Consider the following 57,671-nt stretch of genomic DNA (forward strand, 5'->3'; position numbering starts at 1 on the left):
TCAAATCATCTCCCATCATGACCAACGAAAAATAGATCGCCCCCAAAAACATCAGTAGTAAAGTGATCCATAAAACCTTCTGCTTCAATAATTTATAAAACTCATACTTTATCAAATCCATCATTTAGCATTCTCCATCTAAATAGTATAAATATAAATCTTCTAGTTCAGGTATCTCTAATTTTGCTTTTTCATGTGGTTTGATTTTAGACAATATACGAATATTATGTACGTAATGATCCACTTTTTTAACAGCACCTGTTTGAAAATGTGCTTGAATCTCTGGTAATTCTTCCAAAGTCACATCAACAGACCAGACAAATTTCTCTAATTCACTCAGTAAATGTTGAGGAGAGCCTTGCTTGATAATTTTCCCATCTCTCATTAATAGAATCTCTTTAGAAATAAATGAAATATCGGACATAATATGTGTAGATAAAATCACTATTTTTTCTTTCGATATAGTACTTAAAATATTATAAAATCTTATACGTTCTTTCGGATCTAACCCTACAGTAGGTTCATCTACTATAATAATAGCGGAGTCATCTAAAAGTAACTGTGCGATTCCAATTCGTCGTTTCATTCCTCCAGAAAAGTTTTTTAATAATGTATGAGAATTTTTTTCTAAATTCACCATTTCTAAAGATTGTTTTACTTTTTCAAGCCTCTTCTTTTTTTCAACACCTTTAACCGTTGCTAAGTAACAAAGAAACTTTTCGGCCGAAAAATTTTTATAAATGGGTGTGTCTTGTGGCAAATATCCAATCATTTTGCTGAATTTCGAGTCTTGTGGGTGAATCTTTACTCCATTTAACAAAATTTCACCTTCATCCACTGAAAGAATTCCTGTTAATATCTGCATGAGAGTTGACTTTCCAGCACCATTTTTCCCCACTAATGCATATACTCCTGGTGTCAAGGTAATATCTAATCCTTGCAACACCTGCTTTTTACCAAATCTTTTTCTTATATTTCGAATGGAAAGCTCTATCATAATCATCCCTACTTTACAATAAATTGAACGATGTAAATCCATTTGATAATGCAGAAAATACACCCCATTTTAAATGGATATATCTTCTGCATGCGATGATTTTCTATGAATCTATTAAACAACTGAATGTAACAAACAACAAAAACTGAGGCCTTATCCGCTTCATACTTCTATATGTTTTTTTATATTCAATTCCATAAAATTGGATATTAATTTCTTTTTATATTAACACTATAAAAGATCATGTCAATCCCTACAATTCAATATATTTACATTATGATATTCACATCAATGATTTTGGGGACTTTACTATAATCAAATTTGTAACTCGTCATCAATTCCCCGTTTAGTCCCAATTGATATGAAACTTTTTAAATAAAGGTGTTGATTAGGAAAAATTAGGATGAAGATATGACATAATATGAAAAATTCTCTGGTGCTAGCGCTCATTTATGTAGATAGGAGAGAAGTTTCAATTTCCATAAGAACCCAATCGATCAAGCCGGAGCGGAAATCAGCGAATACACTATATTTTGTGGGGAAAATTGGATAATCAACACGCTTGATAATTTAATGGATAAAATCTGATAACAAACACACTTTCCCAGTAAAATAGCTATAAAAAAAGGCGATTCTAAAGAATCGCCTCAAGCAGTTCATCGTCAATCGACTATGACCAAATCATCGTAATATGGAAACCTGAGAATTTTAAAAAGATCTTAAAAGATAGCTCTTTATTGTCAAATGCTAAGAATTGCGCATCAATAAAAAAATAATGCTAAACCGTTGTCACAACAACAAGTTATAAATAAAAATAAGAATTTTAACCTTATTCTAAGTGAAGATTCCCCACTTCACTTTATGCTATAAAGCAAGCTTCTGTTGTTCATAATCATAGGCATCTAACACAGTATCTAAGTAATTGCCTTGTGTTTTTTGTAAGACCAACCCTTGGCTTACTAAACCTCTCCAAAGTGCCCTATCTAATGCATAAGGAGCTTCATGTTGAAGAATGTCTACAAGGTTTTTAGACAATGCGACTTGATACGTATTTTCCCCATTTTGAACGCATAATGAATAGATTCTCCATGTTTCAACTGAAACTTGATAACCTTTGTGCCATTCTTTTAGTTGACTTTCCATATCGCTCGCTACTCTTTTGAAAAATTTTCTAGTTGCAAAATTATTCGCCATTGTTGATCTAAAAAAGGCATTTGTATTCATCTCAACCTCTCCTTTGCTTTAATCTCTAGTTATCTTATTGGTATTATATAAAATTATGAATCAAATGTAAACGAATAATTAAAAATTACCTGCAAAAAAGTAAAAGCCGTTATCTCCCCTAATAATCACCTCATAATTTCATTATCTTTCGCATAAAAATTAGTACAGGTTATTTTTTAGCATTCTATCCTTTAAAAAAGTGGAATAGGAGAGAAAAATTGCAGAAAATGCTGCCGAGGAATCAGCCATTAAAATTGATACTGAGAAAAAGGCAAAAACAAATGTTAAGGCAAAAAAGATCTCAGCTCAGAAAACCCATTAAGAAAAAACACAAGGAGGCCGTAAGCCAAGAATCGCTTCTACCCAATTAGTCAGATTTCAATATGTAATATAAGAAAAATTTTCTGGCATTTTTAATTTGACCATAATCAAAATATCGTTGAATTAATCGTGCTTCATAAATAATTACTTCCCCTCTTTATCCTCCCATTTCTTACTTGAAGAAGATGATCTTATTACCGACTGATGCGGGATAAACGGATAAAAAAGTGACTTAAAAGTACAAATTACTGCTTTTAAGTCACCTTTAACATATATCAAGATCATACAAGTATTGGATTTCAGCTTCATCCTATAAACTGCATGCAATTTAAATTTCATATTTATCAATAAAACAGGTTGCTAAACGGACTAGCTACCTGTTTTATTTTTATACTGCTTATATGACCAATTCAAATAAGCCCATACTTCTTATCCCCAAATATGGGATTTAAGAAGTATTTTTGTTTGAAGAGATTGTTTCCACAAGCGTCATCATCTTTCAATTAATACTGACAAGCCTCATCATTCTGTAAAGGTTGATTTCGCCGTTTTAGTTCCTTCCGTATTTCACTTGTCCATATTCCTTCTTCTAACTGATTGGCTATTTCGATTAAGATTTCAATATCTTGAAATGAATATTTTCTCATCCCTTTCTTCGACCTCTCAGGGAATACGAGTTTTCTGTCTTCATAATAACGAATTTGTCTTTCTGTAAGTCCCGTTAATTCACTGACTGTACCAATAGAAATTACTTTCTTCTCCTTATATGAATCATCATTCCAAGTAATAAAAATCCCTCCTTTAAAATTAACAGAAAATTATGATATTATTTTACATTTTAAAGCTTATAAATGCAACCATGTTATGTTATTTTTTTTAACATGAAATGATTATATTTCTATCATTATTTTAAAATTATACTTGTTTTCTAAAAAAGTGTGTAATTTTTCCTTACATGATTAGTGTTTTTTTATAGTTTAATCAATATACTAAGGTAAATCCAATTTGCAAACTTCGTAATGGATTGAATAAAAACAGAGGGGGTTTATTATGAAATTTAAAAAATCTTTAACTCTATTACTTTCTGGAGCTTTAATCGCAGGGGTTCTTGCAGGATGCTCTTCCAAATCTTCTGATTCATCTGATGGGGGTTCAGGCGGATCTGGAGGTAAAGTCATTAAAATTGCTACTCAATCACCTCTTTCTGGTGGTTCTGCTATTTTAGGTGAAGCACTTAAACTCGGTGCACAACTTAAATTAGAAGAAGAAAGTAAAAAATTCGAAAAGCTTGGTTACAAGCTTCAACTTGAACCATATGATGACCAAGGTGACCCTAAAAAAGGTGTTTCTAATGCCAACGTAATTGGAGCAGATAAAGAAATTTATGGTATTATCGGTCACTTAAATTCTGGGGTTACGATTCCATCTTCGGAAGTATATGAAAAGTATCATGTAGCTATGGTTTCTCCAGCTGCTACAGCAGTTGAAGTTACAGAACGGGGATTGAAAACAGTCAATCGTATCGTTGCACGAGATGATTTCCAAGGACCAGCTGGTGCAGAATATGCAGTAAAAGAATTAGGTGCCAAAACAGCATTTATTATTCAAGATAAAACAGCTTATGGACAAGGTTTAGCAGATGAATTCAAAAAAGCAATTGAAAGTCAAGGTGCAAAGGTTGTAGGTTATGAAGGTATCACTGTTGGTGAAAAAGATTTTAACGGTGTAATCAATAAAGCTAAGGCTCAAAACCCTGACGTCATCTACTTTGGAGGTCTTTATGCTGAAGGCGGTTTAATTATTAAACAAGCTCGTGAAAAGGGCATTGATGTTCCAATTATGGGTGGTGACGGTTTAGACTCATCAGGTTTAGTTGATATCGCAGGAGATTCAGTAGCTAACACTTATATTACTTCTGTTGCTGGTGATAGTACGAAAACCGAAAGTGGTAAAAAATTCGTAGAAGATTATAAAGCGAAATTTAATAAAAAAGCAGAATCCTATTCTGTTTATGGTTATGACTCTATGGGGGTTTTACTGAAAGGTATAGAAGACGCTATTAAAGCAAATGGCGATAAATTACCTTCTAAAGAAAAAGTCGCTGAAGCCGTACGTGCTGTAAAAGATTACAAAGGGGCCCTAACAGAAGTTTCCTTCGATGATAAAGGGGACAACACGAAAGCGAAAGTATTCTTGTATAAATTCGATAAAGCTAGCTATCCTCCTGCACTTCAAGGAGAAGTTAGTCAATAATCAATTGTTTACATGGGGTGTTGAGATATTCCTCTCAACACTCTTATTTATCAAAAGAAGTTGTTTATAAAGGGGGATTATTATGCTTCATGAAATGATTCAGAGCTTGCCTCAAGTTTTAATAGATGGCCTTACACTTGGTACTGTTTATGCAGTTGTCGCCCTTGGATATACGATGGTTTACGGCATTTTACAGTTAATCAACTTTGCTCATGGTGAAATTTTTATGTCAGGTGCATTTATTGGCACTGCTATCCTTATTGCATTTTCAAGTATGGGATTACTACATTCTATCCCATCCATATTAGTGGTCATTATTATGTTAGTCGTTGCTGCTGTTCTAACTGGTTTTCTTGGAATGGGAATTGAAAGAGTTGCATATCGTCCTCTTCGGAACGCTCCAAGGCTTATCCCGCTTATAACTGCTATAGGAATTTCCTTTGTCCTTCAAGATGTTGTTCGTTTTATAGCAGAGCTAGCAAAAGGAAATTATATTATAACAGGCCCATCCTTATTTACAAAGCAAATTCATATACCTACTTCCTCCATTTCAAGTGTCTTTCATGATTCTAGCTTTAAAACCTCTTTCTTGCTTGTACTTATCATAGCGATAATCTTAATGATCGCACTTGACTTCTTTGTTAACAAAACAAAATATGGCACAGCTATGCGTGCGGTTTCTCTTGATCGCGATACCGCTGCCCTTATGTCTATTAATGTCAACAAAATCATCTCTGTTACTTTCTTTGTAGGCTCAGCATTAGGTGGCGCAACAGGCGTTTTGTTTGCTGTTCAATATGGAACCATTGACCCTTACATTGGATTTATCCTAGGTTTAAAAGCATTTACGGCAGCAGTATTAGGCGGTATTGGTAATATCCGAGGTGCCATGCTTGGAGGAATTATTTTAGGGATACTTGAAATGTTCGCAGCTGCTAACCTTTCATTATTAACAGGTGGCGTTCTAGGAGCCGAATATAAAGACGTTTTTGCTTTTGCTATTTTAATTCTAGTTCTAATCTTTAAGCCAGAAGGTTTATTAGGTAAACCTGTGGCTGAGAAAGTGTAGGTGAAAGATCATGAAAGAAAAACTCTCAGCTTTCAAGCTACATAAAACGCCTCAACTCATTTTATTTGTAGCATTTGTCATCGTGACATCTTTAGCACTGTATTTTTCACAAAAATCGGTTATATCTTTTTTACTTTTACTATCATCTCTATTATTTCTTTATTACATGAATCTTAAAAATCGCACAAAATGGATGATTGGCCTCATTTTGTTATTTATACTCATTCCATTTGCATCTAGCGGTGGTCCCGCTTTTCAATCCTATATGGAAGTTGCGACAATGGTTGGTATATATGTTTCAATGGCTTTAGGTCTTAATATTGTTGTTGGGATGGCTGGATTATTGGATATGGGATTTATTGCATTCTTTGCTGTTGGCGCATATGCCTATAGCATCTTTGCCACTCCTCAAGCCTCAAACTTTATGCCATTTGGTCACTATCCTTTAGATGGTAACAGCTTTTGGGCATTCTTAATCATTGGCGCAATTGCTGCTGCGATTACTGGTGTGTTAATCGGTGTTCCAGTATTAAGGGTTAAGGGAGACTATTTAGCAATTGTTACATTAGGATTTGGAGAAATTATTCGTATTGTATTTAACAATAGTGATTCTCCTGTCAATATTACTGGCGGCGCTATGGGGATCGCATCCGTTGCACATCCTAAAATTTTTGGATATGAACTTTCTTTTCCAAATCAATTTTACTTTGTCACACTTGTCATTTTACTCTTTACACTCTTTGCTGTTCTAAGATTGGAACGTTCAAAACTTGGACGTTCTTGGAAGGCTATACGTGAAAATGAAATTGCAGCTCAAGCGATGGGTATTCCACTTGTTAAAACAAAACTAATGGCCTTTGCACTTGGGGCATCCTTTTCCGGAATGATGGGCGTTGTCTTCGCAGCAAAACAACAATTTATCGATCCGACAAGTTTTACCTTGATGGAATCCTTCACGATTCTAGTAATGGTCGTACTTGGTGGCATGGGTAGCGTTCCTGGGGTAATTCTTGGAGCAGCCGTTGTTACCATACTAAATTTGCAAGTCTTAACCGAGTTAACCAACTGGGTAAACCAACTGAATATTAGTGGAGTGGTTTCAATCCCTGATGCATTATCCCCTGCTAAAATGCAAAAATTTATATTTGGCGCATTGCTGATCATTTTCGCATTGTATAAAACCAATGGATTGATTCCTGCTAAGAATAGGGTTTTTGACGAAAAAAAATTAGCATCTGACAAATCAAATTCTAAAGACAACGGTTCAAAAGGAAATCCTATGACTACATTGCAAGACAAAGATTCTAAGGAACAGACAAAGATTTACTCTTAGGAGGAATGCATATGCCAATATTAGAGGTAACAAACATCACAAAGCAATTTGGTGGTTTAACAGCCAATAGTAATATATCTATGACCGTTGAGGAAGACTCTATTACAGCTGTTATTGGACCAAATGGAGCTGGTAAAACGACTTTTTTCAATATGATAACAGGTGTTTATCAACCGACATCTGGAGAAATAAAATTAAACAACGAATCTATAGTCGGACTTAAGCCTGATATGGTCGCCAAAAAAGGCATTTCACGAACATTTCAAAACATTCGGCTGTTCGATGAAATGTCAGTTATTGAAAATGTTTTAGTCGGTATGCATAGTCATTTGAAAGCAAATCTCTTAAGCATTCTGTTGGATTTTCCTATTACTAAAAAGGAAGAATTAGAAGCTGAAAAAGAAGCCTATCGTTTGTTAGAATATTTCGGATTGTCTTCTCTATTAAACGAAAAAGCATGTAATTTAAGTTATGGTGCCCAAAGAAAATTAGAAATGGCGAGAGCTCTTGCCACTAAACCCAAATTGATCTTATTGGATGAACCCGCAGCAGGGATGAACCCTAAAGAAACAAAAGAACTAACCGAAATCATCCGACAAATGGGAAAAGAATTTCATACATCTGTTCTACTCATCGAGCACGATATGAAGCTTGTCATGGGCATTTCAGAACATATCATTGTACTTGATCATGGAGAAAAAATTGCGGAAGGAAATCCTGATGAAATTCGATCAAATCAAAAAGTAATAGAAGCTTATTTAGGATCCGCTGCCGTTAATTAGTTAGCAAAGGGGCGAGTTTAAATGTCTATATTAGAAATTGATCATATTAATACTTATTATGGAGGCATTCATGCTTTACGAGGCATTACACTGGATGTGGATCAAGGCGAGATCGTTACATTAATCGGTAGTAATGGTGCCGGAAAGTCAACCACTTTAAAATCTGTAAGTGGATTGGTAAAAGTAAAATCAGGTTCTATCAAGTTTAAAAATCAAGATATCACCAATAAACCCGCACATGAAACCACCTTGCTTGGTATGGCTCATGTGCCAGAAGGTAGAAGAATCTTTTCAAATTTAACGGTAAAAGAAAATCTATTGATGGGTGCTTTTTCTGTAAAAAAGAAAAATGTAATCGAAGAAAGAATCGAACGGGTCTATGACTACTTCCCCATTCTAAAAGAAAGATTAAACCAAAAAGGTGGAACCATGAGTGGTGGCGAACAACAAATGCTTGCCATTGGTCGTGCCTTAATGATGAAACCTGAAGTGTTGATGTTGGATGAACCTTCAATGGGGCTCGCTCCAATTATTGTGGAGAAAATCTTTCATATCATCGATCAGTTAAATCAAGATGGCATGACGATATTATTAGTGGAACAAAATGCTTATCAAGCATTAAGTATCGCTAATAGAGGATATGTTATTCAAAATGGTGAAATTGTTTTAAGCGGTAAAGGACATGATTTAATCGAAAATGATGAAATCAGAGAAGCTTATTTAGCTTAAACAATATGGGGTATTCCCGGATACCTAAGTAAAAATAGTATGCTTGGAGAAATCAAGCATGCTATTTTTTATGGGTAAAAATCCACACAGATTCTATAGGAAATCAGCTAATATTCAATATTTTAGTGGATGAAACCGGATCATCAACACATTTCTTATCGAAAATTATATATAAGGTTTCTTTAATTTCAGTAATCTTTATATCATTTCCACTCATAAAAAAGCTATTATTTTCGGAATAGTTCTTTTTATTTGACAAAACATCTGCAAATTCGACAAATATATTTGACATGCATTATATAAATGTTTAGAATTTTTATGTAATTAAAAATGAGACATGCTTATTTAGACAATTAAGTGAAACTTCACTCAGTTTATTTTTTACCTCTTACTGGGTGTTCGTTGAACCAATCAGGCTTTTACAGGCAGTTGATCCCCACTATATTTACAGCTCAAAGTGGGGGTCTTACTGCCTGTTCATGCGGGATAAATGCTAGAAAGTATGAATCAATATTTTAGATTTTTTAATAGAATCGAGTGTATCTAATGAAAAATACTATTTTCAGAAAAAAATCTGTTGATCAGTTGTTACATCAGCATGGTAAAGTTCGATTAAATAAAACACTTGGTGCATTTGACTTAATGCTACTAGGCGTCGGTGCCATCGTCGGGACAGGAATTTTCATCTTACCAGGAACTGTAGCAGCTGAACATGCAGGTCCAGGAATTATTTTCTCTTTTATCATTGCAGCCATCGTTTGTGCATTCGCAGCGATGTGTTATTCTGAGTTTGCCTCATCGATCCCTGTAACAGGAAGTGCATACACCTATACTTATGTGGTATTTGGAGAAGTGATCGCTTGGATCGTTGGATGGTCTTTATTACTAGAATATGGGTTAGCTGTTGCAGCTGTTGCTACAGGATGGTCTGCATATCTGAACTCATTGTTAGCCGGTTTTAATATCCATATACCAAAGGCTTTTTCCGGTGCATTTGATCCGGCAAATGGTACGTTTGTTAACTTACCTGCAATCGTCATTATCTTTATCACTGCATTCCTATTAACGATCGGAGTGAAAGAATCCGCTAGATTGAACACAATCATGGTTGGCTTGAAGGTTTCAGTTGTTTTACTATTTATTGTAGTAGGGGTATTTTATGTAGAACCTGCAAACTGGAAACCTCTTATGCCATTTGGGATGAAAGGTGTTTTATCTGGCGCAGCTCTTGTATTCTTCGCTTATCTCGGCTTTGATGCTGTATCATCAGCCGCTGAAGAAGTGAAAAAGCCGCAGCGTAATATGCCAATTGGGATTATTGGATCATTGCTTATCTGTACTGTTTTGTATGTAACTGTTTCACTTGTTTTAACAGGGATAGCTCCTTATACAAAATTGAATGTTGACAACCCTGTCAGCTTTGCGATGCAACTTGTTCATCAAGATTGGATTTCTGGTATCATCTCACTAGGAGCAGTTATCGGGATGATGACCGTAATACTAGTTATGCTTTACGGTGGAACTCGTCTTATTTATGCATTTAGTCGTGATGGTCTATTGCCAAAGATCCTGTCTGAAGTTAACCCAAAACATCAAACACCCGCCAAAAATACATGGATTACAGCTACTCTCATCGTATTCTGCGCAGGTTTTGTTCCGTTAGATAAGCTGACTGAACTGGTTAATATGGGCACTTTATTAGCATTTACTTTTGTATCAATTGGTGTAATTTTTTTACGGAAGAACAAAGAAACTCCGAATGATGGATTCAAAGTACCGTTTTATCCATTCGTTCCTATTATCTCCTTTGTCTTGTGCATTTTCTTAATGTCACAATTATCTACACACACATTTATCTTCTGTGGTATTTGGATGGTTGTTGGCTTAGTCATTTACTTTATTTATGGTAGAAGACATAGCTTATTGAACAAATGATTAAAAGCAGTCCTTATGACTCGTTATCATAAGGGCTTTTTTTGTCCTCTTACCAAATGCCTATACTTCTCGAAACCATTTATATATATTAAAGTTAGGTGATGATTATGAAAACGAATATCTATTTGGATAATGAACGTTTTATTGCAGGAATTACGATGAGAGATCCTCATGAACCTGAAGAAGGAAATATGGCACTTCATACATGTTTAAACCCTGACCATATCATCCAAAATCGCCAAAAATTAGCTGCTACTTTAAATTGTGGTTTAAATCAATTGGTTTGCGCTAACCAAACACATAGCGCTAATATCCATAAAGTAACATTAGACGATCAAGGGAAAGGTGCCGAAAGTAACCATACAGCCATCCAAAATACGGATGCATTATATACTGACGAACCAAACCTCCTTCTAGGTTCTTTCACAGCAGACTGTGTTCCCATAACTTTTTATGATGCGACAAAAGGGATTATAGGTGTTATTCATTCTGGTTGGAAGGGAACTATTCAGGAAATTTCGTTAAAAACATTTGAACTTTTAAAAAATGCTGAACATTGTCGTCCAAACGACTTGCATATCTACATTGGAACAGCATTGAGTCAAGAAAAATTTGAAGTGGATGAAGATGTATATCTCCAATTTAAAGCACTTGGCTATGCAGATGACTTTATGTATTACAATGATCAAACTCATAAATATCATATTGATAATCAACAAACCGTAAAAAAGCAATGCGAACTGGCAGGCATCCCTACCGAACAAATTACAGTCGATTCCACGTGCACGTATTTAAACCCTGAAGGCTTCTCTTATCGCCAGGATAAACAAGCTGGCAGACACTTAACCTTTATTATGAAAAAGGGATAAAGTGAAACTCCATCAGTGGGATTTTCTTCATCCCCACTGAACTAGAGGAATTTAGGTTAAAACGCCACGTCCTGTGGCAACACCTGAATGACCAACATCTTGCTTGCCCGCCCGAACCAATCGGACTTTTATGGACAGTTGATCGCCCCTCTATCTTTCTTGGTTCTCTCTAAATCTTGAGAGGGGGGTCTTACTGCCCGTTAAAGCGGGATAAATGCCTTTTTAGTATAGGCAATCATTTAGGATCTACTTCTTAGATCTTCTTTAAGTGTAATCATAGGCTTTATCTTTTAAATCATATATCGCTCCATATCATCATACAATTTGCTAGTAGCGGATTATTGCTTTCCGCACTTTCTTTGAAGGATGATGATCCATTACACACTAATTTCATTGCATCTGGATACTTTTAAGCTTGCTTAATAAGCTCCTCTTCAGAATTTCCAATAAAATTTTTTCTTTCATTCATGAACCAAACAGCCGATTTTTATTACGTTTGGAGATAAATTAACCTTTTCAATAACGAGTCCGTCTCTGTTTTTATTGGCGTCTTGAATGGGGGCTTACAATAAACTCCACCCACCTATATCATATGTTTTTGTGATTAAAACTTTTATAGAGAGGGAGGGATAACTTGGACATATTTGTTAGACCCGGAGATTCACTATGGCTTTATAGCCAATTATTTCGAATTCATCTTCAACTAATCATTGATTCGAATCCAACGATCCATCCACAAAATCTTATCATTCATCAGAAAATCAAAATTCCAGGATTTATAACGAACAACTATCAGATTAAATCAGGAGATTCCTTATGGCACATTGCTAGAAAAAAAGGCATATCAGTGGATATGATCCTTATGGCGAACCTGAACCTCGATCCTTATCATCTACAAATTGGGCAAACGATCCAAATTCCTAAAAGAGTTACTTCAAAAATAATATTTGGAAAGCAAGATTATGACTACGATATTATGATGAATGATATTAGACATCTACAAAGCATTTATCCATTTTTAAAGGTTTCCACTATAGGGAATTCTGTTCTAGGTCATGAAATACCCGAGCTTAAAGTGGGAATTGGAGATAAAAAGGTTCATTACAACGCATCGTTTCATGCAAATGAGTGGATTACAACACCAATTGTTATGACGTTTTTAAATGATTATTTACTATCTCTCACAAATTCTAAAACCATTCGAGATATCTCCCCATCGAATCTCTATCAGCAAACATCATTATCCATTGTGCCAATGGTCAATCCAGATGGTGTTAGTCTAGTGTTGAATGGTCCACCAGCTAATGAAGCATGGAGAAATCAAGTCGTTAGCTGGAACAATAATAGTTGGGACTTTTCAGGTTGGAAAGCAAATATTAGAGGTGTTGATCTAAATGATCAATTCCCTGCTGAATGGCAAAAAGAAAGAGCACGCAATCCTAAAAGTCCTGGGCCAAGAGATTATGGCGGCGAAAAACCTTTATCTGAGCCTGAAGCAATCGCGATGGCGGAGCTGACTAAAAAAAGCCATTTTGCTAGAGTACTTGCCTTTCATACGCAAGGCGAAGAAATCTATTGGGGATTTGAAAATCTGGAACCTGCTGAATCTGAAGCTATGGTGGAGGAGTTCAGCAGAGTGAGCGGATACGAACCTGTTCGAAACATAGAAAGTTATGCTGGATATAAGGACTGGTTCATTCAGGACTGGCGAAAGCCCGGATTTACTGTTGAAATCGGACATGGTGTAAACCCACTTCCTATCAACCAGTTTGATGAAATCTATCAAAAAGTATTAGGGATTTTTCTTGCGGGTTTATATCTTTAAAATGGATCATATAAATCAGCAATGATCGAAAGGTCTTCCTGTTTTCGGATATCAAGGATTATCCAAAAAGTTTTTAAAAAGTATAGTTCACATCAAAGTTGTTCTTGATTAAGAACTAAATATATTGGTTGTATAATTTTGGTGCTACACCAAAATTTGTTCTTGACATAGAAATTAGATAACCTATTGATTTCCGCTGCGGATCGCTTGCTTTTTTCCTTGGGCGAATGCTGAGGTCACTGAAAAAGTCCAATATGTTCATTTAGCCGTTGAAAGTTGCATTTCATTGAACTTTCAACGGCCATTTTACTTTATAATGAAACTACCAGTACAGGTAGTGGTAGTTCCATGATTTCTAATTAAGAAACTCTCAATTCCTCTTACTTCACTTGAGACTTCAAGCGGTGGCTTGCTGCCTGTTCATATGTGATAAAGCCTGAATCCCTAATTTTCAGACGATGCTATTTCAGATTTACTCTGACTAACAATATTTGAGAAGCTTTTGAATCTATAAATAATTATTGCACTCTGTTTTTAACTGTTTTTACTTCGTATAATTCGCCCTCTGTACGAATGATAAATTCTGGCTTTGGTTTTCCTCTGTTTGCTTTATGTCCAGCAATATGTGCATCGCTTTTTTCCCACTTCTTCCAATATTCTTCTGATTCCCATCTAATCATAATAACTACCTCTTCATCGCCACGACGAACCTTTTTGACCATTACAGTTGCATCAATGAAGCCTTCTTGTTCTTCTACGATTCCTTTTCCACCAAAACGTTCAATTATCTTATCTGCATGACCCTCTGTAACAGTTATTTTTTTCATTTGAACAAACATGATAACATCTCCTATTCTTTTTATAGTGGTTTGAACCCATTTATAATGCAAAGTTTGAAGAACAAACTCAAACATCCTTTTCAAAATAATTTTTACTATCTCCCTCTCAGTGATTATGGAGCGGAACATAAAACAATGAGATTAATCGCTATCTATAATGATTTAAAAATCATAATCCATTTCTACAAAGCTTTGCTATTTGTTTTTTCTCGGATATTGAACTGACTTTCATACATATTGAAGTAAAATCCTTTTTTCTGTAAAAGCTCTTGATGTGTGCCCGACTCGATGATTTCACCATGATGAATGACCAAAATACGATCCGCATTTTCAATGGTTTTCAAACGATGAGCAATGACAAAACTGGTTTTTCCTTTCGTTAGCCGATGGATACCTTTTTGAATTTCGACTTCAGTATTTATATCGATGCTAGATGTTGCCTCATCAAGGACCAAAATATCCGAATTGGCTAAAATGGCTCTAGCAATTGCTAACAATTGACGCTGGCCTTGGCTTAAATTGGTTCCGCCGGACATAATGACTGTATGATAGCCTTCTGGTAAATGCTTAATATATTGGTGTGCCGATGCTAGTTTTGCTGCAGCGATAACTTCCTTATCTGTCGCTTCCAAACGTCCGTAACGAATATTTTCCATAATCGTTCCGGAAAATAAAAAGGTATCTTGAAGCACGATCCCAATTTTTTTTCGCAGCCCGCTTATTTGATAATCCCGAATATCATGACCATCCACTTTGATCTCACCAGACGTCGCATCATAAAACCTCATCAGCAAATTGATAATGGTCGTTTTCCCTGAACCCGTTGGACCTACAAGGGCAATTTTCTCACCTGATTTGACTTGAAAATCAATATTTTTTAAAATAGGTTTGCCTTCCTCATAAGCAAAGTGAACATGGGAAAACTCAACATCGCCTTTAAATGAATCTACGACAATGGCATTCTCTTTATCTATCAAATCCGGTGCCTCGTCCATGATCTCAAATACACGCTCCGCACCAGCAATAGCAGACTGAAACATATTCAGCAAATTAGAAAGTTGGTTAATCGGGCGAAAGAACTGTCTAGAATAGGTGACAAAAGCAGCTATAATCCCAATTGATGCCATATCATTCACAGTCATGATCGCACCAATCGCTATGACAAAACTAAGTCCAATATTGTTAATAAAGTTATTGACAGGTCCGAGAAATCCAGAAACCATATCAGCATCCGTGGCTGATTGCCGCAATCTTTCATTGACTTCTGAAAATTGGTGATTTATTTTTTCCTCTTTTCCAAAAAGCGTTATCACTTCACTTCCTGAAATAGACTCTTCGACAAATCCATTTAACTCGCCTAAATCTCTCTGTCTTTTTATAAAATGACTGCTGCTATAAGTAATCAATTTTTTCGTAGAAAAAATGGTTACTGGAATAATCAGAAATGTCGCAATGGCTAGCATCCAATTTAGGGAGAACATAGCTATCATGATACCTAAAACCGTTAAAACGGACGACAAGATTTGGATGACGCTTTGGCTTAGTGCATTATTCAGGCTATCTATATCATTCGTGACCCTGCTCATAAGATCACCATGAGTTCGCTTATCAAAAAATCTTAAGGATAAGGTTTGAAATTTATCAAATAGATCCTGTCGCAACTTTCGAATCGTTTGTAGTGATACGCGAATCATCATATACATTTGAAGCCAAGTGAACACAGCAGTCAGTATATAAACTGCTGCCAGCAAAAATAAATGTTTGAACGTTCCCGTAATATCTTTTGGAATAATGTATTCATCGATAATGATCCCAATGAGATAAGGTCCAAGAAGACCGAGGAGAGTGGCAAGAATCACACAAATAATCGAAGCAACTAATGCTACTTTTTCCTTCTCCATATAGAACCAAATCCGTTTGATGGTTCCCTTCCAATCTCTTGCTTTTTCAACTGGACCTCTAAATCCTCTCGGCCCACGCCCACGGCTCATGATATTAGGATTCGACTGTGAAGCGGGTTTATTCATATACTGTTAACCTCCCTTCCACTTTGCGAAAAATAGATATCGCGATATACTTTACTGTTTGCTAGTAACTCATCATGTGTACCACTGGCTTCAATTCTTCCATCCTCCATGACTAGGATCTGATCTGCATCAATAATGGAGGAAATTTTAGAGGAAACGATAAACAAAGTCGTATTGGCACCATTTTTTCTTAATGCCTGTTGTACGGCTAATTCTGATAGAGCATCAATAGCTGAAGTTGAATCATCTAAGATTAATACACGCGGCTCACGGATAAAGGCACGTGCCATAGATATTCGTTGCTTTTGACCACCGGATAAATTAGTCGCTCCCTGCATAAGCTGATGCTCATACTGTCTATCAAATCTACCGATAAACTCACTAGCAGCTGCTGCGTGTGCAGCTTGTTCCATGTCATCAGCTGTTGCATCATCTTTACCAAAACGTAAATTATTCGCAATCGTTCCTGAAAATAAAGTAGCTTTTTGCGGAACGAACCCAATGGCTTTGCGAAGTTTTTCAAGTGGTAAATCCTTTATATTGACCCCATCTATAAAAATATCGCCTGAATCGGGGTCATACAAACGTGGAATAAGCTTCATCAGTGTGGATTTTCCACTACCCGTTGAACCAATAATACCTATTGTCTGTCCTGCCTCCGCTTTGAATGAAATATTCCTAAGTACGTGCTCACCATTTTTACTATAGCTAAAATTCACCTGTCTAAATTCCACTTCGCCACGTATGTTTTGCTTCGTCGCAAGGTGATTGTGCTCACTAATATCAATTTCTGTATCAAGCACTTGAACAACTCGCTCAGCAGAAGGAAATGAACGAGCAATTTGCATTAATACTTGGCTGCTCCCCATTAATCCATTCATCATAATGTTCAAGTAGTTAATAAAGGCTAAAATAACACCGACCTGAAGTGTTCCTTCACTTACCTTTATAACACCCAGCCAGAGACCGGCGATAATACCTATATTGACGATAAACATCATGATCGGCATTAGGGTCAAAATGAACTTTTCAGCCTTCATATTCCGTTTCATAAGTGAATCATTGACGTTTTTAAAATGATTCTTTTCGTATTCATGACGATCGAATGCCTTAATGACCCGGATACCAGCTAATGTTTCTTGAAGCCTTGTATTCACCTGATCCATAGATTTTTGCACATTCAAAAAAAGACTCCCTGACTTTACGGAAAAGAAATAGATAATGGCAATGAGAATAGGGATTGTTACCAACAACACAGGGAATAATGGACGTGCTGTTAACCAAACGATAACGACAGAACCTATAAATAATAAAGGACCCCTTACCAAGATGCGCAATGTCATGATGACGGCTTGTTTTAATGCCTCAATATCATTTGTTACAATGGTGATCAATTTACCAGTGCCAAATGAATCGGTATTATGATTTGAAAACTGTCCAATCTTCTTGAACACATCACGGCGAATATCCGTAGCAAAGTGGACAGCTGCTTTTGTAGCATAAACAGAATTCCCTGCCCCTCCCACCAATCCAATAAACGCACTTAACAACATGATCAGTAATAATTTTGTGATATAAGCATTATCTTGATTGGCAATACCTGTATCAATGATCTTTTGCATAATAGTTGGCTGTAACAGATCCATTCCTACTTCAATGCACATTAAAATCGGTCCTAAAATCGCGAAAAATATATATGGCCTAATATATTGCCGTAATTTTTTCATAGCCTTCATGAAATTTCCCCTTACTTCACATTTTTCTTTTTTAAACGCTCGGTCATTTCATCGATAAAGGCGATTAGTTCAAGTACACCTTTTGGGTTTCCTCGTGTCTGTTTCATGGCTTTTCGAAATTCTTGTTCCCAGCGATTCATAGCTGCCCTTAATTGCATTGATTCCTCAGAATTTCTCCACGTCATTCTTTCTTTCCATTCAATCCAAAAATCGCCTTCTATAAACTTACTTTTTTCCTCTAACCTTTTCTCTCCATTGTCATTGATGCTATACACCTTTTTATCTGTTTCAGTGTCCAGTTCAATTAAATTTCGCTCTAATAATTCTTGAAGTGCAGGATACACGGTACCAGCACTCGCTGAATAAGCACCATTTGATCGTTCTTCCAATTCCTTCATGATTTGATAGCCATGCATAGGCTCTTCCTTGAGCAAATGCAAAATGGCAATTTGAATAAATCCTCTCCGTCCTCTCATTTCATACCTCCTCAATTATATCGATAATTATAATCGATATATCGTTAATTTTCAATCGTAATATATCGAAATATTTTAAACGATATACTTTTTGCAGATAAACCCCACATTTAGTCCCTGTTTTTCATGTATAGGTGTTGGGAGCAATCGCTTGTGGAAAGTTTTTAAGCCTTGAAATGGAGGATCATGCCTCTCCATTAATGTGGAAGAAAAAAGGATTTGCCTCATTCAAAGGACAAATCCTACACTTATTCTAAATATGAATAATGATTGTTTTCGCTCAAGCACTAGAGCCTTACATTAATTACCTATTTTCTAAGTCTGATATTTCATGAAGTGAAAAATAATGGCTCCTCATTCCACCTTTTTGAGAAATGGCTTATTGTTCTTCTTTTAAAATTCCTACTGGCAAATAATAAGAAAGATTGTCCGTAATCGGGCCTCCCACTCTATAGCCAAGCGCTGCCGATTGACCATTTAGTAAAAAACATCCCAGCAGCAAATTCCCTTGCTGTTGCCCTTTTTCACTATTAAATGTGATGGGGGGATGCTTGATCCATTGCTGATAAACGGGAACATACTCTGAATACGATTCTTGAGCATCTGCATGTATCAACTGACCGTTCCCATTGAATATTTCCACTGTGTCTCCTTCTCTTCCGAAAGCAGGTTTTTTCACATAAGAAAGCCCTTTTTGTAAAAAAACATCCGGTTCAAGATAAGTTGGAAGGAAATATTCATCCATCCATAAATGCTCTTCTTCTGTAAAGAAAGGATGATGTTCCTCATGTAACCCCCAAATAACAGCTTGTACTACTTTGTTTTGTAGCAAAAAGGATGACGGAGGGTTAATGATCGCCAGTTTCTTTTCTTCAACAAGCTTCAGCAACCATGAACCAATTGGATTTCCTTCCTCATCTTCATCCATGATCAAACTTTCGATAGGGAATGTTTGCCGATAAAGGACATCTATTTTGACCCCTTCTTCATCGAAAAGCCCCACATCCTTTTGAATCTGTAACTTATGGAGAGGTGTAAATTTAGATGGCGATATTCCATTTTGAAGATACAAAACCGTTTCACGATCTTCTATATTATCCTCATGAGCCGTAAAAACGATATGAGGAGACTTGTTCGCTGTACTTTGGTATATGCTGTCATGAACAACTTTCCCTAAAAGGCGATCCATTCCCTTATTTGGATCCTCTACGCCGAATTCTTGACATACCAGTCCATTGACATCAAACAATTCTTTTATAAATGTGGGCGTATCAGCATTGATTTCAATGCACTTATAGCTATTTTTGTATGGAATAAGGTCAAGTCGTGCAATAACACTTTCCGTTGAAAGGGTTTTTAACCTTATAAATGAAAGTGTCTCCCTTGGAAATCCCATTTCTAGTAAAGTTTCATCAGGTACTTTTCGAAGCAGCGAACCTATTTTAAAAAATATACTGCCAATACGTTCACTGATAAGCCGAATGCGGGAAACTTCCGTTTTGCTTAAAAGCTTTATATCATAAAGTGCATATTCCTCTCCATAAAGGTCCGCCCAAAAGCTTTCCATTTTCCCATAAAACTGCTGTCGCTTTGTATGATCCATCTATCTATTCATTCCTCTTCCAAGTCCTTGACGTATATCACATACACGCCTCGATCCTCGTCAATTTCTGTAGAGGTGACAAGCTTTTGTCCAACTAATGGCACATCCACTACATCTTTTAAAAGAAAACGAAGGACATCAAAATGAGAAGGACATGGAATACGTGCCAATAATCGAAAGTTCTCTTGTTCATACGGACTACGAAACTCAATATGTATGCCTGCACCACGAAAACTTTTTTCATCTTCTCCTGACAAATTTCTTCCCATTTCTTTGACGACTAGTATATCTTCTTCCCCATACATCTCATTTGAAATAAGTTCATATTGGGTTCCTCTCATAATAAAATAGGTACAAAGTTGTCTCGCGTAAAATTCATCTATCCCAACATTTGAAATGGAATATTCATAGAGCGGCTCATAGTGGCTATTGCCTTTATCAATGTAATACGTTAATTGTTTCAATCTACTTCCCCACCTCCGTTAGTAGGATAAACATTTAGCTAAAACCCAACCGACTGCTAATGATAGTGATAATAATATCGTACCAACTGCACGATTATCCTCTTCGATCGCTCGTTGAATACTAAATCGAATTGTAATGACTTCCGCTAAGAGAAAGACAATGATTTGAGAAACAATCCCGATCGCACCCCAAAGCGCCATATCGAACAGAGATACTGAATATTCAGCAGCCGCGCCTAAAACAAGTGCTAACCCCATGACTTTTCCACCGAGCGACATAGCCGCTGTGACATTTTTCTCAGCGATCAATTGAAATTCTTTGATCTTCGGTGTGCTAATCGCAAACAAAGCTACTCCTACAACAAGCAAAAGTAGAGCCACTCCTAAATATGATAGAAAATTGATATATAAATTCATATTCATCCTCCTTTTCAACTTTGATCTTCATCACGTAGACATCATCCTCCAAAGCTTTTCAGTCCACTGCCAAACCCTGTACTGGCTTTAATCCCACCTTTAAATGAGGAACTTTTTTTATAGCTTTTATAATCATTGCTTTTTAATAGCGAATTTTTATTGCCATAATAATGACCGCCATAGTAATAATGACCATAATGGCTTGAACCACTGTCATCACATGTCCAAATACCGTCATCATCTTCCCATTCCCAATCATCACAATTTTTGTCTGATGGTTTAGGAGGAAGATTAGCACTGCTAGAGCCACATCCGGTAAGCCCCAATGTAAGTGCGGTCGTTGTAATACCTATCATCATTTTCTGCGTTTTCTTCATGATCCTCACTCCCTTCCTATTCGCACTATACTTTACGAATAAATATCAAAAAAGATTCGAGTATGAATCTGGAAATTTTTGTTTGAGTGTTTTTTCATTTTATTAGGATGTGTCTTGAATGATTTGTATATATGGATCCATCTTATAAATACCTTTTGGTTTAAAAATACGAACAATTTTCAGATACATTCAAATTATGTTTCGCTATGAACGGATGTGCACCCAATAAAAAACTACTTGTAATCTTCAAGTAACATTGCAAAAGTGATCTATAATGAAAACTTCCATTTTGATCATTCAATGATCCATTAACCATTTTCTACACCTGCATACACACAGACTTGATTACGGCCTTCTCTCTTTGCTACATACAAAGCCTTATCTGCCTTATTCAAAAGATGGTTTAATGTTTCTCCTGGCTGTTTTACGGCTTCCGCTACTCCACTACTTAATGTGACAGCAACGACTCCCTCGCTAGTTGTTAGTGGTTGAGACTCGACCTGTTGACGTAATTGATTTGCTAACGATTCTCCTACTGAGGCATTGTGCTTCAATGCAAGAATAAATTCTTCACCACCATAGCGGGCAAAGAGTATGTCTTTCCCTACCTGCATTTGACAAACTTGCGCTACATGTTTCAGCACTTGATCTCCAACATCATGACCATATGTATCATTCACTTTTTTAAAATAATCAATATCTATTAAAATAGTCGTAAATGGCAAAAGGCAGAACCAAAACAATAAATAGCAATGGACAATGCATAAACGATAAAGAATCTAGCGATATTTGTATAATTGTGACGCTTTATAAATACGTATAAACATAAATACAAATTTAATACACCTGATACACAGATAAGCGTAATATAAGCTGTCAATTGCGCATTCACAATTTGAGATCTCCTTTGAAAAATACTTTTTAATTAATGTAACACGAATCAAATTCATAATCTCTGTTTATTTTTAAAATATGAAAATTTTTCTATTTGAATAATTTACTACAGCCGTGTGATTCTTTACTCTTACCTCTAGTTAAGTAGTTTTCATTCATATGGGATCCCTAATATAGCTTTCGACCATTCGTTCTTTGTCACCCATAGTGAAAAGTTACATAATTTAAAATAATCGTGTACAGAAGGCATTTTTTTCATAAATTAAAGGAAACGACTCTTTTCTTTCCCTTAGATAAATGATATCAAGACAGATGTTTGATGCTATGATGATGGATTCAGCGAAATTTTATAAAGAAAGGAATGGCTATGGTTCATTTTAAATTTTTTCATGGGATTGTGACACAAATAAATGACTTTGTGATCAGAGGAGGGCAAAACGGAGAAGGTGAAGGTTGTTACAAGCTAATGACTGTAGAGGATGGAGCTGGCAATATCGTCCATTTCGTCATCTCACCTACTACTTATTTCGTAGACAATGAAATCGTGTCTATCGGGGATTCCTTTACTGGCTATTATGATGGAGATGCACCTGTCCCCCTCATTTATCCACCACAATATCGAGCGCTTGTCGTTGTAAAGGAAAACAATTATCAAAATGTAAAAGTTTCATTTTTTAATGACCAATTAATCAGTAGTGATGGTCAATTAAAGCTGACTCTCTCTCCCTATACCCCTATCTTATTAACAAATGGGCAACCCTTTTCAAAAAATCCTGCCAATCGAAATCTAATCGTGATCTACGGTCCTACTACAAGAAGTATTCCTGCTCAAACTACGCCTTATAAAATAATCGTTTGGTGTTAAAACTATGTAATGAAAATATATTTGATTGTCATCCAATTTTAGTTGGATGATGATGAATGATTGATGAGAAATGTTCAGCACACACCTATTTTCTGCTTGAATACAATCTTGTTCATTCAAGAAAAAAGGAACCCCCATATGTTTTTGAAACAGTGGGGGTAATGTCCTAATATTACCGTTCTTCCTTCTTTTGTACGTCATGTAATTGCTGCTTGATCAGTTCTAACTGCTCTTTGTTTTGTTGGACTATATCCAAATGCTCGCCATAATTTTCTGCATTCAAGATTGCATTTTCCGCATGTGAGATTTGATCGAAAATATGTTCAACTGCCATTTCTTCTTGATGTGATTTTGCTATTTTCAACATACGTTCTGCCTTTTGGACAGAATTGCTAGACAAAGTGCTTGGATGGTCCTGTTTCCAACTTGTATCTGAGTGTTTAGCCAATTTTGCTTCTTCCCTTCCTACCAACTTAGGTAAATGATCTAAACATAGTATTGTAAAATGTCCAGAAAATATGCACAGCTGGAGGAATGAGCTCTTACACAATACCATCCATAAAAACATAGGCGGGGTATTTTTGTTTTTTTCAGTTTTGAATCCTCTTTTTATCTAATATATATTTAATACAATATGCTCTCCTATCACGGATAACATATGATTCTATAAAAAAACTGCTCACCCCTATCCATTAGAATGAGCAGTTTTTTATAGCTTGTTTTTATATTTTTTTGTAGATTTAAGTACTCTCCATCTATCAAAATAATAGATACTGTAATTAAATCAGCCTATAAAGTCGCGTTATGAAAGATGTGAATCAGCATGGTATTCAGGATATTTGAAAAAATCATTTGAATCAGTATATTCGCATTTAAACAATTAGAAGATTTATTAGCATTTATCTAATACTATAATACGACTCAACACCATCATGCAGTGTTTCTAAAACTAATTTTTGATTATAATTTATAGTTACTCGTAGTTCACTTGCGGCTCACTTGTGGCTTACTTTCTTAATTTATATTTACTAGATTTACCCTCTAAAATAATTTTTTCTTGGTCTCTTAATGATTTCAGCATTCTTTTACTTGTTGCTGAAGAAAACCCACATAATCTTTCAACTTCTGATCGAGTAATATATTCATTCTTAGATAAATAATCTACATCAAAACCTTTATCTTTTGTATACTCAATTTGATCATCAAATTCAGCATATATTCGATGAGTAAACATATAGCTATTTCTTTTTTCTCTCTGTAATATATTCTTTTTCTGACAAAGATTATTCAACACAGTAATGACAGACTGATGATTAATCTGTGCGACTTCAGCTGCTTTTGATGATTCGATGGATTTTTCTAATAATTGACATGACGTGATGATACACAAGACTAAATGCTTACTTCCAAACTTCTTGCAAAGTATTTCTGAACAAGTCATCTAATATTTTCGTTGGATCCTTTACTTCAACTCTGAGTAATCTCACATATTCTTCGAGTCGTTCCATTTCATTTTCCACAAAATCATTAATCACATCAATACGAGGTTCGATATCTAACTCGTCCCCAATGAGCTTTCGTTTTAAAAGATGTTCCACTGCATTTTTTAGTTCACCTTCTGGAATTATGTCTGCCAACAATTCATGAAAACTAATAGGGGGTGTCCGATTGTATTTTTCAATCCACTTACAAGCTAATATGGGTCGAAGTACATAAAAATACTTTTTGATTCTCACTTCTGAACCTTGTAAATATTCACGGTAATTATTTTGTGCCATGTGTAAATAATGATGAATCATCGAATTTGGATAAAATACAGTCGATTCCAAAGACCGCAAGTTATCGACGAATGCGTATTTTTGATAATACACGATATCGCTGCGTAACCATTCTAAAAGTGGCGGATTATTTTTTCGAAAAAGACGTAGCGCTTTCGTGATTTCCCAGCCGCTTATATCTAATAAATCATTAATCGGTTCTTCAATTACATCTCTCTTTGCACCAATACCCTGAGGATCAATTGAGAGATACCATTTTGGTGGGTGAATATAAATAAACCGAACATCATAATCACTATCTTTTGAAGGAAAGCCCCATGCCCTACTACCCGATTCAACCGCATATAAAATCTTTACGTTATATTTTTCTTCTATTTTCAATAATTTCTTTCGGATGATTTTCTTCATTTCGCATATCTCCTATAAAGTTTCATAAGTTTCCTCTAAATCCTCCCATGTTATTAATATAACTAAATACCTGAGTATAGTACATGAAGAAAATCATCACATAAAACTTAGATTCTATGAAATTACGTCATCGAAAAATACATCGATCACTATGCACGCCGCATATAAGCACGTACCGTAACGGGAGCAAAGATGGCCACTATAATTCCTGCTCCAATAAGAGAGATCGTGAAGTCCCAACCTATTGTCCCAGAATTGGTTAAATGTCTTACAGCTGTAACTAGATGCGAGATTGGATTAATCTTTACAAACCATTGAAGCAGGCCGGGCAGTGTATTAGTCGGTACAAATGCATTAGAGAGAAACGTGAGCGGAAACAGAATAATCATGGAGATTCCTTGTACACTTGAGGCTGTACGTGAAATGACTCCAAAGAAAGCAAAAATCCAGCTTATAGCCCAAGAACAAATAATGACAAGAATCCCTGCAAGGAATACAAAGTCTAAACCACCTTCAGGACGATATCCCATGATGTTCTCCAAACATGGAAGAAATAATTATATAGGTTTTTTTATTCATAACCCCTTTTTTAACTTTCTTATCCGAATCAATTTCATAATGCAAAATTTAGATGAAAAACACGAACATTTTAAATCAACACGAACATTAATATTCAGAAATTTTTGTTTCGCTCCAGACGGCGCTTTCCACGGGACTTGGCTTCAATCTCCTCGGGTCAACACGATGTTGACTCCAAAGCCGTTGCCACAGGACGTGGGCGAGCTTAGGCTTTGTCCCTTAAAAGGTTCCTGTGGGGCTTTCAGCTCAAGCTTTTCCCGTAGGACTTTGAATAAACTTCCTGAACTAACAACGCACGAAGGAAATGCGTATGCATTTTCGAGGAGTCGCCGTCTTCCGCTCCACAACTATCAAAATTAGTTATTATTAAATGTTCGTATTTTTTAAAAAGAAAATGATTTATGAAATTGATTCATCCATACAACAGTTAAAGAAAATTTCATATGTAACACAACTTTTTTTGACCATTTATTTTTTAATCTTTTACTTTTATTGAGGTTCCTTGATAAGCTAAACCCCAAGTCACTCTTATAATGACATTATAATTTTTCGCTTTTTTCTAATTGTTTGACTTTTATTATTCAGCTTTGTTCACTAATTCTTTCATTGATGCCTCATTCATGGGACCTTCAATGATATCAACCATGTTTCCTTTGGTATCGATCATATAAGTCGTTGGCAGCGTGAGTACTTGATATGTACTACTTGCATACCCTTCTTCATCTAACAAAACTTCAAAAGTTAGCCCTTGTTTTTTCACAAATTGGGCAACCGATTCTTTTCCCTTATCCTTATTTGTTACGTTAACTGCTAAAATTTCAACACCTTGATTTTTGTACTCTTCATAAACTTTTTGCATATGTGGCATTTCTTCTTTACAATGTGGACACCATGTTGCCCAGAAATTTAAAATCACTTTTTTACCTACATAATCTGATAAATGTACGGTCTTACCTTCTAACGTTTTCAACTCAAAATCTGGTGCTACATACTCTACTTTAGATGTCGTATTTTCTTTTTCATTGGCAGCCGCTGTTTCGGTTTTTTTAGCTGTTTCAGCTGTTTTCACTGTTTCTTTCTCACCTATTGTTTTTTTCTCGTTACCGAGGACACTTATTACAACCATCGTTATTAAACCCATGATCATAATGATAGAAATCCAATTCTTAACCAATGGAATACCCCCAATTTCATAAATGAATCCACGCATAAATCCTAAAAGGCAGTAATGATAAAGTGAAACTTCCATCAGTGAGGGGTTTCTTCATCTCCCACTGATCCTGATGACCAATATCTTGTTGGCCCGAACCAATCTGGCTATTACGGGCGTTTTCCCATACCTATTTCTTCACTTCTCTCTCACTCTTGAGGTATGGGTACTGCTCATTAATGTGGGATAAAACAGATTATCTCAACTAATGACACAAAGCGAAAACCCCTAACGTGATTTGTCTCAACAACAATGACGACACACGAGTTTTCGCTTTTCTATTCATTCAAAATGGTAAATATTTAGCTTTTGTTATTGAAAATTACTGTGCTGCTTTATCAACCTCGTATTGATAATCCATTCCCTTATTATTCGTTTTCGCATATTCACTGATATTTTCTAATTTTTCAGCTACTACATTTTCTTGGCTCACACCTAGGTAGTTTGCTGCACTTGATAAATCTGTGAAATGGAAAAGTTTCCACCCCATGATTCCTTTAGCTGTTTCATCAGTTCTATATTTTACAGTTACTGCATTTTCAACTTCAATCCAGTTATTTAAGCGTGGAGCTGCTGCACCATAATCACGAACATATTTATGAACAAATGCTATACCATTTGCATGTTCTTGATGATACATACATCCAATTCTACAAAAATAATGTGTATATCCTTCTTGATCGATCGCCTTGGCGGTATACACTTTATTGGGGTCAGTGTTATAAAGATCCATCCGACATACTTCACAATGTACACCAGTTTGTGTTATCTCTGAAAAGTCAGAGATCCCATCGACAGTAATTGTTTTTACGGCTTGATTCCCTAATTTGTCCTCTGCATACACCGTATAAACACCATTTTTTAATGCGATAATTTTATCTTTTTGACTCGCACTTTGTAATGGTGCTATTCTTGATCCCTCATCAACGAAGTATTCTACATCCTTATTTCCATATGCCCATTTAAGATCTTGAATCCCATTATCATCAGTCGTTGAAAATTGTATTTTTTTACTGACGGCTGTTGTATCACTTTCTGGTATTGAAAGTGTGATTGCTGGTGCCGTTTTATCAATATTTGAGATGGTGATTGTTTGAACATGCGTATTTCCTGCGCTGTCTTTGGCGTATACTGTGTATGTTCCATTTGTTTTAATGCTGAACGTGCTGCTTGTAAATTTTGTACCATTCTTTGTGAAGTACGCAGCTGTTTGATTACCACTTGCCCATTTTTTTGATACTACTTTCACATTATCATGAATCGAAGCAGTTACTGTTACATTTTCATTTGTGGTATTCGTTGTGCTTGGACTTAATGAAATAGTTGGATTTGTTTGATCGATATTAGAGATTTTGATTGTTTTTGTTCTTTTATTACCGTTATTGTCTAGAGCGTACACTGTATATGTTCCATTTTTACTTACTGTAAAGGCATTAGCTTTCACTTTTGTGCCTGTAGTTGAAAATTTATTTGCGGACTTTGCACCGATTGCCCATTTTTTAAGGGCCACTTTCTTATTATCTGTCACAGTCACTTTCACTGTGACATTTTTATTCGTTGGCTTTGTTGTACTCGCTTTTAATACAATACTTGGTGCTTCTTTTTTATATTTTGCCTTGGCATTAGCCTTAATGGTTGTTAATTTAACCTTTTTTAATATTACATTATGTTTCTTTTTATAATTTTTAATATATTTGTCTGCTGCCGCTACTTTTGAAAAATAAATTTTTTTGGAAGCATTTATTTTAACGATTGTGACTGAATTTAACGCAACCCATTTTCTTGTATTATAATCTTTTACTTTCTTTATGAATGTAACCCCTTCATTTAATTCATCATATAACAATGAATTGACATCCTTATAATAAACTACTTTTCCATTTTTAATAGCTTGCACATCTTTAGTTGCTGCAAATACATTCGAATTATGATTACCACTTAAAGTTGCTATTAAAAAGACACATAACAGCAATCCGAATCCTAAATGTTTTCTCATTCTTTCTATTCTCCTTTTTATTTGTATTTTTACATATATTTATTGATATTTCTGAATACTTTCTTTTTGAATAGTTTGAAATGGAACAATTTTTGCACCTGAATGTTTGGCAATATAATTCTTTGCTTCATCTGCTTTAGCAAAATATATATAACCATCGTCCATTGGTGAAACTAGCGATGTTTTAACATAAGTTGCCTTTTCAGTTTGAATCCAATTCAATGTTTTGTAATCACGAACATACTTTTTATTCGTTTCGCGATTCTTCACTTCATCGTAAAGCAAGCAACTAATATCATCGTAATAGACAACTTTCCCGTTTTTTTTGATAGCTTGTGCTGAAAAAACCCCTAAAGGAACGTTTTGTTGATAAACAACCATATTGCAGAATGCACAATCCGTATCCTTTGGCACATCTTTCTCTAAACTTGATACAACTGTAGGTTTACTTGGCTTTGTTGTATTCTTTTTTTTTCCACATTGCTACTAAACTGACCTTTATATCTGTTGATCGCTTTTTTTCTAATGGTACTAAGTTTTACGATTTTACTTGTTTTGTGTTTAGCGACATATTTCTTTGCTTGAGACTTACTAGCAAAGGAGATATAGCCCCATCCCATAGGCGACTGCAAGTTTGTCTTGACGTATGTTGCCTTCTCCGCTTTGATCCATTTTAGCGTTTTATAATCACGCACGTACTTTTTATTTTTAGTTTTATGTTTGACTTCATCGTATAAAAGACACCCAATATCATCGTAATAAACAACCTTACCGTTCTTTTTAATGGCCTGTGATGAAAAAATACCCATTTTACTTTTCTTTTGGTACACAACCATATTACACAATGCACATTTTGAATGTTTAGGTACATCTTTTTTTAAACTAGACGTAGCTGCCTCAGCATCCATTTGGGGATGCTTATTGTCGATAGAACCTACAGAGATGATACTTAACAATATAATTCCTGAAACGAATAAAAATAATTTCTTCAATGTTTACAATCTCCTTTCAATCAATGTCTGTCAATTATCAATAATACAAAACAGATGTGAAATAAGATAAAAGGAACTGTGAAATAATAGATAAATTTTACTAAAATAGTTGCTAACATAGGAATTTTTGAATACTTACTATTTCCGACTAAAAGAAAAGCGAAAACTCATACATCGTCATTGCCGTCGAGACAAATCACGTTAGAAGTTTTCGCTTTATGTTATCAGTCTATTGAATTTATTTTTGCCATTACCTTTTTTAGATTTTTCCATCAAAAAATCTGGTCAGAATAATATTCCTTCTTTCAGGTAAAGCTCTTTCGATTGACTCAAGTTTTTTTCTACCTAATACGATTGGATATTCTTTAGTAATATCTTTAACACACTCCCAATCTTTTGGAATTCCCCAAGAGATTTCATCCTCTTTGCCAATTACTCTATTCTTATCTATATCAACAATTAAAGAAACTTTCATATGTAACACAGTCTTTTTTGACTATTTTACCATCTAATTTTCTATTGAAGTTCCTTGATAAACTAAACTCCAAGTTTGTACAAGAAGAGACGGTCCTCTTTAACTGAATAAGAAGAGATTATTTCTTTTTATTAAACCACTCTTCTAATGTCATCATTTCAAACTCTTCTTCGAAATCCAACTGTAAAGGTGTTATAAGTTCTATTGAGTTTCCATCTGGATCATCAAAATAAATTGCCGCATGTGCTTGTGGATTATTAGGTAATACAAGTGGTTGTTTGTCAGACGTAAAGCCAAAAGATGTTCGCACTAGAATTCCTTTTTGTTCTAGCCATTCTTTTGCCTGTATTATATCTTCTAAATCAACTTTGAAACGCAATATGCCTTAAAGAAGGATGATAAGGCGTCTTTACTTTGTCTGTCTCCCAAATTCCTAACCAACTGTTTCCTTTTTCAATCCAGAAGAAAGCTAGTTTTTCATTTTGATAAGCAATCTCTAATCCCAATTTCTTATAAAAATCTATGGAAATTGAAAGATCACTCACTGGTAAATGTGCTTCATACAAACCTTTTATCATTAAATCACCTTCCTCTGCTTAAATTTTGAAAGAGGTTTGCTGTATTCTCGTAGAGTTTTATCGTGCTTCCTTGCAGCAGGTAAGATCGATTCATTTAAATCAGCGGTTTTTCATATTCGATCTCTTTTGGTTCCGGTACACGGGCTAAGACAGCAATACCAACTAAAAATAGAATGATAAGACTAAATACACCCATATTGGAATGTCCCGTCATCTGTGCAATCGCGCCAACTAATAAAGGGCCCATAATCGATGCAAATTTTCCAAAAATATTATAAAAACCAAAGAACTCATTTGAATTTGCTTTTGGAACTAATTTTGCAAAATAGGAGCGGCTTAACGATTGAATACCACCCTGAGAAGTTGCAACCAGCATAGCCATGATCCAAAAATCTAACGTGGTTTTTAAGAAATAAGCATAAATACAGACGATGATATAAATGATAATACCTACATAAAGCATCTTTTTACCGGTAAACCTGTCTGATAATTTACCATAAAGAATGGCAAAAGGTGCAGCGACAACTTGTGTGACAAACAGTATCACCAAGAGATTCGTCGAGCTGATTCCAAGGTCAGATCCATAAGCTGTTGACATGGTAATGATGGTTCCAATACCGTCAATATAAAAGAAATAGGCGATTAAAAATAAGAATACACTACGATATTGTTTTACATTTTTAAATGTTTCCCCCAGCCGTTTAAAACTATTGATAACCGGGTTTTTTTCAGGTTCAATGAAGTATTGTTGCTGAACATTTTTGAGGAGGGAAATCGTAAATAATCCCCACCAGACAGCTGTAATCAAAAAGGCCATTTTACTTGCAATTATAGCGGAGATTGGCAAGACCCCCTGCTGTGCTAAGATAATAATGACAATACTAATAAGAAAGGGAATCGTACTCCCGATATAGCCTAAACCAAAGCCGCGGGCCGATACGGCATTCATTTTTTCTTCGCTCGTAATGTCTACAAGAAAAGCATCATAAAATACATTCGCCCCGGCAAATCCAATCGCTGTAAAGGTATAACAAATTAATAATAAAAGCCATTTTTCAGAAGGGATAAAAGCAAGCATGGCCGTAGAGAGAACACCTACAAAAAAGAAGAATGTAAAAAATTTCTTTTTATAGCCTTTATAATCGGCGATGGTCCCAAGGATGGGTCCTAGCATAGCCAATATGAAGGTGGCAATGGCAATGGTGTACCCTAAATAGGCCGTAGAATTGGCAGCACTAATTCCTGCCTTCGTTGCTGCTGCCTTATAAAATAGTGGGAAAACAGCGGTAGAAATAATAATGGAATACGCTGAATTTGCCCAGTCATAAAACATCCAGCTGTTCTCTTGTTTTGTAAACCTCTTCATTATCTATTCCCCCCAGTTACATGTACACTTCCAATATGACATAAAACGGATTAAATAATGGAGAAATATTAAAATTTAATGTAATTTTTACAGTTGTAATAATTGCTTGATCACGTTACCATCTGTTTCCTCGGTTCAAATCCCAGTAATCTTACAAAGGTTGGATCTTCATCTACAAGAAGATCTTCTATTCTATTCAATTCTAGATGAGGCTATGAAAACAGCTTGACATAATTAAAAAACCTCATTTATTTGTGATACGGTTCACCGTGGTGATTTAAGAGGCAAAAAATGAGCTTGGGAATTTTATCCCCAACGCTCATTTTTATTGTATATTGATCAGCTACCCCAAATCTCAAATTCGTTTGCTGAACCTGAATGTTTTATATAATGATTAGTTGCAGCTAACAATTCTGCTATTTTATCTCTCATTTTATGATTAAACTTAACAGATGGTTGTACAGCTATAATTTTAGCTTTTAATACTTTATTTGTTTGAAGGTCATTTACCAATTCATTGTAGTCTCCTAAAATTAATTTACAGTAACCCGATTTATTTCTACTTATTATTTTTGTTCTAAATACAGATTTTGTCTTCAACCAAATTATAGACTTTATTGATTGGCCTACAACATCATAAATATCATTTACAGAGTTATTATATGTTTTTCCTTTCATAGCTTTCACATGATAAAAATGTATTTTAATCTCGGAAGCAGTAATACTTATTCCTATATAATCAGCTACTTCTCCTGTTCCGTGATCGTAAATCAGATAATCATACCCTACATCTCCTAAAATTTTTTCTAGAGCATCGTGTATAGAAATCATACCTGATTTCTCAGTGCTTCCAAATTCTACAGTAACATCTGTTTTAAATTCCTCCCATTTCACTTCCTTGATTAAGTCAGGTACAAATTGTTCAACTTTAAAGTTATTTTTTGCTATTTCTCCATCAGTAACTAAACATAAATCGGTAGTTAGCATTTCTAATGGATTGCCATTTAAATAATCTGACAATCTTTGTTGATGCTTTCCAACTTGTAGAAGCAACTCGTTATCCTTTTGAACTGATGTTACTTTTCCTTCAACTGAGAGAGAATATAAATAACTTGTATCTTCAAAGTTACAATAGAATTGTATTTCATTTTTAGTAACTGCAGAAATATCTAATTCTATGTCCAATATTGTCTTCTCACTTATCTTTCCTTCTAATATCAAATTACGTGGATTTGAGTAAGTATTATTAGACCATTTAATACAGAATATTGTTTCCGGAAATTTTATAAGTTTTTCTGGAATTGGAACAAAGTCATATGCTGTATTCGTTTTAACAACAAGTTCTTTGTCATTTATTTTTAATGCATTTATACGACACCATTCTACAAATTCTTTTATAGAGCCATATGTACTACTCCATATTTTAGAACCACTACTGTAACCAAGCGTCGTTTCTACCCCATTATTAATCGCTTTACAAAACACGTGTCCTGCAGCATATAACTTACCTGTGGCAGGATCGTATGTGTTACTTACATCAGGACCAGAACTAATAATATAAGACTCCTCATTGGATACACGGTTTTGCAATCCGGAATTGAAAATTTCAAAATTCATCATGCCACCTAATACTTTATGTAATTCATTCCTACTTATTTTCTGAAAGGAATCTTCTCCACAATATGCATTTGCAACCATATAATATAAATTTTCATTTTTAAGCTGCGAGTTAATGAATAACAAGTTAGTCTCATGTGAATAATAAAGTACTACTAAATAATAACTCTGATCATATAATTCACTTTGAGTAGTTGCCCATCTAGGAACAACTAGCTCCTTTAATATAGCTATAACAGTACTATTTTCTTTATTTACTAGAACACCTTCTATTTTCAGACCCATTTCTGGAAAGTTCGCATTAATGTCAAAAGAAGCTGTTCGAAATATTTTCGCATGGAAGTTAGGCCTTAAATGAGCTATTTCGTTAATAATCTCCTTAGATGCATCTGATTTTAAAGTAAAGCTATTTAGAAATTGTTGATTTTCCTCTTCTTGGGTAATCTGAGATTCAGTTAAATTAATAATAATATCTTTCCAAATAGCATCTTGGGAAAATAATTTATGATTTTCAAGCACGAAATCCTCATCATTAATTGCTATAAACTTTGCAACACCAATATTATCAGCATTAGTTCTCGCAAATCTACCAATAAACTGTAATGTTACAGCAAGAGATTTATGCGGAGAATGAATAGCGCCTATTTTTAAATTCGGGAAATCAAATCCTTCTGCCATCATATCCACACAAATAACTCCATCTAATTTGCCTTCTTTCAATTTATTAATAATTGTTTTAACCGTTTTAGAAGAAAGCCGGCTATGTACAACTTCTAGTTTTAATTCAGTATTTGTTTTATAGATTTGTAATAGTGCTTTTGATTCTTCTATTGAACCCGCCCTCACCATCAAAGAATGTTTATATCCTTTTAATTTATCCTCATAGAATATTTTCTCAGCTTCAACAGCAATTTTTACATCTCGGTTTTCATTGGCATCTATTTTAACAGGGATAAAGGTAATTTCACCGAATATTTTATCTTCATAGGCTTGAGATAGAGAATAGGAATATATTAAATCTGCTTTAATTTTCTTATTATCTAACCTAAAGGGGGTAGCAGTAAACAATATTCTTTTGGTATTAGTAAAGTTCTCAAGTGCCTCTCGCCATTTCTTAGCTGGTTCATGATGTGCTTCATCAACTAATATTAGATCAAATTTATCTTTTATTTCTGTACTTATTGAAAGGTTATACGCCCCATGTGGTGTAGCAACAATAACATCACTATTTTTAATAGTATCTATATGATTCTCAATTTTAGTATCTGTAAGTTCAAAAACATTTGGATTCATGCAAATCTCTGGCAATACATTAATATCTTTAAGTGTTATTAGATTTCTAAAATCCTCGGCAATTTGATTCCTAACCAAAATTGAGGGTGTAATAATTAATACTTTTTTTGATTCCAATAAATACGGACTTATCATAATTACTGCTGTTTTACCGGTTCCTGTTGGTAATACCACTAATGCTTGTTTACTATTTTCCTTTGTGAAATAGGAAGCTATTGCATGTACTGCCCCCAACTGAGCTTTTCGTAGTCCCTTATAATTATCTCTTGCTTTTCTAAACTGTAAGTTCTCGTAGTTTTCTAGAAAGTAATGATACATTTTATCCTCCTGCAAAATTAGCTCTTTTTAAAAACCTTTCTAAAACATCGACCCTAAGTATCTAGTAACACTTCCTTTATCTGTATCGTACTTTCACAAGATTGCATTAGAGGTTCACTATATTCCCCTATTTATGAAAATAACTCTAACTTCTGATTGCTATTCAAATTCTTTAATATTACGTGACTTACTTATCTGTTCTCTAGTAATTTTAAGTTGGTTATATGCAGGCTCTGGTAAAGCTTGAAATTGTTCTGGGCCTATAATGTGCGTAATAACCTTTTTTAATTCCTTATTATTATTGACCCCAACTACTACACAATAGGTTGTTTCATCTTCATATATAACTCTCTCCATCAAAAACCTTTTGCGTTGAACAACATCTTTAAATACTTTATTGGATGTATGAAGTAGGAATATCGATATGATTGGCAATTCTCGGATTCCATCACCTTTTTTATAGTTTGGCGACATATATGGAGTTAATATTGCTTTACGCCTTCTAAATTCTAATAGTTTCTTACTTCTAGATGTAAGGAACTCGCTGAGGTTATCCCTCGAATTTGAGTCTAATAAAAGAAGGTATCTAGCTACTCGTATACACATATTATCTCTAGTACTGTCTAATAAATTTATGAGCTGCTCAAACATGAACTCCATCTCTTGTTTAGGTTTTGCTGCTGGTCCTATTAATAAATCTAGAAAGCTTTCCCTCTCATCATCAAGATTAGAATTGATTTTTCTTGCCATGTAGGTATCAATTTCTTCTCTATGACTATCAATATATATTTCTCCTATGTCTTCTTCCTGACTAGCAATCTCGCTTATTTGCTTAGAATAATCATTATAAGCAAAATACATCCCTATATGGTCTAATTCATCATTTAGTTTTATATATGGATTTTTAGTAGCTTGGCTCCTTTGATATAAGTAATTTAAGAACAAACTTGGGGAACTAAATAGTTCAGGGTATACCCTCAAGTCATTTACAGAAACACACCAGACAGGCAGATCACTATTTTGGATAAACTCTGTCTTTTCTATTCGAGATGCTATTTCGTTAAAATCATCTAAAGTAACACAACAAGCTTGAATGAACTTTATATTCTCAATAGCAGTAATCAATTTATAACGTTTTTTACTCTCTTTTTGATAAATCTCTATCTTTTCTGCCTTCTTATATTCCTCATAAAACCGTAGAGATTGTTCATAGGGGTTTTTCGCCAAATCATTCAATGATTTTTTGTAGGCCTCTTCATCGGAAAAGGGCGAAACAGGTGATAATGCTCCACCCTTAACTTCAATAATTATCATTACATCATCAAATAGGATAATACCGTCACATTCACACCATTCATTCTTCCCATTTGCCCCAACTGGTGCTTTATAAAATATATTTTGATAGGTTCTGGCTGTAGGCAAAATTGTTTTAAATAGTTTAAAAGGCAATTCCTCTGATAAATCTTTTTGGATGTCATTTATCTTATTTGTTATACTTCCATTTTTCCTTCTCAAGGCTCTTAAAACCGTTCTGTAAAAGTTATCTATTAAATTATCAATAGAAAAACAATAATATTTATCCCCTATACCAATAAAGGGCTTGTATTTTATAGGGGGTTCTTTTATCATCACTTGTAAATCATTTTCATAAAAGTCTTTGCATTCGCCTTGTTGAAGTGATAATTCCTTAATAAACTCTTGAGGCCAACCTGTAATACTTTCAACATTAAAGTATTCAGCTAAATGTAAGAATACATTTTCTGTTAGTTCTTTTTCAGGTGAAGCACCACTATCTAGCAAAACTTCCATAAATCCCATTGTGCGCAAATGTCTACTGATTGCTAAAAGCCCTTCTACTAAATCCATACTTGTAATTCCAAAATTCTCATCTAAAAGATCTGTATATGGAGACAACATATCTGTAAAATGGTCTTTTTCAAAGAAGGGATACAATGTTCCAGAAACATTCATTTGCATACCTTGTGAATACTTAATCAAGTCATCCTTCTGTGTAAGATGTACATACATAGTGGCAGCAGTAAACAGACTTTCCAGTAATTCCATATATTCATTTATTTCATTTTTATCTAAGCATCTAGTTCCTGTGTTTAGGTCACTACTTACTATAAGACTTTGCGTAATATCAAGCATTTTGTTCTCAAAAGGGCTAATATTACCATGAACCGAAGCCTCAATATCTCCAAGATGTTTAAAAAACTTTAAAACATGCAACTGAACCATAATTATTAGGGGATTGGCTTTAGATATTGTGCTTCTAATCTTTGTAAGACCTTCCGCTATATTTTTCTCCCACTTTGTTATATCAGTAAAAGGGAACCCAGTGTCATTCATCTATTCATCTCCTACTTGTAGAATTGTTTAAGGATTCACTAAGTTCGTAGCGAGTTTAATGATATTTTTATATAAAAATATCAGTCATCTCTTAAAAGTTCTAACCCTTTCTAGAAATGACTGACATTGCTGTTTTTTTCAATATTAACCTTTTTAGATTGCTACTTGCTGTATATCTCTATTCCTACTTCCGATACTTCACATTCACTTTGCTTATACATAAAGGCACCAAATATTAGACCTTAATTTTAGGGATAGCAAAGCTCTATTAAATTCCTTTAATACTGTATTCCAACTTACACTTCCGACCGCAATGTCTTATAAACATCCGCTGCAATAAATGCATAGACAGTTTTAAAGTACGAATCGTCAGATCCAATCAATCTTTGATAGGCTTCCGTATTCTTCGTGTACTCATCCATTACTCGATCAAGGAATACATCCTTAAACAAGCTATTTTCAAACATTTCTTGGCTATTATTTTTAGCCATGTTTACTATTTTTGCGTCAACTTCTTGAGTAAATGCCTTGTGCAATGTTTCCACAATTACTCGATCTTGTGGAGAGAAATCATCTGGGAACCGCTCGTTAATTCGATGAATAATCTCTTCTAACGAATCACGCTCTTCAACTGGTTTTACGTTTGCATTAAATTCTTCAGGATGCTTTAATTCCCCACCCTCTTCATTTTCAGCAACAAGCATGATTTCGCCTTCAAAATCCTTTTGCAGCTTATAATATTCAAGCTTTACTTTATCTGCAATATCCACCTTTTCACGCTTTTCTTTAGGGATAAACTTTAGTAAATAGCTTGTGTAAATGTTTTCTTCTAGTAATTCCATATCAAATGTGCGATCTAACTGTGCCACATAGTTGTACCATTTACCAAAGTTACGTAATGTCACTCTGAATTCATATTGTGTATCTTCTGGTAAGTCCTCATAACGCTGAATGACAGGCTTAAATAAGCTAGATATACGACCTAATAAACGCTCATCTTGCTTCTTTTGTGCTTGTTTCACAAGTTTCATCACTTGAGCAATATCATCATCATTGTACAAAGCAAATTTACGTAATTTATTTTGTGTATCGTATATTAGATTTAAGTTTACTTCTTCTTTTAATGTAGTCACTTCATAGAAAGGTTGGAATGCTTCTAATATCTCTTCTTCTGTGTTTACAAAATCTAAGATAAATGTATCTTTCTTTCCTTGCATCGTTCGATTTAAACGGGATAGTGTCTGCACTGCTTTCACGCCACGTAATTTTTTATCGACAAACATCGTATGAAGTAACGGCTCGTCAAAACCTGTTTGATATTTCTCTGCAACAATTAATAAATTAAAGTCATCCCCGTGAAAAGTTTCTTTTAATTGATTTTCTTTTATCCGCTCGCCATCTTTCGTTACATTCATATTCGACTCCGTATATTCTTTGTCATCGTCTGTAACAGTACCTGAAAACGCAACAAGGACATCGAGGTCTGTATAGCCTTTTTCTTTAATGTAAGCTTTAAATTCTTTCATATAACGAACTGCATGTAAACGCGATGGAGTAACAATCATTGCTTTAGCCCTACCACCAATAGCCTTTTTTGTTACTTCTCTAAACTGCTCAACCATTACTTCTGTTTTTTGTCGTAATACCCATGGGTGAAAAGATTGATACCGGGCAATTGCTCGTACAGCTTCTGTTTTTGGTAATTCAGGGTTTTCCTCAATTTCTTTTGCAATACGGTAAGAGGTTTTATATGTCATATAATTTTTTAATACGTCCAAAATAAAACCCTCTTCAATTGCTTGTCTCATGCTATATACATGAAAAGGTCTAAAGCTACCATCTGCTTGTTTTGTACCAAACATTTCAATCGTTTTTTCTTTTGGGGTAGCAGTAAAGGCAAAGAAACTTAAATTATGATGTTGTCCTTGCGATAATAACGTTTGAACGAGCTGATCTTGGTCATCTAATGTTTGATTTTCAATATCTTCCTCAAATTCCTGATACTCTTTAAGCGATGCTTGTTTATCTGCTAGGGCTTGTTTTAACTTCTGTGCGCTTCTTCCAGTTTGTGAAGAATGTGCTTCATCAACTATAATCGCAAATCTTCTTCCCTCTACTGTATCGACTTCTTGATAAATGACAGGGAACTTTTGTAGTGTTGTAATGATGATTTTCTTTTTATCGTTAATTGCATTTTTTAGGTCTTGTGATGATTTATTATCGCCAATTGTTTCAACTTGTCCCGTAGTATGTTCAAAACTTGTAATCGTGTCCTGTAACTGTCGGTCTAATATTGTCCGGTCTGTAACGATAATAATAGATGAATAGATTGGATTGTTCTCTCTATCATGTAAAGAAGCTAAATGATAGGCTAACCATGCGATACTATTTGATTTCCCCGAACCTGCCGAATGTTGAATAAGATAATTTTTTCCTGAACCATGTTCTGCTACATCTTGTACAAGCTTATTAACGACGTCCAATTGATGGTAGCGAGGGAATATTAATATATCCTTTTTCACCTCAAAATTCATGAACCGTTCAATTATATCCATCAATTGATTACGATGCAGAACTTGTTCCCATAAATATGCTGTAGGGTATCCTTCTGTATTATGAGGGTTACCTTTTCCTCCAACTTCTCCAGCGCCATTTGATCCTTGGTTAAAAGGTAAGAAGTATGTTTTGTTTTTTTCTAGTTTGGTTGTCATGTACACTTCAAAGTGATCAACAGCAAAATACACTAGAAAACGTTTATTAAATTGAAAAACGGTTTCACTTGGATCACGATTCGTTTCAAATTGTAATTTTGCATGTTCAACATTTTGTCCTGTATATTGATTTTTTAATTCTAAAGCGACAAGAGGTATACCGTTTACAGCTAATACCATATCGATTGTGTTTCGATTTTTGGTACTATAAGCAAACTGACGTATACATTGAAAACGATTCGCATCGAACTTTTTAATATTTTCATAGCTTAAAGAAGAAACAGGTCGAAAATAAACAATTTTAAAAGAAACACCACGATCTTTAATTCCTTTTCGAAGTACATGCAATAGACCATGTGCGTTTATCTCTTCATTAAACCGTTTTAGAAATTTTCTTTCTGCATCTGTATGATAAATCTTTTCGTATCGCTTCCATGCCTTTGGTTGTGTTTCACGAATAAATGACAGTAGCACAGGTACATCTAACCCTTGTTGTGGATTGTAGTTTGTATCTTTAAAGGCGACCGACTCCCAGCCACCTTCATTTGTTAAGCTAGTTCCAATGTCTTTTTCAAAACGATCTTCTTTGTTTTCAAGCACATCCCAGACCTCCTCATACTTGTTTCTTACCTGTTACGTATTCATAGATAAGAGATTTTTTATACTTTTCGAGTTCTTCGATTGCTTTTTCTTTGTCTTGAATTAAACTGTCTACCTTTTGTGTTTGAAAATCCAAATAATTAACTATTTCAGTTTGCTCTTTTAATGTTGGTAGTGGAAGATAGAAATTTAAGAACTTATCTGTCTGTAATCTCCATCTACCATAATTTGAAACTCCTTGTCCTAAACCGTAAAAAATCTTGTTAAGATAACATATTTGAAAGACATATAAATAAAATCTATTAAATACTAATTCTTTCTGTTTGTTATAAAAGACCCTATAATCCGGACTTGTAACTCCTTCTTGTACTGCTAAATCTACCCACCCTGTTAGTAAATCCATATGATTCATTACAAAATCATCTGGCTGAACTTTTTGATATTTACTATAGTCAGCTGCCATTTGCCCTTCATTTTGTGTAATATCCTTTACTTTTAATCCTCTTTGAGTCACTGATAATACATCGTATCCTGTTTTGTTTGCAATTTCTTTTTTGATAGAAAATAATCTATTTATTTTTATAACATCCCATGCTTCTGGTACTTTCCCTATCCACTCAATGCCACTATCTTTCATTTTTACATTCGGGTCTAATCCTTTTGTAACTGTTTCTGTAATAATAGATTGTTTATACTTTTTTAATTCCCTGATAGTTTCCCTTGTTTCTACTATTAGATTATCTACCAAGGTTATACTATAGTTCAGGAATTTTGCTATCTTCTCTTGTTCATTTTCATCTGGAATAATTACTTTATACCCATTTAAATCATCCACTCTTAAAGAAGGTTGCATATATGATGGAATTCTTGACTTTTCATATTCAAATAGACTTTGTAAGAAATAATAAAAATAATCGATATTTGACTTCTTCTTTTTTTGCATTATTAAACAGTTTTGAGAAAGAGAGAATCTACCTTTTAATAATCTAAGAGTCATCACTTTTGCTCCAACTGTTGTAGTAAATAAACATTCATTTAAGTCATACTCAAAAGTTTCTGTATATCCTAAAATACCGTTATTTTCTGTTTGCCCACTATATACTGGATATTCTCCAATCGCGCTTACAAATTCTTTTGTGTATTTTGCAGCATTCCTTCCTTTAGAGAAAGTAAAGTAATTTTTAAGTTTATTGACTTCCCAATTCTTTGGTATCTTTCCAATCCACTCAATACCTGATTCTTTCATTTCTCTAGTCAACCTTACTCACATCCTTACCTGATAGAGCTTGAAAGTTTGAAACGATTGACTCTTCAAGCATTTTAATTCGTTCTGCAATTTCGTCAGAAGGCTCAGGTGGAGTATATTTATAAAACAAACGTGTAAATGAGATTTCATAACCAATTTTATCTTTCTTACGGTCCATCCATGCATCTCGATTAAACTTTAATACTTCGCGTTCAAAGTAAGTATCCATATCTTCTTTTAATGGAATGTCTTCTGTATCACGTAATTTGGTATCTGCTACAGGTTTATTTTTCTTTAAGATAATATTCCCATATTCATCACGTTGCGGACTTTCTACGGTAACACGTATGTAGCCGAAATCTTCATTGTCAAATATTTTTGACTCAACTATCCTTCCATCTAATCTATACTCTTTGTTATCAAATTCACCATATGCCTGAACTATGATATTTCTACATTCTTCCGTTATATCGACACGTTTTTCACCAATATTTTTCCGTCTTTTTTCATACATTTTTGATGCATCAATTAATTGCACTTTTCCTTGACGTTCAGGTGATTTGTTTTTCGTAATTATCCATATGTATGTAGGGATTGCTGTGTTGTAAAATAAGTCATTTGGTAATTGAACAATTGCCTCTAACCAATCATTTTCAATGACATATTGACGAATACTACTTTCTCCACTACCAGCATTACCTGAGAATAGTGCAGAACCATTATGGATAATTGCCATTCTTCCTGTAGCTTTTAGTTTTGAAATTCCATTTAATTGAAAGAGCAATTGTCCATCACTTATTTTTGGCAGTCCAACACCAAAACGTCCATTTTCTCCTAATGCATGTTCATCTTTTACAGCCTTTTGATCCCTTTTCCAATCGCTTCCAAAAGGTGGATTGGATATACAATAATCAAATTCATATCCTTCAAATTGATCATTCGATAATGTACTTCCTAACGCCATATTATCAGGGTTTCCACCACGAATCATCGTATCTGCTTTAGCAATTGCATATGTTTCTGGATTTAATTCTTGTCCATATGTTCTTACTTCAGCATTTTCGTTGAAATCATGGATGCGTTCTGTCATTGCCGACAACATTTGTGATGTTCCCATAGTTTGGTCGTACACCGTTTTCACGACATCTTCCCCTGTTAACGTATCTCTGTCTTCGATTAATAGTAAATCCGTCATTAAATAAATAATATCCCGACTAGTGAAATGTTCCCCAGCTTCTTCGTTATAACTCTCAGAAAACTTACGAACTAATTCCTCAAAAATATATCCCATATCTGTACTTGTTACCTTATCTGGTCCTAGATATGATTCTTTTTTATTAAATTCTTGAATAACATGAAATAGTGCATCATTATCAGCTAATGTAGAGATTTCAACATCAAATTTGAAGTTAGCTAAAATATCTAGCATATTATCTGAGAAACTATTTAAGTATGCTCGGAAGTTCGTCTCGATATTTGCTGGATCTGCTAGTAACGTATCAAATGTATATACGCTAGTATTGTAGAAGGAATAACCTGATGCTTGTGTTAAAAAACGATGTCGAAAAGCTTCATTCATGTCTTTATGTTGTTCAGACGCTTTAAGCACTTTATCACGTGTTGGTAATAACGTGTCATGTAGACGCTTGATTACTGTCATAGGTAAAATAACTTTTCCATATTCATGTGGTTTGTATAACCCTCTTAATATATCAGCAACGTTCCAAATTAAATTTGCTTGTTTTTGTACGTTAATCGTTGTTTGTGCATTACGTTGATTTTCTGTCATTGTCTTACTTCCTTTTCTATCCTATTAATTGCTTTATTTTAAACCTGAAATTTTTTCCCTAATTTACACATACTTCTTTATCATGAGTAAAATAACTCAAAGGAATAAACACTATTAGGTGAACATTCCTTTGGTTATTTTAATACTTATCCTCTAAGAGGTTAAAGCTTTAAAGGCTTAACATATGATCCTTTTTTCTTATTTAGAAAGCGTAAAGTGTTTAGCGCCGGCTTTAAAATAGATAGGACTTATTTCTTGGGTTTACTTAAAGCGTTCTTTACTTCACTTGGTAGAATTCCCATAAAATAATCTTCTATATTATCCCAAAACCATTTTGAGTAATTTAGAATCTTCTCTTTTGGTGAATTTCCTTCTTTTTCTTTTGTAAAAAGATACTTCAGCATTTCAACACTTGTATAGTGCTTGGCTTGAACATCTTTCAATATGCTATTTTGATAAAAATCACCTTGTTTAATAGCTTTTTCTAATGGATAAATTGAGTTCATTCTTAAATATATTTGTGGATTGTTTCCACCCACCACTTGATAATTTAATAACTTTCTACTCTCCCCAATTCCCAGTGCTGCTATTTTCGCATCTAATTCCACACTATTTGCTCTCATGTTAAATGTCAGTATATCATCATCCTTCTCAACGAAATTTTCACTCGGCTTCAATGTTGCTAACAAACCTCTTTTAATGAATGTAGTAAATAAATCCCCATCATTGTTTATAATATACTTCGGCTTTGAATTTCCACTGCTCGCTCGTTCATATATGAATTTAATCTCCTTTATCTTCGAATATTCAAATGCTGCGTTAATGACCGTTTGTGCAAACGTCATAGCTTCGAATTTATCAGAGATTTTTAATGCTTTCATAAAATGGTATCCAAGATCCTCAACTGAAAAATGTTTTCCAGATATTTTATAACTATTAACGAATGTTTCAAATGCTTGTAAGAATAAATTATACTTGGAAATAATTGACTCAACTGTTTCATTGTTATTTAATCCTACATTTACTCCTGAAGCATATATAAACTTTTCAAAAATAGATTTATGCTTCAGTTTCTCTCTTTCCTCCGCTGTGTGCAATGCAAATTTAAAACTTGGAAAAGACATATTTCTATAATGTTTCTCCCATATTCCACTCAAATTAACCTGATATACAGCAGAATAACTCTTGCTCTGTATTTCGTATAGCTTACTAAAATATCTTCCCAAATTAGAATGAATAAATGTTCTTTCTAATTCTGGAGTAACGAAAATTAAATCATTCCCAAATAAACTTCTTGGTCTTGCTACAAAAGGAGAGTATCCAAGCTTATTTGGTGACGAAAAGTCTTTTTCAATCATTAATAACACTGTTTTCACTTTATTATCTAATGAATCTTCATCACGTTTGTTTTGAACAAAGATATATTTAAAATCCTCTGGACTAATAATTAAATTACGGTTATTATTCTTTTCTTTATATACTGATAAAACTTTTTTCATAACCTCAATAATTTGACTCTTTCGGATCGCCGACATACCATATAGCTGTTTAACTTCATTCATATCACGATTTAAAAAATCAATTAAACCAAATCCATTAGCTACTTTATCCTTATCACGAGCTGCCCTTCCGACTTCTTGAATATAATCAACAACATTCCCAGTAGGAGCATAATGGTACACATTAGTAATATCAGGAATATCAATACCCATTCCAAAAGCTTTAGTTGCTAAAACAAATTGTAAATCTCCATTTTTGTATTGATATAAAACTTCATCTTTTTCCTCTTTAAGTAGGCTTCCGTAATATTTACCTGTAACTTTAGCAATATCTGGTTCATTTTGCGTTAAAAAGTTACTAAAATCCATCAACAATCTTACTGTTGGGAAATAAATTAATGATTTTTGTTTGTTTTTATGGGCCTTTTTTAAATGTTTCAACGCCAATGCGTGCTTCGTTTTTCGATAATCCCTTCCTTCTTTCTCTAAATCCTTTTCACTACTTTGAACAACCATAATTATCTCATCACGACGAACCTTTCCGAAGTAAGAAATAGGACTTATCATATTAAGACTATTTCTCGTATCTAAATACATATCTTCTCGACCACCATATATAGCCGTTGCAGTGAAAGTAACGATAGGAAATTTGTATTCTTTTCTTAACTTAGCTAGATAAATACCTAAATACCAATAATCAGAGCGAAATGATTTTCCCCAAGTAGTTACTATATGAGCCTCATCAATAATCACCACACCAATACTTCTATCACCAATCAGCATTTTAATATCGGATCGAGCTTGTAACGTTTCAGGAGATAGATATAAAATATCAATTTGCTGATTTTGAACTCCATCAAGTATGCGTTCTTTTTGATAAAGTGGGGTATTTCCGTTTATCGTAGCTGAATTATTAATACCTTTTCTATGCATACTTTCAACTTGATCATTCATTAAACCGATTAATGGTGATATAACTAAAGTTAAAGGCTTATCATCTGCATATTTATCCGCTAAATATAATGCAGGAACTTGGAACATCACTGACTTTCCCGCTCCAGTTGCTGCAGTTATATATATATCACGAAAGTCTTCGCCATGTATTGCTTTTTCTGCCTGAATGACTATATCATCGATAATTTGGGCTTGCGAAATTTTTATCGTTTCTTTAGATTGACTCTCTATGTTCTTATAAAACTCAATTTCCTTGTAATTATCGTACTTATAAACGTTATTCAATATTTTTATATAGGAATCTTCATTCTCTATTACTTTTCTTCTTATTGATAATGTTGTAAAATAAATTTTAATATCAGAAATATTAGCGATAATATTAATACGTGCTAAATAATTATTAGGTACCGACTCACTTGTCCCTGATAAAACAAATAAAACATTATTGGTATCTTCTTTTAATATAATGTTCATAATAAGATCTAAAAATGGAAGTTCATCATCTGATAATTCTATTTGCAAAATATGTTCTGTTGGGTAATCATCGCTATATTTAAAGTCATAATCCATCTCATCATAATATTTGAAGGTCAATGGCTTTTTATCAAATTCTGGGTAAGTCACATAATAATTACCACTATGCTTTGAATAATCTATTTGTCCATAAAACTTAGAAACATTTTCTAATACCTTTAACTGGTCATTTTCTAATTCATTATCTTCTTGATAATATAAATAGTGGTAAATGCTATCTACATTTGACAGTGTACCTCTGTATGGATACTGTTTTTCGAATAAATTATTTTCGATTACCAGCAAAGGCATCTTATTAATAGCTTCTTGTTCTTTAAATAATTGATATTCTTCAATCGTCATCCATAAATAATCTTCTGTAAAAGTACGATGTTTGATAATGTCTTCTATTACTTGTTCTTCTAATGTTGACAAATCTACTTTATCGAAGTAGTCTATATCAAACGAAAAGTACTTTTGCTCTCTTTTTAGTTCACTTGTATCAAAACCTTTTAAAACAACAATAGATGGTCCATTTTGCTTCACTATTTCCTCAATTCTATTTTCAATATTCATACATATACTCCTTTAGCACTCTTGTAGTTTTTGGTTTTCGAAGCTTCCTAAGAGCTTTTGCTTCTATTTGTCGAATTCTTTCTCTTGTTACATTAAATATTTGTCCAATTTCTTCTAGTGTCATTGTTTGATCATTATTAAAGCCTAAACGATAATATAAAATTTGCATTTCTCTCTCTGTTAATTCTCCTTGAAAAATATCATCAATTATATTTCTTAGCTCAATCTTATAATATTCCTCATCTGGAGTATTTAAATTTTCATCTATAACTAGTTCACCTAATGCCGTACTTTCATCGTCCCCAACTAGACGGTCAAGACTATCTAAATTACTTTGTGAAATATAAAAACGTAATTCCTCAATAACATCAATTGGCTCTTCCATTGCTTTGGCAATTTCAAATGTTGTAGCTGGCCTAGCTAATTCATTCCACAGTTCATTCTCTATTTTTATGAATTTATTCATTTTTTCCCTATAATGAACTGGAATTCGTATTAATGTTGAGCAATCCGCTATTCCCCTAGTAATAGCTTGTCTTATCCACCAAGTTGCATAAGTTGAAAACTGATAACCCAAGGAAACATCGAATTTTTCTGCAGCCTTTAGTAATCCAATAACCCCCACTTGATACATATCATTTACATCAAACCCCACTGTTGCTAAGCCTGAATAACGCTTTACAATCTTCCAAACTAATTTTCTATTCGCTTCAACTAGATTGCTAATTGACTTCTTTCGTTTGGATTCATCTCCTGAATGTATTTGATTTAAATATTCAATATTCCATGACTTATCGATAACATCTTCGAGTGAATCAACATGGCCAATGAAGCTGTCATCATCCAGTAATGAATCTAAATCATCTTCAAATAAGTCATCAGGTAGATCGAAATCAAAGTCATTTTCATTTTTCTCTTGCTGTGTATCGTCAATAATGATATAGCCTTTTCTCATTAGATCGCTTAGAATATTCTCTTGTATACTTTCATCTATATTATTTTGATTGAACCAATTTATAAGAATACTTCTGTTAATTTCATTTTCTAACTCGATACATTTAAACAACTTCAATAAATTTGCCTTTAATACAGTCTTGGGGTGATCAATGATTTCAATTTGCAAAGCGTCTAGTTCATCATAAACGGTAAACCTTTCTTCGACTTTAAGTGTGTATTCTTTAAACCACTGGTCCACAATATTCTGCTTTATTTTACTACCAAAACGAAAATTATCGTTAATATGGGAAATTAGATCATCTAGCTTTTTATTCATTGCATCACCTCCTAAACCTACTAAACTTATATTTATTAGTTGGCTTGTAATCTTTAACTGCTTATAATTAAAATTTGCAAGCAATTACATAATTTTGATCGAAAGGAAATTACTTAATCATTTCTAACAAGATGGAACAGATCAAATTAATCCAATTCCTCAATAACATTTCTAAGCCCCATCTTTCTATAAGCATTTAACTTCCCATGTTTTAATACTTCATTTGCTTGTTGGAGCAACTCCATATATTTTAGTTCAGCATCTTCTACTGTCTGTATTATCTCCTCTTGTCCATCTAATTCAATATCAGGAAACTCAACATCCTCAATATCACGTGTAGTTAATGCCTTTACAGCTCCACCCTTTTTCATTCCCTCAATGAGAGCCACACCAACTGGACTATCAAGGAAAACTTTAATGTACTCCGGCTTATATGCCTTATCCATAATTCTAATTCTTATAAACATATTAGATAGTACTAAAGGTTCATTATGGTCGGGAACAATTGCCACTTTATAAGCCGTTCCACGACTAGCTATAATAATGTCACCACTCTCAACCATATAACGTTCGGCATTATTAACTGGAATTACTTCAATACTTTCTAAGTCTATTTTACCATCTTCTACATCCTTTAGTTGGATAACCTTATATCCTTTTTGTCCTTCTTTAATTGTATTCTTTGCTGGTAAGTTAACTCCGCGCGATAATTGGGCTATCTCTTTTAAAGTCCTCTTATTTTTAACCTTTTCATCATATACAGCTTTATTTATAATGACATCACCAAATTGGGTTTCCACAGTTTGGCTTGTAAAATATTGATTTGGATTTAAATTAAATTCATTTTCTATAATCTCTGGCAGTTTAGCAATTTTAACATCATCTGTATCTGTTGAAGAACGTTCATACATAGCAACAATTGTTTCAATATTGTCTTGTGTTAAATAATGTTGTGATCGTACTTTGCTTGTAGACTGTTCTTCGGCATTTATAAACAAAACTTGTTGATTTCTACTTGAATGCTTCTTATTATTTAATACTAGTAGCACAGTTTGAATCGTTGTATACGACAAGAGTTTATTTGGTAATAATACAATAGCCTCGATAATATCATTGTTGACAATATATTCTCTAAACGCCCTTTCAGCATGAGAACTTCTTGATAATACTCCTACAGGAACTATTACAGCGGCTTTTCCTGTTTCATTCAAAGATGCAACTGTATGTTGTAAAAACGCTAGATCACCATGCATTCTACTGATTTTTCCCATTCTACCGCTAAAACGGCCATAAGGATCATAATCCATCATTTGTATATTGTTTAATTTCAAACCAAAGGGCTGATTCATCGCAATATAATCAAACTGCATTAAGTTACTATCATTTTCTATAAATGCGGGAGAGAACAATGTATCACCTTTTGCAATTTGAAATTTTGATAAATCTATTCCATTTACAATTGCATTCATGTAAGCTATAGCAACATTTGATTCATTTATCTCTTGCCCAAACATTGAAATGTCATTATTGAAACGGTAAGCTTCAATTAACGATCCCCCAATTCCTGCTGCTCCATCGTACAAACTGCCATTAGAAGGATTTAATATTCGTATCATAAGTCTATTTAATCCTTCTGGTGTTACAGATGTTCCTAACTCTTTTCCTTCACTTTCCATTAGTCGTTGTATGAGATGTAAGAAATATTCACCAGTTAATTTTGTATCTTGAAACTCTTCTATTGTTAGAGAACTTTGGTCCATAATCATTAGGCAATCATACAGCACATGGTCTCCTATCTTTGAAAGAGAAAAACTACTTAGCAGATCTAGATTAAACTCATTGTTATGCGCAATCTTATGAAATAACTCATCAATCAGATTTCCTATATTATAGTGAGAAGAACTGATTCTTTCCCAAGACATATCATCTGGTATAGTTATTGAATGACTTTTATTTACTAACAAGAATTTTGCTGTAAAAATTCTACTTCCTACTTCATGGTATTGATAAGACTGCACCTCTCCTCTAAGTCGTTCGCTAATTGCCCTACTTGTTTTATTTGCTCTTAACTCAATGTTATCCATCAAAGCAACAACTCCTCATCAATGTATTAATTTTACTCCAATAAGGTATTTCAAATTCCTTTTAATTATCTTTTAATAAAAAGCCACGTTCTCGTGGACAGCATTCATAACACTAGAAATTCCTTTACTGCGGTGATAAACCACTTTTATTCCAAATTTATCTGCAACATCTTTAACTGCATACATTGTACCATGAGATACAGCTGATAGTATAACTATAACACATTCAACATCTTTTAATAAGTTGCTGAAATAATTTTTGGTCCCTTTTCTTTTTATTCTTCCATCATGATATTTTAACTCAAAATTTAATGTCTTTAACTTGTCCTCGTATCCTTTTTTATTATCACCACCAATAATGGCAACCTTTTTCATATTTACTCACTCCATCTCTTAAACTTCTAATTCCCTTGTAACATTTAAATACGTAGTAATCTGTTGACGTTTACTACTTAATAGGTCTGCTAGTAACTTAACGTCTGATTGTGTTACCTTTGCCATTCTACTTATGTGTTGTTTTCTCGTATTACCTTCTCTGTTAACATTCTTTTTCAGGACTGTCTCAAATTTTACTAATTTCCCTCTAGGAGTGATCCTAAAGTTATTCAATCCCATTATGCTTAATAGCGTATTGAACATTACTGCTTTCTTTTCATGGTTAACAAATTTAACAATTGGTGCAAATATTGCTCTTGAATCTATTTCTACAGTTTCAACAACAAACCCAGTTTCTTCGAATACTTCAGAAAGGTATTTTAAATTCCTTTTTTTGTTCCTCCAAAAATAAATCACGTTGAAATATTCTTTGATTATTTGTCGCTGTTCTACTTCTTTCTGCAATTGGTCTATTCATAATAGAAACCCTCCCAATACTTTATAAAGTTTTAACTTCATTTATAGTTATACCATAAATCACTAATACTTGTAAAGAGTATTTATAATTCCTTTTTGGATTTTTATTTATTCCTTTTTAAAAAAAGAAAAAAGAGAAGACAAACATCTAATGTCGAATTGCCTTCTCTGTCTACTATTAGCATAGAACTACTCAAACTAAATTTTTAATTTTAATTACAATTAACGTAGGCTATTATGCAAAAAAGTATTAATTTCATAATCTACTGTAATAATACGAATTTTATATTCCTCACGTAGTTTTTCAACCATATTAGATAGATAATTGGAATTTCTTGAGATTCGTGAGGGATCGCTCACAATAATAACATTGATTTTTTCTTGTTGTGCATCTTCAATCATTTTAAGAAAGTTTTTATTAATATTGTTTCCGGAACCAACGTCAGCATAAACAGAATCTAAGTTCCAATTATTTTGATCAATAAAATCCTCGATTATTCCTGTCTGTTTTTGTAAAGAAACCTCTTTATTTTTTCCGCTATTAGTTCGAACATAAGCAAAACATTTCATATTTTGTTTCTCTCCTCTAAAAAATTTATTTGTTGTTAAAATATACTTCATCGACTTGTGTAAAACATTGTATCCTCGTTTTTTGATATTTGAAGAGGATAACAAAAAGTTTTTTTAAGATTTTCAGATGATAATTTAACCATATTATCTAGTTACGAAATTATCTTCTTGCTCACTAATACACCATACTTGTTATTGATAAAATTGAATTCTATCCTTTTTATTTTTTAATCTGAAAAACATCATGAAATTCTAAACCCAATTGATTTGATATTTTCTTTGCAACTGCCGGGCTAGGATTTTTCTTATGATTAACAATTTGGTTAAAGTAATTTTCGCTTAATCCGGCATATCTCGAAAACTCACGTTGGGAAAACCCTTTTTCAATTAACATTGCTCGTAGTTTATCGGAATCTTTAACAATGATTTTCATGTATTAATTTTCCCTCCTTTTGTTAAATGCGTGTTCTTCAAGATAAATAAAAAGAGAAAACCACCTTTAAAAGACTGCAGCATACACACAATGCTGTCACTCTATAGAAATGGGGTTTTCCCTTTTTAGTCCTATATTCAATTCTATTTTTTTGACTGTTACAATTATATTCTAACAATCTTTTTCTATATTTTAAGAGATCCAACACATTAATCCACTACATTTAGAAACATCTTTGCTATTTCTTCATTTTCCTTTTTAGATAATATTTCTCTTACACTCTCTTCAGGCATAACAACTGGGAATGTCATCTTTTCAATACGGCTTTTAATCCTCCCAGCAGGATACTTCTTTTGAAGTGACTGTATTGGCATATTAGATGTGATAATAGTTGGCATTTTGTAACTCATTCGTTCATCTAAGATTTGCGTCAAAACTTCTTCCGACCAATCCGTTGTTTTCTCTACACCAAGGTCATCCATTACCAGTAATGAAGCATGCTTAAACGACTCCATTAAACTATAAAAGGTTCTATTAGAGTCTTTACTAGAAAATGAATGCTTCATCTCATTTAGCATATTTACTACAGAAATATACACTGGCTTGATCTTATACTTGATGATGAGTTCATTGGTAATGGCAATTGATAGAAGTGTTTTTCCAGATCCTTTTGTATTACTGTAAAAGTATAATCCTTTCCCCATATCCTCCATCTCTAGATATTGTTCAACATAGCGTGTTGCAATCCTCTTAGCATATTGCGCTACTTCCACACTTTTCTTTACCTGATAGATTTTCGTATCAAAATCACTTATTCTCTTATCTATATATTCATCTGGTATTCTAGCAGTTTTTATTTGATTCAATAGTTCCTTATATTCTCTGCATTTACACATCATCGCTACCTCAGATCCATCTTCTCTGATTATATGAATCAGTCCAGAGCCGTCACATTCTCTGTACATACAATCATCTGTCGCCTTCGTTAATCTTCCCGGCATCTTGTATAATGGCTGAGCCGAACCGTTGGAAATATTCATCTTTGGCAATATATCCCGTAGATTGTTCATTTTCTAATACCTCCTGTTCATTTTTATAAGCTTGATCAAATATATAATTTGCAACATACCGGAATGACCGGATGTTATCTAACTTGTGTTTTAGCTTAAAGTTATTGAAACACTCCTTTATCCAACCAATAACTCGATCAGTCTCCCAGTTCTCTTCAACAACATCCTTGATTGCCTTTTGATCATTAGACGATAACTGCTTGTTATTACTGAGACTCAAGTAGGTTTTACTAATTAATTCAAATTGATTTGAATCATAAACATTAAATTCATCTTCAATCCATTCACTTGACGAAGAAGTCTCTGTATTAATTTTTGGAGTAATCTCTGTAGTAATCTCTGGTATTGCAGCGCAATCATTGAGCTTCGAATCGCTTTTTTCCACATTCGGAGAACCAGTTTGTTTACTCGAAGTATCATTTTCTTCCATTCGTAATAGCTGTTTGTAATCATCTATTGGATATCCTAAATTACTTAAATCTAAGATGACTTTCACTAAGTTCACACGATATTGTAATGTCTTATCCCACTTATATCGGGGGTTATTTCGCCTTTTAACATAATTTTTGTCTACTATTTTACCTAAATACTTTCGAATCGTATTAGATGACACACCGAGCATTACTTCCTCAGCCAACTCCTCAGCCTTTTTATAAATCCAACCGTGTTTATAAGAATCTACTAAATTATTTTCTAAGCGCTCTCTTTCTTCAAGTTTATATTTACCAGCATCTTTCATACGATCTATCCAGTAAATTAATTGACCTAGGATTACTGCTTCTTCCGTACTACCTGTTAATTCCACTAAATCTTCTCTGATGACAGCTTTTTTTATTTTTTGCAATTGAATACTTTCCCCTCTCACTAACTATGTTTTCAAATATAATTTGAATTTTGTTTCCTGATTATCATCTCCTCGTCTACGTCTGCCATTAGGTTTTCTCGAATAAAAAAAGAGAAAAACCCATGACAGACGTAGCAAAATATATACACGTAAGCATGTGTATATTTCACTACTTCCTCTTGGGTTTTTCCCTTTTTGTTGAGAAAGTCGACCAATTTATTTATTTGACTATCATTATACAACGATGATTTTATTTTGCAAGTATTTTTACTTTTATTTTATAAACACCACTCACTATTGAATTTACTTCTTTTATTTTATAGGACTAGGAATATAAAAATTTGAAAGTAAACTATTTATAAATCACTTCCCTTTTACAATCGACTACTCAAGTAATGTGGCCGAATCAATTAAAAATAGCGTTCCAACTTCATTACTTACAGGAAGTGTATTACTTGTAGACTTAATATGGTCTAAGCTGACATATTGAGGTCTAACAATAGTAGGTAGATAGGAGGACTAAAAAGGATTCTACAATAGAAAAAATATTCACCCCTAAATTTGAAAGGAGAGAGATTATGCCTGATAAGATAATATTAAAGAAAAATGCAAAACAGCGATTAGAATTATCTAAAACTGACTTACAACTTTTAGCTTTTCTAGAACAACAAAGAATGTTAACACTGCAGCAACTATATCAAGTTGCTACAAAAATATTTGAAATTAGAATAAAGGAATACAGTTTTAAAAACCGAATTCGTAAATTCGGAGATTACTACTTGATTCGTGGTAATAATTATAGTGAAGGATTCGATGGAGAACGATTTAAATATTTATGTATAGGTAGCAAGGGCATTGATTTGCTTATTAAATATAATTTATTAGACCAATCATATAACAAATCGAAAATCTACAAGTTTAATCAAAAGAAGAATTTGATGCACTTTTTAGCAACTCAGCAAGCAGCCATTAACATATTAAATAGTCTACATGCCGAAGTTATTAAAGATGAAGATTCGAACGAGATTAAATATACTAACTTTTATGATTTAACTTTATTTTCCCATTCACCCTCTGTCTTTCAATACACAGAATGGATTAGGAAGGAGAAAAATTTGCATCAGAGAAACAAAGGCGCTTATCATTCTAATATTTCGAAACATATGAACGGAAATTCTAGTACATTTGGTAAAACTATGACCTTTGTAAAACCTGATTGGATCATAGAGTTAAAACCAAGAACAACTAAAAATACCTATATTAACATTGAATTGGACATGGGAACAGAACCCATCGAAACATTGATAGATAAAGTATTTAAATATGCAATTCTAGCTGAAAGAAATAAAGAAGAACTTCATATCATGGATCTTGTTATTGCAGATAATAGCTTCTCTAACCGCTCTAAGCTTACGGATGGAATAAAAAGAGGGGAAAATATTTTTAATAGATTTGCTGCAGATCCCGCAGTTAAAGATCGGTTAAATCAATCCGGATTGAAACTCATTATTCACCCCTTAAAAGATAATGAAAAGGCCGTTTATAACGTACTAACAAGGTTTTAACTCTCCAAGTCATTCACTCCGAATGACTGCCTACATATTAAACTACAAATATACTGATAAGGATACCTTCATGCGTTACCATTAATAGATACCATGTTGAAACTCAGAAATATCAACATTCCCCTAATCTTGACCTTCATAAATTTACTACTTCTTTTTACTATTCGTTACGATTATTAGTAACCATTATACAAAGTAATACACTTATTCGATGGTTACTTACACTAAAAAAAGCCATTATCATATATTGGTAACCAATGATAGATATCATGACAAACGCTGGTTATTACTGTATTTCTATGCCTTGTTTTTTCTTTTCTTCTTCCTAGTATCTAATATTAGTTACCTTTAATCGTTACCATATCCTATTTAGCAAGGTGACTATCTTCATTCTTCCTCATAAACTGAATAACTAAAGTCAATAAAATCCTCCAGCTTTGCATTTCCAGACTGATTCATACCCCATCCACATCGCTGGTAATCCTTTCCTCCATCCAGAAATATAGCCCCACATTTACATCTTTTAAAATCATAAGTATGTATTGATTCAATTATATCGTTACATATTTTACAACGAACCTTATTAACTAATACTCTTTTCATCAAATACCATCCTTTCTAACTACTATTTGCGTACTTCCAAATAGCCATGATATTAACACTAAATATATAAGAACCATATCACAAAAAGAAGCTTCCTTTTTGGAAACTTCCTTTTAATCAATACTTTACAGAGTATTTATTATTATGTTCATGTATTTTAATCCATCTTTGAAATCTGTTCAAATTAGATAAAGTTAAACTAAAGTGCTGGGCAGCGGTACGAGTTCGGTTCTCATCCCAATTTCTTGTTATGCATTCAAAAACGTCATCCATTCGAATACTTTTACGATTATTTGTAGATGCCACATAGTAACATGCAAAGAGGAATGTTACATTTGCTAAGGGCATTGTTCCTCTTCTTATTTCAACCATGATACTTTGGGGAACTGCATAATATCCATATTGTTTTACCAACATAGCTGGTACTTCTTTAACATCATCAATCATATAACGGATAATATATTCACCACGATTAATGCTAACTTCCAAATC

The 57,671-nt window shown here is 33.8% G+C and carries 48 protein-coding genes and 3 pseudogenes (2 of these 51 cut by a window edge); 10 read left to right on the forward strand and 41 right to left on the reverse strand.

The window, feature by feature from the left end; translation table 11 throughout:
* The 4 genes from FEZ13_RS17555 to FEZ13_RS17570 form a co-directional block, all read right to left on the reverse strand.
* Positions 1–124: the 5' end (the start) of an ABC transporter permease gene (locus tag FEZ13_RS17555; RefSeq protein ID WP_146553737.1), read on the reverse strand. 995 nt of this gene lie to the left of the window's left edge; 124 of the gene's 1,119 nt are visible here — the first part of the coding sequence; its start codon is at positions 122–124; its stop codon lies off the left edge, out of view.
* Positions 125–997 carry an ATP-binding cassette domain-containing protein gene (locus tag FEZ13_RS17560; RefSeq protein WP_186725969.1) on the reverse strand — a complete coding sequence of 291 codons (873 nt, stop codon included), beginning with the start codon at positions 995–997 and terminating at the stop codon, positions 125–127.
* Positions 998–1,861: 864 nt separating this feature from the next.
* On the reverse strand, positions 1,862–2,221 hold the full coding sequence (locus FEZ13_RS17565; protein ID WP_146553739.1) for a hypothetical protein: 360 nt from the start codon (positions 2,219–2,221) through the stop codon (positions 1,862–1,864).
* Between the two features lie 824 nt (positions 2,222–3,045).
* Complete coding sequence (locus FEZ13_RS17570; protein ID WP_146550486.1) at positions 3,046–3,330, reverse strand: MerR family transcriptional regulator; 285 nt, start codon at positions 3,328–3,330, stop codon at positions 3,046–3,048.
* Between the two features lie 262 nt (positions 3,331–3,592).
* Here FEZ13_RS17570 and FEZ13_RS17575 point away from each other — a divergent pair, with 262 nt between their 5' ends.
* The 8 genes from FEZ13_RS17575 to FEZ13_RS17610 all read left to right on the forward strand — a co-directional run bounded on the left by FEZ13_RS17575 (position 3,593) and on the right by FEZ13_RS17610 (position 13,337).
* Positions 3,593–4,795, forward strand: a complete 1,203-nt coding sequence (locus FEZ13_RS17575) for a branched-chain amino acid ABC transporter substrate-binding protein (protein WP_146553740.1) — start codon at positions 3,593–3,595, stop codon at positions 4,793–4,795.
* A gap of 82 nt (positions 4,796–4,877) precedes the next feature.
* Complete coding sequence (locus tag FEZ13_RS17580; RefSeq protein WP_146550484.1) at positions 4,878–5,864, forward strand: branched-chain amino acid ABC transporter permease; 987 nt, start codon at positions 4,878–4,880, stop codon at positions 5,862–5,864.
* Between the two features lie 10 nt (positions 5,865–5,874).
* Positions 5,875–7,197, forward strand: a complete 1,323-nt coding sequence (locus FEZ13_RS17585) for a branched-chain amino acid ABC transporter permease (protein WP_146553741.1) — start codon at positions 5,875–5,877, stop codon at positions 7,195–7,197.
* 11 nt (positions 7,198–7,208) lie between these two features.
* The gene (locus FEZ13_RS17590; protein ID WP_146553742.1) at positions 7,209–7,979 is read left to right on the forward strand and encodes an ABC transporter ATP-binding protein; all 771 of its coding nucleotides are present in this window, start codon (positions 7,209–7,211) and stop codon (positions 7,977–7,979) included.
* A gap of 21 nt (positions 7,980–8,000) precedes the next feature.
* Positions 8,001–8,708, forward strand: a complete 708-nt coding sequence (locus FEZ13_RS17595; RefSeq protein ID WP_146553743.1) for an ABC transporter ATP-binding protein — start codon at positions 8,001–8,003, stop codon at positions 8,706–8,708.
* Between the two features lie 546 nt (positions 8,709–9,254).
* Entirely contained in the window at positions 9,255–10,643 is a 1,389-nt protein-coding gene (gene bcaP, locus FEZ13_RS17600) for a branched-chain amino acid transporter BcaP (RefSeq protein ID WP_146553744.1), read from the forward strand.
* A 107-nt stretch (positions 10,644–10,750) separates the two neighbouring features.
* A complete protein-coding gene (gene pgeF, locus FEZ13_RS17605; RefSeq protein WP_146553745.1) occupies positions 10,751–11,512 on the forward strand; it encodes a peptidoglycan editing factor PgeF in 762 nt (253 codons plus the stop codon).
* 634 nt (positions 11,513–12,146) lie between these two features.
* Positions 12,147–13,337, forward strand: coding sequence for a M14 family metallopeptidase (locus FEZ13_RS17610; RefSeq protein WP_146553746.1), 1,191 nt, complete (start codon positions 12,147–12,149; stop codon positions 13,335–13,337).
* Between the two features lie 518 nt (positions 13,338–13,855).
* On the opposite strand, the gene FEZ13_RS17615 is transcribed toward FEZ13_RS17610, so the two are convergent.
* The 10 genes from FEZ13_RS17615 to FEZ13_RS17660 form a co-directional block, all read right to left on the reverse strand.
* The gene (locus tag FEZ13_RS17615; protein ID WP_208222038.1) at positions 13,856–14,176 is read right to left on the reverse strand and encodes an antibiotic biosynthesis monooxygenase family protein; all 321 of its coding nucleotides are present in this window, start codon (positions 14,174–14,176) and stop codon (positions 13,856–13,858) included.
* Between the two features lie 182 nt (positions 14,177–14,358).
* The gene (locus FEZ13_RS17620) at positions 14,359–16,167 is read right to left on the reverse strand and encodes an ABC transporter ATP-binding protein (protein WP_146553816.1); all 1,809 of its coding nucleotides are present in this window, start codon (positions 16,165–16,167) and stop codon (positions 14,359–14,361) included.
* Between the two features lie 32 nt (positions 16,168–16,199).
* A complete protein-coding gene (locus tag FEZ13_RS17625) occupies positions 16,200–17,939 on the reverse strand; it encodes an ABC transporter ATP-binding protein (RefSeq protein WP_146553747.1) in 1,740 nt (579 codons plus the stop codon).
* 11 nt (positions 17,940–17,950) lie between these two features.
* Entirely contained in the window at positions 17,951–18,415 is a 465-nt protein-coding gene (locus FEZ13_RS17630) for a PadR family transcriptional regulator (RefSeq protein ID WP_146553748.1), read from the reverse strand.
* A gap of 379 nt (positions 18,416–18,794) precedes the next feature.
* Entirely contained in the window at positions 18,795–20,018 is a 1,224-nt protein-coding gene (locus tag FEZ13_RS17635) for a glutathionylspermidine synthase family protein (RefSeq protein WP_146553749.1), read from the reverse strand.
* Positions 20,019–20,026: 8 nt separating this feature from the next.
* Positions 20,027–20,482, reverse strand: a complete 456-nt coding sequence (locus FEZ13_RS17640) for an RNA helicase (RefSeq protein WP_146550473.1) — start codon at positions 20,480–20,482, stop codon at positions 20,027–20,029.
* 18 nt (positions 20,483–20,500) lie between these two features.
* The gene (locus FEZ13_RS17645) at positions 20,501–20,899 is read right to left on the reverse strand and encodes a DUF350 domain-containing protein (protein ID WP_146550472.1); all 399 of its coding nucleotides are present in this window, start codon (positions 20,897–20,899) and stop codon (positions 20,501–20,503) included.
* A 41-nt stretch (positions 20,900–20,940) separates the two neighbouring features.
* Positions 20,941–21,276 (reverse strand): aminotransferase yhxA, encoded by a 336-nt coding sequence (locus FEZ13_RS17650; protein WP_146550471.1) that lies wholly within the window; start codon positions 21,274–21,276, stop codon positions 20,941–20,943.
* A 308-nt stretch (positions 21,277–21,584) separates the two neighbouring features.
* Positions 21,585–22,001: a GGDEF domain-containing protein gene (locus FEZ13_RS17655; protein ID WP_255473241.1), complete on the reverse strand. Its 417-nt coding sequence runs from the start codon at positions 21,999–22,001 to the stop codon at positions 21,585–21,587.
* Positions 21,980–22,168, reverse strand: a complete 189-nt coding sequence (locus tag FEZ13_RS17660; RefSeq protein ID WP_146553751.1) for a hypothetical protein — start codon at positions 22,166–22,168, stop codon at positions 21,980–21,982. Before FEZ13_RS17660 ends, FEZ13_RS17655 begins: the two co-directional genes overlap by 22 nt.
* A gap of 369 nt (positions 22,169–22,537) precedes the next feature.
* On the opposite strand from FEZ13_RS17660, the gene FEZ13_RS17665 reads away from it, so the two are divergent.
* On the forward strand, positions 22,538–23,035 hold the full coding sequence (locus FEZ13_RS17665) for a hypothetical protein (RefSeq protein WP_146553752.1): 498 nt from the start codon (positions 22,538–22,540) through the stop codon (positions 23,033–23,035).
* A gap of 172 nt (positions 23,036–23,207) precedes the next feature.
* Here FEZ13_RS17665 and FEZ13_RS17670 read toward each other — a convergent pair whose 3' ends face one another.
* The 25 genes and pseudogenes from FEZ13_RS17670 to FEZ13_RS17790 all read right to left on the reverse strand — a co-directional run bounded on the left by FEZ13_RS17670 (position 23,208) and on the right by FEZ13_RS17790 (position 55,011).
* Complete coding sequence (locus tag FEZ13_RS17670) at positions 23,208–23,483, reverse strand: hypothetical protein (RefSeq protein ID WP_146553753.1); 276 nt, start codon at positions 23,481–23,483, stop codon at positions 23,208–23,210.
* A gap of 558 nt (positions 23,484–24,041) precedes the next feature.
* Positions 24,042–24,425 (reverse strand): hypothetical protein, encoded by a 384-nt coding sequence (locus FEZ13_RS17675; RefSeq protein WP_146553754.1) that lies wholly within the window; start codon positions 24,423–24,425, stop codon positions 24,042–24,044.
* A gap of 10 nt (positions 24,426–24,435) precedes the next feature.
* Complete coding sequence (locus tag FEZ13_RS17680) at positions 24,436–25,221, reverse strand: nucleotidyltransferase domain-containing protein (RefSeq protein ID WP_146553755.1); 786 nt, start codon at positions 25,219–25,221, stop codon at positions 24,436–24,438.
* 149 nt (positions 25,222–25,370) lie between these two features.
* Positions 25,371–25,754, reverse strand: a pseudogene (locus FEZ13_RS17685) (ABC transporter permease); the annotation flags it as partial.
* Positions 25,755–26,377: 623 nt separating this feature from the next.
* Positions 26,378–26,974: a peroxiredoxin family protein gene (locus tag FEZ13_RS17690; protein WP_186725971.1), complete on the reverse strand. Its 597-nt coding sequence runs from the start codon at positions 26,972–26,974 to the stop codon at positions 26,378–26,380.
* Between the two features lie 358 nt (positions 26,975–27,332).
* Positions 27,333–29,006, reverse strand: coding sequence for a nitrous oxide reductase accessory protein NosL (locus FEZ13_RS17695; RefSeq protein ID WP_146553757.1), 1,674 nt, complete (start codon positions 29,004–29,006; stop codon positions 27,333–27,335).
* Positions 29,007–29,045: 39 nt separating this feature from the next.
* Complete coding sequence (locus FEZ13_RS17700; RefSeq protein WP_146553758.1) at positions 29,046–29,420, reverse strand: nitrous oxide reductase accessory protein NosL; 375 nt, start codon at positions 29,418–29,420, stop codon at positions 29,046–29,048.
* Positions 29,421–29,428: 8 nt separating this feature from the next.
* Entirely contained in the window at positions 29,429–29,998 is a 570-nt protein-coding gene (locus tag FEZ13_RS17705) for a nitrous oxide reductase accessory protein NosL (protein ID WP_146553759.1), read from the reverse strand.
* 280 nt (positions 29,999–30,278) lie between these two features.
* A pseudogene (locus tag FEZ13_RS17710) lies at positions 30,279–30,473 on the reverse strand (dihydrofolate reductase); the annotation flags it as partial.
* A 118-nt stretch (positions 30,474–30,591) separates the two neighbouring features.
* A pseudogene (locus FEZ13_RS17715) lies at positions 30,592–31,051 on the reverse strand (VOC family protein).
* Positions 31,052–31,145: 94 nt separating this feature from the next.
* On the reverse strand, positions 31,146–32,420 hold the full coding sequence (locus FEZ13_RS17720) for an MFS transporter (RefSeq protein WP_146553761.1): 1,275 nt from the start codon (positions 32,418–32,420) through the stop codon (positions 31,146–31,148).
* A gap of 336 nt (positions 32,421–32,756) precedes the next feature.
* Positions 32,757–35,645 carry a DEAD/DEAH box helicase gene (locus FEZ13_RS17725; protein ID WP_146553762.1) on the reverse strand — a complete coding sequence of 963 codons (2,889 nt, stop codon included), beginning with the start codon at positions 35,643–35,645 and terminating at the stop codon, positions 32,757–32,759.
* Positions 35,646–35,804: 159 nt separating this feature from the next.
* The gene (locus FEZ13_RS17730) at positions 35,805–37,997 is read right to left on the reverse strand and encodes a hypothetical protein (RefSeq protein ID WP_146553763.1); all 2,193 of its coding nucleotides are present in this window, start codon (positions 37,995–37,997) and stop codon (positions 35,805–35,807) included.
* A 296-nt stretch (positions 37,998–38,293) separates the two neighbouring features.
* Positions 38,294–41,308: a type I restriction endonuclease subunit R gene (locus FEZ13_RS17735; RefSeq protein WP_146553764.1), complete on the reverse strand. Its 3,015-nt coding sequence runs from the start codon at positions 41,306–41,308 to the stop codon at positions 38,294–38,296.
* Between the two features lie 13 nt (positions 41,309–41,321).
* Positions 41,322–42,554 carry a restriction endonuclease subunit S gene (locus FEZ13_RS17740; RefSeq protein WP_146553765.1) on the reverse strand — a complete coding sequence of 411 codons (1,233 nt, stop codon included), beginning with the start codon at positions 42,552–42,554 and terminating at the stop codon, positions 41,322–41,324.
* Positions 42,555–42,558: 4 nt separating this feature from the next.
* Complete coding sequence (locus FEZ13_RS17745) at positions 42,559–44,343, reverse strand: type I restriction-modification system subunit M (RefSeq protein ID WP_146553766.1); 1,785 nt, start codon at positions 44,341–44,343, stop codon at positions 42,559–42,561.
* A gap of 248 nt (positions 44,344–44,591) precedes the next feature.
* Positions 44,592–47,885, reverse strand: a complete 3,294-nt coding sequence (locus FEZ13_RS17750) for a DEAD/DEAH box helicase (protein WP_146553767.1) — start codon at positions 47,883–47,885, stop codon at positions 44,592–44,594.
* Positions 47,875–49,158 (reverse strand): sigma-70 family RNA polymerase sigma factor, encoded by a 1,284-nt coding sequence (locus FEZ13_RS17755; protein ID WP_146553768.1) that lies wholly within the window; start codon positions 49,156–49,158, stop codon positions 47,875–47,877. The genes FEZ13_RS17750 and FEZ13_RS17755 overlap by 11 nt, the downstream gene beginning before the upstream one ends.
* Before the next feature lie 146 nt (positions 49,159–49,304).
* Positions 49,305–51,242: an N-6 DNA methylase gene (locus FEZ13_RS17760; protein ID WP_146553769.1), complete on the reverse strand. Its 1,938-nt coding sequence runs from the start codon at positions 51,240–51,242 to the stop codon at positions 49,305–49,307.
* Between the two features lie 72 nt (positions 51,243–51,314).
* Positions 51,315–51,617 (reverse strand): DUF2325 domain-containing protein, encoded by a 303-nt coding sequence (locus FEZ13_RS17765; RefSeq protein ID WP_146553770.1) that lies wholly within the window; start codon positions 51,615–51,617, stop codon positions 51,315–51,317.
* Between the two features lie 18 nt (positions 51,618–51,635).
* On the reverse strand, positions 51,636–52,082 hold the full coding sequence (locus FEZ13_RS17770) for a hypothetical protein (RefSeq protein ID WP_146553771.1): 447 nt from the start codon (positions 52,080–52,082) through the stop codon (positions 51,636–51,638).
* 234 nt (positions 52,083–52,316) lie between these two features.
* Positions 52,317–52,664 (reverse strand): recombinase family protein, encoded by a 348-nt coding sequence (locus FEZ13_RS17775; RefSeq protein ID WP_186725972.1) that lies wholly within the window; start codon positions 52,662–52,664, stop codon positions 52,317–52,319.
* 220 nt (positions 52,665–52,884) lie between these two features.
* Positions 52,885–53,097 (reverse strand): helix-turn-helix domain-containing protein, encoded by a 213-nt coding sequence (locus FEZ13_RS17780; RefSeq protein ID WP_146553773.1) that lies wholly within the window; start codon positions 53,095–53,097, stop codon positions 52,885–52,887.
* 209 nt (positions 53,098–53,306) lie between these two features.
* Complete coding sequence (locus tag FEZ13_RS17785; RefSeq protein ID WP_146553774.1) at positions 53,307–54,167, reverse strand: ATP-binding protein; 861 nt, start codon at positions 54,165–54,167, stop codon at positions 53,307–53,309.
* Entirely contained in the window at positions 54,067–55,011 is a 945-nt protein-coding gene (locus tag FEZ13_RS17790) for a hypothetical protein (RefSeq protein ID WP_146553775.1), read from the reverse strand. The genes FEZ13_RS17785 and FEZ13_RS17790 overlap by 101 nt, the downstream gene beginning before the upstream one ends.
* Before the next feature lie 578 nt (positions 55,012–55,589).
* On the opposite strand from FEZ13_RS17790, the gene FEZ13_RS17795 reads away from it, so the two are divergent.
* Positions 55,590–56,576: a replication-relaxation family protein gene (locus FEZ13_RS17795; protein ID WP_146553776.1), complete on the forward strand. Its 987-nt coding sequence runs from the start codon at positions 55,590–55,592 to the stop codon at positions 56,574–56,576.
* Between the two features lie 387 nt (positions 56,577–56,963).
* On the opposite strand, the gene FEZ13_RS17800 is transcribed toward FEZ13_RS17795, so the two are convergent.
* Both FEZ13_RS17800 and FEZ13_RS17805 read right to left on the reverse strand, forming a co-directional pair.
* Positions 56,964–57,179: a DUF7695 domain-containing protein gene (locus tag FEZ13_RS17800; RefSeq protein ID WP_146553777.1), complete on the reverse strand. Its 216-nt coding sequence runs from the start codon at positions 57,177–57,179 to the stop codon at positions 56,964–56,966.
* Between the two features lie 117 nt (positions 57,180–57,296).
* Positions 57,297–57,671 carry the 3' portion of a hypothetical protein gene (locus tag FEZ13_RS17805; RefSeq protein WP_146553778.1) on the reverse strand. It continues 48 nt past the right edge of the window, so 375 of the gene's 423 nt are visible here — the last part of the coding sequence; its start codon lies off the right edge, out of view; its stop codon occupies positions 57,297–57,299.

Origin of the sequence: Rummeliibacillus sp. SL167 (assembly GCF_007896505.1) — a bacterium.
GTDB classification, from domain to species: domain Bacteria; phylum Bacillota; class Bacilli; order Bacillales_A; family Planococcaceae; genus Rummeliibacillus; species Rummeliibacillus suwonensis.

What these genes read in the sequence shown, in the direction of transcription:
- FEZ13_RS17595 (WP_146553743.1), top strand. Translation starts at nt 8,001, where the DNA reads ATGTCTATATTAGAAATTGATCATATTAATACTTATTATGGAGGCATT.
- FEZ13_RS17765 (WP_146553770.1), bottom strand. Translation starts at nt 51,617, where the DNA reads ATGAAAAAGGTTGCCATTATTGGTGGTGATAATAAAAAAGGATACGAG.
- FEZ13_RS17635 (WP_146553749.1), bottom strand. Translation starts at nt 20,018, where the DNA reads ATGGATCATACAAAGCGACAGCAGTTTTATGGGAAAATGGAAAGCTTT.
- FEZ13_RS17630 (WP_146553748.1), bottom strand. Translation starts at nt 18,415, where the DNA reads ATGAGAGGACGGAGAGGATTTATTCAAATTGCCATTTTGCATTTGCTC.
- FEZ13_RS17775 (WP_186725972.1), bottom strand. Translation starts at nt 52,664, where the DNA reads ATGAAATGTTTTGCTTATGTTCGAACTAATAGCGGAAAAAATAAAGAG.
- bcaP (WP_146553744.1), top strand. Translation starts at nt 9,255, where the DNA reads ATGAAAAATACTATTTTCAGAAAAAAATCTGTTGATCAGTTGTTACAT.
- FEZ13_RS17590 (WP_146553742.1), top strand. Translation starts at nt 7,209, where the DNA reads ATGCCAATATTAGAGGTAACAAACATCACAAAGCAATTTGGTGGTTTA.
- FEZ13_RS17740 (WP_146553765.1), bottom strand. Translation starts at nt 42,554, where the DNA reads ATGAAAGAATCAGGTATTGAGTGGATTGGAAAGATACCAAAGAATTGG.
- FEZ13_RS17580 (WP_146550484.1), top strand. Translation starts at nt 4,878, where the DNA reads ATGCTTCATGAAATGATTCAGAGCTTGCCTCAAGTTTTAATAGATGGC.
- FEZ13_RS17565 (WP_146553739.1), bottom strand. Translation starts at nt 2,221, where the DNA reads ATGAATACAAATGCCTTTTTTAGATCAACAATGGCGAATAATTTTGCA.
- FEZ13_RS17730 (WP_146553763.1), bottom strand. Translation starts at nt 37,997, where the DNA reads ATGAATGACACTGGGTTCCCTTTTACTGATATAACAAAGTGGGAGAAA.
- FEZ13_RS17665 (WP_146553752.1), top strand. Translation starts at nt 22,538, where the DNA reads ATGGTTCATTTTAAATTTTTTCATGGGATTGTGACACAAATAAATGAC.
- FEZ13_RS17760 (WP_146553769.1), bottom strand. Translation starts at nt 51,242, where the DNA reads ATGGATAACATTGAGTTAAGAGCAAATAAAACAAGTAGGGCAATTAGC.
- FEZ13_RS17780 (WP_146553773.1), bottom strand. Translation starts at nt 53,097, where the DNA reads ATGAAAATCATTGTTAAAGATTCCGATAAACTACGAGCAATGTTAATT.
- FEZ13_RS17650 (WP_146550471.1), bottom strand. Translation starts at nt 21,276, where the DNA reads ATGAAGAAAACGCAGAAAATGATGATAGGTATTACAACGACCGCACTT.
- FEZ13_RS17800 (WP_146553777.1), bottom strand. Translation starts at nt 57,179, where the DNA reads ATGAAAAGAGTATTAGTTAATAAGGTTCGTTGTAAAATATGTAACGAT.
- FEZ13_RS17750 (WP_146553767.1), bottom strand. Translation starts at nt 47,885, where the DNA reads ATGAATATTGAAAATAGAATTGAGGAAATAGTGAAGCAAAATGGACCA.
- FEZ13_RS17680 (WP_146553755.1), bottom strand. Translation starts at nt 25,221, where the DNA reads ATGAAGAAAATCATCCGAAAGAAATTATTGAAAATAGAAGAAAAATAT.
- FEZ13_RS17795 (WP_146553776.1), top strand. Translation starts at nt 55,590, where the DNA reads ATGCCTGATAAGATAATATTAAAGAAAAATGCAAAACAGCGATTAGAA.
- FEZ13_RS17645 (WP_146550472.1), bottom strand. Translation starts at nt 20,899, where the DNA reads ATGAATTTATATATCAATTTTCTATCATATTTAGGAGTGGCTCTACTT.
- FEZ13_RS17755 (WP_146553768.1), bottom strand. Translation starts at nt 49,158, where the DNA reads ATGAATAAAAAGCTAGATGATCTAATTTCCCATATTAACGATAATTTT.
- FEZ13_RS17575 (WP_146553740.1), top strand. Translation starts at nt 3,593, where the DNA reads ATGAAATTTAAAAAATCTTTAACTCTATTACTTTCTGGAGCTTTAATC.
- FEZ13_RS17615 (WP_208222038.1), bottom strand. Translation starts at nt 14,176, where the DNA reads ATGTTTGTTCAAATGAAAAAAATAACTGTTACAGAGGGTCATGCAGAT.
- FEZ13_RS17785 (WP_146553774.1), bottom strand. Translation starts at nt 54,167, where the DNA reads ATGAACAATCTACGGGATATATTGCCAAAGATGAATATTTCCAACGGT.
- FEZ13_RS17745 (WP_146553766.1), bottom strand. Translation starts at nt 44,343, where the DNA reads ATGACAGAAAATCAACGTAATGCACAAACAACGATTAACGTACAAAAA.
- FEZ13_RS17625 (WP_146553747.1), bottom strand. Translation starts at nt 17,939, where the DNA reads ATGAAGGCTATGAAAAAATTACGGCAATATATTAGGCCATATATATTT.
- FEZ13_RS17620 (WP_146553816.1), bottom strand. Translation starts at nt 16,167, where the DNA reads ATGAGCCGTGGGCGTGGGCCGAGAGGATTTAGAGGTCCAGTTGAAAAA.
- FEZ13_RS17585 (WP_146553741.1), top strand. Translation starts at nt 5,875, where the DNA reads ATGAAAGAAAAACTCTCAGCTTTCAAGCTACATAAAACGCCTCAACTC.
- FEZ13_RS17695 (WP_146553757.1), bottom strand. Translation starts at nt 29,006, where the DNA reads ATGAGAAAACATTTAGGATTCGGATTGCTGTTATGTGTCTTTTTAATA.
- pgeF (WP_146553745.1), top strand. Translation starts at nt 10,751, where the DNA reads ATGAAAACGAATATCTATTTGGATAATGAACGTTTTATTGCAGGAATT.
- FEZ13_RS17560 (WP_186725969.1), bottom strand. Translation starts at nt 997, where the DNA reads ATGATAGAGCTTTCCATTCGAAATATAAGAAAAAGATTTGGTAAAAAG.
- FEZ13_RS17725 (WP_146553762.1), bottom strand. Translation starts at nt 35,645, where the DNA reads ATGTATCATTACTTTCTAGAAAACTACGAGAACTTACAGTTTAGAAAA.